This is a genomic window from Streptomyces sp. NPDC023541 (assembly GCF_055559995.1).
In genome coordinates, this window is sequence record NZ_JBVHJO010000014.1 from 113983 (window position 1) to 171275 (window position 57293).

Genomic DNA, 57293 nt, shown 5'->3' on the forward strand with positions numbered 1-57293 from the left:
CGCCGGCACTGTCGGCGGGGCGGCGTGGTGTTTCGGCGATCCGGTAAGATCGTTTGCTGGAATGACGACGAGTCAGTCGCGCTTCCGGCCTTCTTCACCCTCTTCTTCTCGGCATATAGCTACGGGGCGAAGGGTGGGTTTTGGAAGGGGTTCGGGGCCGACGGCATCAGGGGGAACTTGCACATGAACATAATTACCCGCCGCTTTGCGACCGTGGCGACCGCTGGCGCGCTGCTGCTGGGCGGTTCCGTCGCTACCGCGTCCGCTGCCAGCGCCGCCACCATCGGCAGCGGGGCCTGTACCCACCAGATCAAGATCAACACGGACGTGTACACGGCGGTGAACTTCCGCACCGGTCCGGGCACTGGCTACACGGCCACCGGCCTGCTCGCCAAGGGCACCGACGTGTACTGGCAGTGCAACAAGGGCAGCAATGGCAAGCCCGGCGCATGGGGCTACGTCACGGTGAAGTCCGGGGCCCACAAGGGCAAGAAGGGGTGGGTTGCGGCTCAGTACCTCAATGTGCCGATGCAGCTCAACTGACAACCACCAGCGACGGGTGCTGCCTATCTAGGCCCTCCGGACCACCGCTACCGTCGACGGTGGCGGTGGTCCAGCACCAGTTCTGGCTTGGGCTGCCCCTGGTGTCCGGTCGGTGGGGTGCAGCGACCTGGCGGGGCTTGGCCGCGACCCGGGTGCGGGTACAGCTCCCGCGTCGACATCGTCGACCTGGCCGTCAGCACCGTGCGGGCAGTGTTGAGTTACCCGCCGACACCCGCGAGGCCCTGTCGCCTGACGGCGAATGCGCCTTGGCGCGGCTGCTTTACAAGGGTTCCCACACGGGGGAGGTCGTCGTGACCGGCACCTTCCGGCAGGGCTACCACCGGCAGGGAAAGGCTGGGTGCCCCGCTTGGTCTCCCGGAGTGGTGGTACTCGAGGCCTTGGGCGGTGTAGACGCAGCCGACTTGCTGGTGGCCGCCGGTGTGGCTGGCCCAGCGCTGGGTGGTGCCAGTGGTTCTCCGTCCGCGGTGCCCAGGTTTTCGCTGTTTTGGTCTGCGGGTCGGTGGCTGCTGGGATCATCGGCGGGGTAAGCGCTCTTCTGGCAAATCCTGTGTTGTCTCGCCGGTGTCGGCACTTGGGAGTAGAACGATGGAACCTGCGACGCGCGCCCGCCCTCTGGCGGACTTGTTTCCGCTGAAGGTCCTCGTGTGCGGCTGGTGCCGGGCCGGTGCGGCCACCGGTGGAGTACGGACGCTGTGCGCTGAGGGAGAGTCCTTGACAGTAACGTGGCATGACCGTGCCTGCCCCCATCACGTGGCCGATCTGATCCTGGCTGACGACAGCTGACAGGGGAGGGCTGACAGCAGCCGTCCTGCCAAGCCGTTCCACTCCACTGGCCGAGTCCTGGAACGCAGCTTGGGGCGGGTCGCCCCCCTCCACCGCCCGAGAGCACCCGCGCCGCCGGTCACCCGTAGCGCGTTGTCCAGATGGACGTCGTTCGGGTCCCAGCCGGGCCGCCGCAGGAACTGCAGGGGAACCGCCCCTGCGCCCAGTCCACGCCCAGCTTCGCTAGGGCGGCGTGCTGGTTGGCGGTGAGCTTGTCGCGCCGGCTCTCGGTGTTGGACACCCACACGCCCAGCTTCACGGTCACCGGTTCCTCCTCGCCCTCGACCGCGATCTCCTCTCCGTGGGCCCTGGGGACCGGCCGGTGGGCACCTTCCCGCTCCACCCATTGCGCGAGCGCCGCCAGGCCCCGCTGAAATGCCTGCTCTGCCCTTCTGCTACGTCCCGCAAGCCGGCCCCGAAGCCCCCGAGCCTGTCGCCTCGGCGGCGGCGTAGGCGGCTGCGCTGGGTGAGCCAGTGGTGAAGTTGATCGCGTTGGCTGGGTGGTGTCGCGTTCGGGGGGCGTTTCCCCGTGGGGTTGGGTGGCGCGTGCCGGGGAGGACTGCTTGCCGCCGGTCCGGAGCTCCAGGCCCGGTGGTGGGGTGGCCGCAACCGTAAGGCGTTCGTGCCGTTGACTGGCAGGGATGCACACCCGGTCCCGGGGCGGTACCCCCGAGCGCCCCGGGACGCCCGGGCTCCCTCGCAATGCTCACGGTCGGGCGGCACCGTAGCGCGGGTTACGGCGGGCGGGGCCCGGTGGGGTGAGTCGTGGCAGTTTCCTGGCCGCCACGGCCCTGCCCAACGCCAGTGTCGGTCAGGACAGACCCCGTGCCGTTGCCGCGCGCCCCGCGTCGCCGGGGCGCTCAGGACCGCCACGGCGGCCCGTGCCTGCGGACGTACTCGGCATGGAGATCGCGGTCCGAGCGGCGGTGCCGGCCGGCGGTGAACATCGTGCCGCCGACGAGGAGGAGCAGAGCGCCGGTGATGCCCAGCCCGAGCGGGTCGAGGGCCCGGCTGCCGGTCTTCTCCAACCAGGGATCCAGGGCGCCGATCCGGTCCTTGAACATGACGACCTGCTCGCCGGACGCGACCTGGCCGCGGCAGTTCTGGACCGCTCCCAGATCGTGGCGCTCGCCCGCGGTGTCGACGACGCGGCAGGAGTACCGCACGTCGCCCTTGACGTTGGTCCGCTCGTCGAACTCCAGCACCACCGCGCTGACCCGCTCGCCGAACAGCTTCATGTAGGCCTCGTTCAGGTTGGAACCGGCGAACACGCCGAGCGCCAGGGTCCCGAAGCCCACGATCGCCGCGGCGCCCGCCCGGTTCCAGTTCGAGCCCGCGACGGCCGCTCCGAGCCCCGCCGCGGCCAGGACGACGAGCACGCCGACGTACAGCATCCACGGGAACTGCGAGACGAAGCCGCCCAGCGTGCCACCTCCCGCCACGAGCACGGCCCAGAACAGCGAGTTCCGGGTGCGCCGGAACCCCGACGGCGAAGCCTTTCCCAGGGGTCCCGTTGTCCGGGCCGTGTCCATACCGATCTCCTCCGAGCCCCGCCGCGTACCGTCCCGCCCACCCTACGCAGGGGCCCGCGCAGGCGCTGTTCCTTGGCCGGGTCGATCGTGACCATCGCAGGCACCTGACCGCGCAGCTCGGCCAGGTGCCGCCCGGTGGGCCGGACCAGGATCAGCCGACCGGTCGGGCGCAGTACGCGGTGGAACTCGGCCGGGTTGCGTGGGGCGAACACGTTCAGCACGACGTCGGCTGCCCCGTCGGCCAGCGGGAAGGGACGGAAGACGTCCCAGGCCACTGCGGCGGCCCGGTCGTGGGCACGGGCTGCCGAGCGCAGCGCGCGCACCGATGTGTCGAGCCCCAGACCACGGGCGTCGATCAGTTGATCGACTCTGTGCACGACAAATGCCCAGCCACATCCACGGCCGGTTGCGGGCTGCAGGGTCAGAGGGCGGGGTCGTAGGTGATTCGGGCGTTGGGGCAGGACGCTGTGTACTGCAGGAGGGCTTCCCGCTCGGCCCGGTCGACGGCGAGGCCCCAGCGGTGCTTGGTGCCGACCCATTCACCGAGGTAGCGGCAGTGGGCCGAAGCCATGGGCATCCAGGTGACCGGGTCCTGGTGGGACTTCTGCCGGTTCGAGCGGGCGGAGACGCCGACGAGGGTGACGTCGGAGCCGAGGTCGTTGGCGTAGCGGCGGCGTTCGGTGGTCCAGACGTAGCCGCCAGCTGGCGGGGAGCGTCATTCGAATCGCGCGGTATCCCTGTCTGGTCCCGGTGGTTGAGGGGTTCGGGCCGGCCTGCCTGTTGGTGCGGTTGTGGCCCTGCAGGAGCGCGAGTGCCCTGGTTTCGATGGGTGTCAGGAGCGAGTGCCGGCCTCGCTCCGCTTCATGTAGCCGTCAGGAGGACACCCCGCGTCCGGGTCCTCTGTAGGGCACATGCTGGGATCCTCTGTATCTCCGAAGTCCCCGTAAAGGTAGACCCAAACCGTGCACGTCGGATCCTCGGTGAAGGACAGCCGAAGATCATTGCCGTGTGTGGCGGTCTCGTCGGGGGTGTTGAGGCCGTCGCCTTTGCGGCTGACGTAGAAGGCCCATCGGCCGTTGGACAGCTTCTCGGGGTGGGCGCAGTCAGCCATCGCTTTGACCTTGTCGAATCCCGTTCCAGTGAAGGTGTGTTCCTTCGAGAAGGTCAGGGACGTCCCTGCTGGGCTGGTCCACGTCCCTACCAGCTGATCCTGCGGAATGTCCGCCGCGTGGATGGCTGCGCCGTACCCGCAAGACGCTGTGAGAAGTACCCCAGTTACCGCAAGAACCATCGCCCGCCATCCACGCATGTCCGCAAACCTCTCCCCAGAGATTGGATGTCCGGCCTGTGGCCGCACCTCAGCATATTTGAACATGCTCAAAAGATGCGGCTTCCCCCGGGGCGGCCGTGAGCGACACCTCCCAAACCGGCCGTATGGCACGGCTTCGACCGGTGGTCAGCGCGGCGGGGCGGTCAGACGGCCTTCGATCGTGGACCGGACGAAGGAGCAGATCAAGAACGCTCCCGAGTTCGACAAGGACAAGCACCTCGGCGACGCGGACTACCACCGTCAGGTCGGCGGCTACTACGACGGCCCGCACCGCCTGTAACCGACGCGGTCACAGATGTACGAGGCGGGGGCGGCAACCAATCGGTTGCCGCCCCCCGCCTCTGCCATGGGGCCGCTGCCAGCGTGTGCCTTCGCGCGCCGGCTGGTGTCTGTGTGGTGGCCTGCGGTGTGGGGGCCTGCCAGTCCAGGCACACGACGGTGGCATCAGATAGAGCCGCTGGCCGTGCCTACCGTCCGGCTCCCGAGCCGCGGCCGGGACGGCGACGGGTGACGGTGACGGTCGGAGCCGAGCGGGCGACGTGTGGCGTCCGCCAACGCCGCTTTACATCCGCCCTCTGTGTCGAGGCCCTCGTCTCCGCTCGAGGTGCTCGGAGGGAGGTCCGAGCGCGGTCGGCATGTTTCTCCCTGGGGGGAGGGGCTGCCGGACCGGAGGGGCCCAACCAAGACGGTCCGGTCCGGCAGCGGAAAATGAGGTGCGGGACGCGCCGCGGTGTGGACGTCGCCGGCGGTGTCAGCACCGTACGGCCCGAACGGACCGCTCTCCCCTGGGGGTGCGCGCCAAGGTACGCGGCGCCGCCCTTCATCCGGCGGGCGGGGACTGACGGTCACCGCGGCAGGTCATGCGGTGGCGTTGTCCTGGCTGCGGGTGTGTGCGACGAGGGCGTGGGCGGCGGTGGGGTGGGCGGGCAGCAGGGCACTCAGGCCGGTGAGGTCCAGCAGCCGCTCAAGGCGGTCGGGGACGGCGGCGAGGACCAGGGTGCCGTCAGCGGTCTTGGCGCAGCGGAAGATGCCGACGAGGGCGTTGAAGCCGGAGGAGTCGCAGAAGGTGACGGCCCCGAGGTCCAGGATCAGGTGGCGGTGGCCTTGTTCGATCAGGGCCAGTGCCTGGGTGCGCAGGCGGGGGGCGGTGTCGATGTCGAGTTCCCCGGCGACGTGGGCCAGGGCGAGGTCGCCGTCGGTGTGCTGTGCGGTGAGGCTGAAATCGGTCACGGTCGGCTCTCCGACGTCTGGCCGGCGGGGGCGATGGTGTGGGCGGTGGCGGTCGCGGTGAGGCCGTCTGTGTCTTGGGCGAGGGGGACGGACAGGGCCAGCAGGGCGACATCGTCACCGGCACCATGGGGCATGGCGTCGATGAGGTCGACGGTGTCCTCTATGACCTCCGCCGCACTGACGGGCCCGGTGCGCGCGGCGAGGAAACGGGTCAGGCCCTCTTCTCCGATCATGTCCCCGCCCAGGGTGCGGGCCTCGGTCAGCCCGTCGGTGTAGAGGAGCAGTCCTTCACCCGGGGCGAGGTGAAGGGTGAGGGAGGCGAAGTGCGCGCCAGCGAGCGCGCCGATGAGCATGCCTCCCTTGGGCTGGACCGCTTCTACCGCTCCGGAGTCGCGCAGGTGGTAGGCCGGGGGGTGCCCGCCGGTGGCCACCGTGATGGTGAACCCTTCCCTCTCGTGCGGTTCGAGGACGCCGAAGACGGCGGTGCAGAACCGGGTGCCGACCGCGGGGTCGAGGAGCAGCGCCGTGTTCAGCGAGGTGAGGACGACGTCGGGGTCGGGGTCGATCAGGGCTGCGGCGCGCAGGGTGTAGCGGGTCAGGGAGGTCAGGGCGGCGGCTTCGGGGCCCTTGCCGCACACGTCTCCGAGGAAGAACGCCCACCTCTTCCCGCCGAGGGGGAAGACGTCGTAGAAGTCGCCGCCCACGTTCTGCGGGGAGGCGGTGGCGTAGTGGCAGGCCAGCTCCAGGCCCGGTACCACCGGAAGCGCCGGCGGCAGCAGGGTGCGCTGGAGGGTGGAGGCGAACGCCTGGATGGCGTTCTTGTCCCGGTCCGCGCGCTGCCGGGCCTCCTCCTGCTCGATGCGCCGCTCCTGCTCGCTGCGCAGGGCTTTGAGCGCCGCCAGGCGCATCTCCAGCTCGTCGAGCACGATCGCGGCCAGGTCCGCGAGGGTGGCGGTGTCGTCCTCGGTGATCAGGCGGGGCTTGGTGTCGAGGATGTTGACGGTGCCCAGCCGGTGCCCGTCGCCGGTGATGATCGGCGCGGCGGCGTAGAAGCGGACGCCCATCGGTCCGGTGACCAGGCCGTTGTTGAAGGCGACGGGGTCGGTGAGTGTGTCCGGGATCACCAGTGTGTCGTCGGTGAGGATCGCCGAGCCGCACAGGCCCGGCTCCCGGCCGATCTCGCTGACGCCTTCCAGGCCGTGGGCGGCCTTGAACCAGATCCGGTCCTCGTCCACGATCGTCACGCTTGCCACCGGCACCTTGAACAGCCGGGCCGCCATCGCCGCGACGCGGTCGAACGCGCCGTCGGGCGGGGTGTCGAGGATGTCGTAGCGGCGCACGGCGTCCATCCGGGCCGCTTCTTCTACCGCACTGAGCGTTCGCCGGCCCGGCGTGTCCGCCGGGCCGCTCGCGTGTTCCGCTTGCGGCATCGTCTGTCTCTCCTTGCCGCGTCGGCGTCGGTGCCGACGACTGCGGCAGCCTAGACCAGCCTCCTGTCATCAAGGAAACAAACGCTTTCCGAGGATCAACCGACGATCACCGAAGAGGGCAGAACCTGCAACAAATCCATCAAAAGCCCCGATCCGGTAGAAATCCCGTACCACCCTTTGATCAGGCAACCCGGCCCCCTCCAGCCGAATCCGGATCGCACAAGGCGACTTCTGACCAAGACACCAAGAGAACCGTCCGTCTCGGGTCTGGGGGTCGAGCCTGTTGAGCACGTTCAAGGGGCGAGGTGAAGGCGCAGGGTGAGGCCGGTGCCGGTGGCTCGGATTTCGACGAGGTCGCACAGCTGGTGGATCATCCACAGGCCCCGGCCGCCGTTAGCGGAGGCGAGGGCAGGGCGCCGGCGTCCGGCGAGGGGGTTGGCGAGGTGGCCCTTGTCGCGGATCTCGGCCACGGCGGTGCCGTGCCCGGTGGTCCACAGTCGAAGGGTGCCGGTGCCGCCGCCGTGGGCAACGGAGTTGGTGGTGGCTTCGCTGATCGCGAGCACGAGGTCGCCTCTGCGGGCTCGGTCCAGGTTTGTGCCTTCCAGCCATTGCCGAGCGTGCTCGCGCGTCTGGGCGAGCTGGCCCGCGGCATAGGGAAAGGTCAGGGCGTGTACTGGTTCGGGCAGGGGTTCGTCGCAGTCGGCGCAGACGACGGCGGGGTCGGCGTAGGCCGCACCGGCCAGGTCACGGCCGTTCTCCAGGAGTCTGGGGTGGGTGCGCCGGGCGTTGGCGACCACTGCTTCGGGGAGGGCGGTGACGTCGTAGGGGCACAGGATCGTGGCGGGGCGGCCGGCGAAGGCGGTGTTGATGAGCGCCTCGTGCCGGGTGGCCTCCAAGGTCTCCGAGCGCGAGCGGCTGGGCCAGATCGGCTCTCCCACGATGTGAGCGGCCCGGCCGGGGTGTCGGTCGGCGAAGTCCTGCAGGGCCGACAGGATCCTTCCGGGGTTTCGGCCCAGCACGGCCATGTCCGCGAAGTCGACGCCCGCGGCGTCGTCCCCCAGCCACTCGCGCAGGGCGTTCAGATGTGCTTCGGGCACCGCCACGAACGTGGCCTCCTCTGCCCTGAGTGCGGCGCGCACAAAGCCGCCCACTCCGCTGACGTACTCCTCCTGGGTGCGGTAGAACAGTGCGGGATGCACGAAGGGCCCAGCATCCGGAACGGTGGTCACGGTGTTCGTCATGCCGCCATCTCCAGGACACTGCATTCGTCGGGGAACATCTGCGCTGCCCGCAGCAGCGAGGGTGGAGGCTGATGCAAGACCAGCCGCCGGCCCTCACTCCTCAAAACATCGGCTGCGCGTACCAGTTGGGCGAGGGCGTCGACGTCGAAGAAGTCGGCCTCGGTCAGATCAAGGTGCACGGCGGCGCCGGGAACTCGGACCAGCGCGCTCAGGGCCGCCGCCAGGTCTGGGCGGGAGTCCATATCCGCATGACCGACGAGTCGCGCCCCCAGCCCCTCGTGGAGCGGCGTGACATGCAGCGCCGGCCGCGCGATGTGGGAGCCTTCGCCGTGGTGGCCTGTGACCACGTGTGTGCGGTGGGCGGCAATGGGTAGGGCCGCGGCGCCGGTGATGTCCAGGCGTCGATCGAACAGGCACATCCCGGTCACGGGCAGATCGGCGAACACCTCTGCTTCCAGACGCAGTTCGTATTCGAGGAGGCGCTCCGCGCCCGGCACCTCTCGCGTGCACCAGTCCATCTCGCCCACGACCCGCAGCCCCGGATATCCCGCCGCCATCGCTTCCTCGCACGCCTGCCGCATCCCGGCGATCACCGTGTCCGGGTCGAAGGGAAGCAGCCGAAGATAGGACTGCGACGCGCCTTGGACCGCCAGCTGCCCCGTTGCCTGGGCCGCCTCGACGTCCAGTCCGGCCGCCTCGAGCGAATCGGTCACGGTGCGTGCCGCGGTGGTGTCGGTGAAGTACAGCACCCGCTCACCGTTCGCCAGTCCGGCGCCGACGAACGCCGTCACCGCCCGCGATTTTTCCCGGTCACCGCTGTATGCGCAGCACGAGTGGCCGCCCCGGGGCGGGTGGGGCAGACCGGCATGGTCCGGGGGCACCTGCGACTCCACGGTGGTGAGGGCCGTCGGCCGACTGTTCCGGCCGGGTCCTGAAAAGCCTACAAGAGTCTGGCGAGCAGGTGGCGCGTGGCGATGTGCGCCAGAAGCGAGGGTGAATGTCGTCGGCGCCTTCCTGGACGGCGTGTGTGGGGCAGCCGCGTGGAGAGCCGTGCCCTTTGACCATCCGACCGGCGCGGCTGTGGGAAGTTCGGTGGTGGGGAAGGTGATGGCAAGGAGCGCGCGGTCGTCGGGGGATTCGGCGCCGGATCGGTGGTTCAGGAACATGTCGCACAGGTCCGTGGCAGTGAGGCCGATACTGGTGTGGGCCAGGTCTCTCAGGCGGCCCAGGCCGATGTCGAGGTTCTCTCCGCGCCGTTCGATCAGTCCGTCGGTGTAGAGCAGAAGGCTGTCCCCGCGTTGAACGTTGACCTCCACCTCGCGATATTTCGCCTCCCGTACGGGGCCGAGCGGAGGTGCCAGGGCCTGGTCGAGGAAGCTGCTGGTGCCATCGACGCTGATCAACAGGGGCGGTAGGTGACCGGCTCTGGAATAGCGAAGGGTGCGGGTGCGGCGGTTGAAGACCAGGTAGCAGGCGGTGGCCATCAGATCGGGGTGGTACCGGCCGATGAAATCGTTGAGTTCGTGCAGGACCGCGGCGGGGTGGTGCCCGCAGCGCATGGCGATGCTCCGCAGGGCCGCGGTGATCTGGGCCATCGCGGCAGCCTCGGCGAGGCCGTGCCCGGCGACGTCCCCGATGGTGAGCCCGATGTGGTCGTCGTCGAGAAGGTGGACGTCGTACCAGTCGCCGCCGACCTTGACCTGGTCGGTGCCCGCCGCATAGCACCCGGCCATGTCGAACCCGGCAATGACCGGGAGGCGCGGGAGCAGGCTCAGCTGCAGACGCTCGGCGACGCGGTGCTCGTGCTCGTACAGGCCCGCACGGCGCACCGCCTGTGCGACCTGCTGGGCGACGGCCATCAGGTGTTCGGCCTCGGGTCTGTCCTGGGGGCTGTGATGCACGAGGAGGCTGCCCAGCTTCACGCTGTCCGCTTCGAGCAGGGCGCGAACCGCGGTCCCGTCAGGGGCCGCCGCCTCTTCGCCTCGAGCCGCTCGATCGGATGCGACCGGGATTCGTTTGTCGAGGTCAGTCCATGTATCCCCGGCCAAGGCGAGCAACGTGTCGGTCGGTTCCAGGGAGGGGATGAGCCGGCGCGAATACAGTTGCAGGTCGACGCCGGTGGCGTTCAGCGCGGCGGGCGCAGTCTCCTGGACCGCTTGGGCGACCTCGGCCAGAGTGGCGGCCGAGGCGAGAGCGGCGGTCAGCTGGTACAGACGCTGAAGTCGCGAGCGTGCCTTCTTCTCGGCGTCGAGGAGGAGTTCGCGTTCGGCGTCGGTCGCGCGGCGGACGGCTATCTCGCGGTTGAGCGCCGTCACCTGCTGACTCAGGACCACGAACTGGTCGGTGTGGTCCAGGCGGGTCATGTGCAGCTGCACGGCAGGCTGCGGCCCGTCCCACCAGGTGGCGCGGGCGCCGTGGCAGCGAAAGCGCACCAGCTGACCACCGGGGTTCCTGACGGTCAGAGAGCCGGGTAGCGGGTCACCGCTGCGCAGCCAGTGAGCCATGTGCAGGCGGAGGAGATCGGAATCCTCCGCGGCGAGGTGAAACAGGTCGGCGCCTGCGTGCAGGTGCGTGACGAAGCGGGTGGCGGCCGGGTTCGCGGCGAGAATCTGCCCCTCGGCCGTGCACAGCAGGACCGGGTTGGGCAGCAGGCGGGCGATGGCCTGGAACAGGCCCAGACTCATTCGACCACCGACCCTGCGGCGAAGGCCCCGAGTCCTGGGGGCGCATCACCGAAGTACTCCCGCCCCGAGTCCCTGCCCGCGTCCGCCCCGGGCACCAGGTGCACGACGACGCGGCAACCCGCCGCACCGCGCGCGATCGTCTCCACAAGTTCGACCTGCGCGTAGCCGAGGTTGCGTGCGGCGATGGTACCGAAGACGTTGGAGGTCATCATGCACATCGACTCACGGCCGATCACCTTCTCCGCGAATGGACAGCTACGGGTTCCGAGCACGATCTTCCGGTCGTCCTGTTCGATGATGTAAAAGTCGCCGCGGATGCGTTGCTTGAGATCCACCAGCACGTCTGCGACCTGCTGACGGGAGAGCCGGTCAACGGCGAGAGCGCTCGTATACATGTCACCTATGTGGGCACCCACGGTCTGCCCGACCACACTGATATAGCCGGACGCCTCCGCCAAGCCGACGATCGACTCGAGAGAGGTAGCCAGTTCCCGCACCAGTGTCCGCAGGAAAATATCCCGGTCCAGGGGGATATCGGCGTCCATCGCTTGCGTCATCTTCGGCTCCTGTCACGTCCGGCCATAGCGGCTTGCGCAACGTCACCGAGCGACGCAATGTCATTGACGGCGATCGCCGTCTGCGCTTGGCCCGCCTGCCCACGCACACGTGCTTCAAGCGCAGACGGCGAGAGGGGTGACGCAGGCCACGAATCCCCTCCCGCCGCTACCTCAATGGAGGTGTTTGACCTTGAGAACCTGTTCTCCTATCGAACGGGATTGTTGGGATTCCGCTGTTGGGAGTGGATTTCGCTCGGCCGAGGCAGGGATGAGGCGTCCTGGTTCTCGTTGATCGTGCGGGATGTGTGATGGCGTCGGTGCTGAGTCTGCTGGAAGCGAAGGAGACGGCTGCGCGGGAGCGGATTGAGCGGCTGCGGGAAGAAGCCGACCGGTACTGGTCGAGCTCGGAGAGGCGAAAAGCCGTCTCGACCGGCTGGTCATCGCCCGTGAGACGGTGAGCGAGGTCTTGAACGGTCCAGCCGTCCAGGGGGCAAGAGGCAGCGGAAGCTTGTGCGGATCCGGTTGGGGCGGGGGTCATGGTGGCGCCACGCCATCGTGAGGGGCTGTCCGTCCGTGTGCTCCGCACCTCACTGCGAAACAGGTAGAGGGAAGGGGGTCGGAACGCGGGGAGGGGCCCCGGCGCGTACGCACCTGAGACAGGCTGTGCGGGGATCGCGGTGCTCGACCGGAGACCACCTCACTATCGATGTCCTGCGGTACCCGGACTCACGACTTACACCCGGGGGCTGGTACTCCGCCGGACAGCCTCTTCGGTCCGCTCGTACGAGCCCTGGGTGATCCCGGGCTCGCGGCCGGTGGCGATGGCTTCGCCGCACGCGGCGAGGGCGCGGTACAGGGTGGAGCGGCCGACGCCGAGGTGCGGGGCGATGGCGGTGATCGACTCCTGCGCGTCGCGGCAGCGCAGGGTGACGGCGTGTCGCCGTCGACGACCAGCCACCGTGCGGGCCGTTCGCCGCAGCGGTGTCCAGTCCGACGATGGTCCGCTCGCGGATGAACTTCCGCTCGACCTCCGCCCTCGCGGCGAACGCAACGGAGAGGACTTTGCCGGCACCGTGCGGGAGGTAGGTGCCGACCTCGACCGGGTACGCGTGATGGCCTGGGCGCCCTCTGGCCCCTGTTCGCCCTCACTCTCGGCGAAAGGGCGGCGGCCCGGCACACCGCAGCACCCCAACCAGGACGCCGCGCGCCGCGCCGAAACCGCACCCGGTCAGAGCCCGTTCGCCGTGCTCTTCGGCTGCTCCGACTCTCGGCTCGCCGCTGAGATCATCTTTGACCAGGGCCTGGGCGACCTCTTCGTGGTCCGTACCGCCGGCCATGTGGCAGGGCCGGAGGTGCTGGGCAGCATCGAGTGCGGCGTGAGCGTCCTCGACTGCCCGCTGGTCGTGGTGCTGGGCCACGACTCGTGCGGTGCGATCGCCGCCGCTCGTGCCGCCCAGTCCGACGGCATCGGCACCACCGGGTACGTGCGCGACGTCAACCCCGCTGGACGACACCATGAACGCCATGCCGAGGTGGGCACCACCTTGTCGCGGTGACCGACAGCAGCGACGCGGCAATAGCCTTCGTCACCCTGGAAGACGTGTCCTGGAAGGACTCATCGGCGAAGCCGCCTGATCCCCCTTGCCCAGCCCCGGAGGCCGGCCCCACACCAGGAGCCGGCGCCTTACTTACGGCGCGCCATGGTGCCGGACGGCTGAGCCCGCAGAGCAGGACCGTCCACCGCCTCCGGCATTCCCGCCTGATTCGCTTCGCTCATGTCACCCATCAACCCTTCCGGCCTTCTCCAGCGCACCCGCAGCGGCCACCAGCTGAGGGCCTCGCAACGATCACCGAGTATGGGCCTTCCGCCGACCCGGACCCGCACCGGGCAGGCTCGCTCCAGTGACCGCCCCGCCCTTGTGCCCCGCGCACCGCCTGCCTCCCCCGGCTACCCTGGCTCCCCAGGCAAGTGCGGCCCGCGCCAAGCCACTCGGCGGATGATCCCACCTCTTCTGGGTCCTCGCCGCGCTCCCCGCCGTGGCCGCGTGTCTCGCCCTGGTGACACCAGGAGAGAGCCCCATCCGACCGCTGTCGAGGCCCGTTTCGAGCGGCAAATCAGCGTCACGTTTGTGCACGCAGCGCCCACAGCGCACATCACTTACGTCACGAAGTCGGCCCTGCATGGCTCTGACCTGCGATTAGCTTTCAACCTGTTTCCGTTGCATCTGTTTCTGACGACCCACCATGTCGAGTGCGCGGCCATCCTTGAACCCACGGCAAAGGGTGTCTGACCTGCGCTTTTGTCGAGTGCGCATGATGCGCGCTACGTGCGTTACGGGCGATATCTGACGCGCGTGACGCACGTCTGACGCACGCTGTCAGCGACGTCTGACAGGCCATCAGTCGTGGAAGGGTGCCTCTCGCAACAGGTCGTGGGCCTGCTGCGGGCGGCACCCTTTTGGGTTGTGGGCTACCCAACGAGCCCGCGTCTGACTCGCCCTCTGGCTTCCCCACCTAGCCGACCACTAAGCGGCGGGACCGGTGAGGGCCGGCTTACGAACAGCCCTTGGGCCCGTTCGGGTCTGAACCGACCGGGAATCAGGCGGCGACGAGCTCCCGCTCGCGGTCCGGCGTTTTGACCTTGGGCTTCTTGTTCGGCAGCGAGAGCCGGAAGACCTTGTGCCACGCGGAGAACACCTGCTTGGGCAGCGGGCCGGTGACGTACTCCAGCTCGTACTTCTCGAACAGCGCGCGCACCTTCACCGCGACCTCGGCGTACCGGTTGCTGGGCAGGTCCGGGAACAGGTGGTGTTCGATCTGGTGCGACAGGTTGCCGGTCATGAAGTGCATGGCTTTGCTGCCGCTGATGTTCGCCGAGCCCATCATCTGGCGCAGGTACCACTGGCCGCGCGTCTCGCCCTCGATCGACCGGCGCTCGAAGACCTGCACGCCCTCGGGGAAGTGCCCGCACATGATCACCGAGTGGGTCCAGAGGTTGCGGACCAGATTCGCGGTGAACGTGGCGGCGAGCGTGGTGAGGAACGAGGGGCCCGACAACAGCGGGTGGATCACGTAGTCCTTGAGGACCTGCTTGCGGATCTTGCGGCCCACGGCCCTGGCCCGCGCGCGGAACTCCGGGGTGTTGCGGCGGCGCTTGTGCAGGTTCTTGCCGAGTTCCAGGTCGTACGCCGCGATGCCGTACTCGAAGAAGCAGGCGTTGAGGAAGTTCCACAGCGGCTGGCCGAGGTGGAACGGGTGCCACTTCTGGTCCTCGTCGACGCGCATGATGCCGTAGCCGAGGTCGTTGTCCTTGCCGATCACGTTGGTGTACCTGTGGTGCAGCTCATTGTGCGAGTGCTTCCACTGCTCGGCCGGCGAGACGTGGTCCCAGTCCCAGGTGGCGGAGTGGATCTTCGGGTCCCGCATCCAGTCCCACTGGCCGTGCAGGATGTTGTGGCCGATCTCCATGTTGTCCATGATCTTCGCCACGGACAGACCGGCGGTGCCGATCAGCCATGCGGGCGGGAAGATCGAGAACAGCAGCACGCCCCTGCTGACCAGCTCGAGCTTGCGCTGCGCCGCGATGACCTTGCGGATGTAGGCGGCGTCCTTCTCGCCGCGGCCGGCGATCACCTCGTCGCGGATCGCGTCCAGCTCGCGGCCGAGCTCCTCGATCTGCTCCGCGGTCAGGTGGGCGGTGGGGTCGATGGCGGTCAAAGTGCTCCTACCGTTCGATGTCGCAGGGGCCCGCCGCGGCGGACACGCAGGTCTGGATGAGGACGCCCGGCTCGGCTTCGGTGATCTCACCGGTGCGCAGGTCGCGGACGGCGCCCGCCTTGAGCGGCGTGACGCAGCCGAAGCAGATGCCCATGCGGCACCCGGACGGCATCAGCACGCCGGCCTCCTCGCCGATGTCCAGCAAGGGCGTGGCGCCGTCCGCGTCGACGGTTTTGCCGGTGGTGCTGAACGTGACCTCGCCGCCGCCGCCGCCGCCGCCGTCGCCGTCGCCGGCGACGACGATGCCGGGGCGGAAGCGTTCGGTGTGCAGGCGCTCCTGGACTCCGTGCTCGGTCCAGTGATCTTCGGCGGCGTCGAGCAGGCCGGCGGGGCCGCAGGCCCAGGTCTCGCGCTCGGCCCAGTCGGGCACGAGTTCGGCGAGACGGGCGATGTCCAGCGTTCCGTCCGTGTCGGTGTGCAGCTCGGTCAGACGCAGCTTCTTGTCCGCGACCAGGTCGTGCAGATCGTTGCGGAAGATCACGTCTTGCGGTTGTGGCGCGGAGTGGACCATGACGACGTCGTCGAGTGCGATGTCGCGGAGCATGCCCATCACGGGCGTGATGCCGCTGCCGGCCGTCAGGTAGAGAACCTTGGCGGGCTTGGCCTGCGGCAGTACGAAGTCACCGGTCGCCTGGTCGAGCTGGATCAGTGTGCCCGGTTTCGCGCTGCGGACCAGGTGGTTGCTGACCTTGCCGTCCGGGATCGCCTTCACGGTGATCGTGATGCGGCCGTCCTGGCGGTTCGTCGGCGAGGTGATCGAGTAGGCACGCCACAGGCGCACCCCGTCGACGTCGACCCCGATCCGCACGTACTGCCCGGCCCTGTGGCCGCGCCAGCCCCGTCCCGGCCTGATCACGATGGTCGCGGCGTCACCCGTCTCCGGGTGCACGGCCTCGATGCGCCCGCGCAGGACAGCGCCCGCACGCAGGGGGCTGACCAGGTCGAGGTAGTCCGACGGCAGCAGCGGTGTCGTGACCATCTCCAGCAGTTTCCACGCCCTACTGCGGAGGGCTGCACTCGTCATGGCTCCAGCTTGCTGCGCCTCAGAGCGTAAAGTCCTGTCCGTAGGACGTGAAAATGATCGGTCGAATTGTTCGCAGGGAACAAAATATGAGCCATGCAGTCCGAAGGGCCACCGAACTGGCCTTGGACGAGGCGACGGTCACCGCGCTCCGGGCCGCGCTGAAGACCACCGCCGACGAGGTCGTCCAGGCGATCATCGACGAGGTCCCTCCCTATGCCAACGCCCTCTCGGGCCGCATGGGCGCCACCATCCGCCGAGCCGTCCGCACCGCCCTGGGGCACTACCTGAACCTCGCCAGCGGCAACGCCACGGGCGGCGACGCCGGTGACGCAGCCTACGAGCTGGGCCGCGGCGAGGTGCGCGACGGCCGTTCGATGGACGCCCTCCTCAGCGCCTACCGCGTCGGCGCCCGCGTGGCCTGGCGATGCCTGGCCGCGGGCGCCGTCCCCGCAGGGCTCCCCGCCGCCGACGTCGCCAAGTTCGCCGAGCTGACCTTCGCCTACATCGACGAGCTCTCCGCCGCGAGCGCCGCGGGCCACGCCGACGAACTCGCCGCGCGGGGCCGGGCCCACGAGCGCCACCTGGAACGACTGGCCCGCGACCTCATCTCCGGCGCGAGCCCGGACGTGCTCCTCGCCGCTGCCGGGCGGGCCGGGTGGCTGCCTCCGGTTTCGCTGACCGCAGTCCTGCTGCCCGCCGCCCAGGCCCGGCCCGCCTACCGCGCGCTCGACCCGAGCACCCTCGTCCTCGACGATCTGCCGGACGCGTCCGGCGTGCTGCTCGTCCCCGATGCCGACCGAGCACATCTCCTGAGGCGGCTGCCCGACGGCACCGCCGTGGTCGGCCCGGCCCGGCCGTGGACTCGTGCCTTCGCCTCGTACGCACGAGCCGTCCGCGCGCGCGCCCTCACCTCCGACATCCGCGACACCGAGGACCACCTGCCCGAGCTGGTACTGAGCGCCGACGTGGACGCGTTCGCGGACCTGCGTGCCCGAGCCCTCGCACCGCTGCAGACCTTGCCCGTCTCGACCGCGCGGCGGCTGGAGGAGACGTTGCGGGCGTGGCTGCTGCACCATGGCAGGCGGAACGAGATGGCGGCGGCGTTGTTCGTCCATCCCCAGACCGTCCGGTACCGGATGTCGCAGCTGCGGGAGCTGTTTCCGGATCTCGGGTCGCCGCACCGGGTCCTTGAACTGACTCTCGCGGTCGGCCTTCGGGCCAGCTGACGCGTTCTTCGAGCGTCCACGACCGCGTCCGCGAGCAGGGCGGTCGCAACGGGTCTCGGTCCGGTCCCCGCTGGTCGAGGCCGAATACCTCTCTGCTGAACGTGCGGAAATCTATCTTGGCCAGAGTAGACATTCAGCAGCGTGGTGGCTATGGTTTCTCTCGTAACGCAGAGAGACCGCAGGGCCTGGCAGAGACGAACTGCCGGCAGCAGGACCCGTAGTTGCAGTGCGCAGGACGGTGCGGTGGTGGAGTGTCGAAGCCAGGGCTGTTGCAGGACGGCGACGGGACTGACGACCGGACCGGGTGGCCCGCAGTGATCAGGGGCCGCCGTGAGCAGTACGCAGTTCCCGTTTGGTCAGTGATTGATCCAGAGGGAAGAACGGAGGAACCAGACGCCATCAGGATCGCCCGGACGCCACGCGAGTCCGGGTGCCGCAGGACATCGATAGTGAGGTGGTCTCCGGTCACGCATCCGCGATCCCCGCACCCCCGACAGCGTGTCAGTCGGGCTGGCGGAAACAGAAGGCCGACGCAGCATCAGGGTCGGCAGATGGTGTAGCAGTTCCTTCGGGGCCCGGGAGCCACATGCTCCCGGGCCCCTCCGCGCGTTCCGCAGACAGGTGTGATGACCGCAGACGATCTGCTCTCCCGTGGTGCAATGTGGGCGGTTTGGGCGCCGGGTGCGTGAGGGCGGCTGACTGGTAAGCGCACTGTCACTTCAGGTGGAGGGTCTGTGATCGCAGGAGGGCCAGGCGGGAATGGTGGGCCTGATTATGGTTTCCGCGTGAAGGGTGGTCGCGTGCGTGAGGGGATGACGCTCGCGGGGATGCTGGAGGCGGCGGAGGCCGCGCCGCCCGTGGAAGCCCTTGATGTGGTCGCGCGCATGCTCAAGGAGCGCATCGGGGCGGTGTCGGTGTCCTTCCTGATCACCGACTTCACGGGTGGCTCGGTCGTACGGCTGGGCGCCGCGGGAAGCGTCGAGACGGGTGAGCGCGCCCAGCGCATCACGCTGCCGGGCACGCTGTACGACGACGTGATCCGCAGCCAGCGCCCGAGCGTGCAGGACGAAGGCCCGGCGACGCTCGTACGGGTGGTCGCTCCGGTGACCAACCGCGGGGACGCCATCGGCCTCCTGGAACTGTTCCTGCCCGCGCCGCCGGACGCGGACGTGATGCGGGAAATCGGTGAGACGGCGCATGCGCTGGCCTACATCGTGATCGCGAACCGCTCCTTCACTGACGTCTACCAATGGGGCCGGCGTACGCGCCCGCTCAATCTGGCCGCGGAGATCCAGCACCGGCTGCTCCCCGCGTCGCTGGCGTGCGAGGCCGCGCAGTTCGCGGTGGCCGGGGCGCTGGAACCCGCCGACCACGTCGGGGGCGACACCTTCGACTATGTGGTCGACCGGGACACCGTCCAGCTGTCCGTCACCGACGCCATGGGCCATGACGTCGCCGCTTCACTGCTGGCCACTCTGGTGGTGGGCGCACTGCGCCGGGCCCGGCGGGCCGGCGAGGGCTTGCGGGAACAGGCCCGACAGGCCGACGAAGCCATGCGCGAGCACGGCCGTGAGGGCTACGTGACCGGTCAGCTGTTGCGGATCAGCCTGCTCGACGGATCCACCGAGTTCATCAACGCCGGACATCCCTGGCCGCTGCGCCTGCGCGATGGCGAAGTGACACAGATCGTTCCGGAGATCGATCTGCCGTTCGGCATCCTCAGCCCCCGTGACTATCGGGTGCAGTCACTGGACCTGCGCCCCGGCGACCGACTGGTGATGCTGACGGACGGCATGCTGGAACGCAACGCCGACACCGTGGACCTGTCCAAGCTCATCGTCGGCACCCGCGACCTGCATCCCCGGGAAGCCGCCCGCACCCTCATCGGGGCGATCGTCGACGCCGGCGACGGGCATCTGGAGGACGACGCGACCGTCATGTGCCTGGACTGGCACGGCACCGCCCCGACCCAACGGGACGCCGCCACCGGCGCCAACCTCACCGACGCCTCACTTCCGGCGACCTCAGGGACCCGTCCCGAACGGTGACCCGCTCAACCGCGCCTCTACGGGGTTAGCTCGGCCGGTTCGGTCTCGTGCGGGGATGACGGTCCCGTTCCCGATCCAGGGCGCGACCCTGCCCTACACCCTCGCCGGCCGCGGCCGCACCGGCTCCGGCAAGACCTCGCCTTGGGTCTGGATCCAGACGTTTGGAATCTGCAACACGGTGCATACGGACTTAACGCCAGCTTATTCATCGAGGTAGGAGAAGCGCATGGGCATCATCGCCTGGATCTTGATCGGACTGCTCGCGGGCTTCATCGCAAAGGCGCTGATGCCGGGCAAGGACCCGGGCGGCGTCATCATCACGATGCTGATCGGTGTCGCGGGCGGTCTGCTCGGCGGCTGGCTCGGCAAGGTCATCTTCGGTGTCGACTCCATCGACGGCTTCTTCGACCTCTCCACCTGGATCGCGGCCATCGTCGGCTCCGTCATCCTCCTCGCCGTCTACCGACTGGTCACCGGCAACAAGCGCCACCACCGCCACGCCTGAGCGACCCCGTCCCACCCAGACGGACAGCGGCTCCGCCTTCTCCTGAGGGCGGAGCCGTTCGTTGTCAGTCAGCAGGGCTGGCCCAGCGGAGGCGTGGCCGGAGTGATCCGCGCAAAGACCCGCGAAAATCTCCGTCCCGCTTGTCCGTGTATCACCCGGTTGCTGGGTAGGCGTGGGTCACCACACCTTCTATGGAGGTCATCATGGCGTCAACCCACCGCGCATCCATCGAAGAGCACCCCGACCTGATGGAACTGCGCGCCCGGCACGACCGCGCGGCAGCCACACCGCGCGCCCAGATGATCGAGGCTCTGGCCCTACTCACGGGTCTCTACCTCGCCGCTTCTCCCTGGATCGTCGGCTTCAACGGCTTCACCACCCTGGCGGTCACCAACCTCATCGCCGGTATCGCCTACATGCTCCTCCTCGGTGGCCTGGGCAACTCCTACGAGCGCACCCACTCCATGGCCTGGGCCGCGGCCGCCATCGGTATCTGGACCTGCGTCGCCCCTTGGGTCGTCGCCGGCGACGTCGCCCACACCCGCTCGATCACGAGCAACCTCATCACCGGTGTCATCGCCACCCTTCTCGCCCTCGCCGCTGCTTCCGCCGCCCGCGACAACGACACCAGCCGCCACGGCCCGGGGACACGCCGTCCCATGCCGGGTAGTCGCTGACGACGCGAACCCCGGGGGCGGGCGGCCCGCCGCCTGCTCCGGACAGCATGCGCCCTACGGCGGCGGCCGCCGACACCTTCGGCGAACGTTCTCTTAGAGACGACGCCCATCGCAGCCCGCTGTCCGATCAGGGCCAACAGCCCCTCCCACCTCATTGGTGGTTCGACTCGCCCACGAGCGGTTCACCCGCGTCCCCCCGGGCACTTTGTGCTGGCGCCAGTTCCTTCGGAAAGGCACCCCGGGTAAGTGCGCCGTTCACCCGGTTCAAGGAGGCGGCCGGGCCGTCCGAGGTCCCGGAGGAGGCCCGGACCGGTTCCGGGGTGGGTGGCGCAGTGGGCGCCCTCGCCACCTGTCCGTTCTGCGTCGCGGTCTGGGTGGTGACCACCCTGACCGGCGCTCAGATTCTGTGGCCGCGCCAGGTGAGGATCGTCACCGGCGCGCTCACGGCGTTCGCCGGGGCGGACGTCCTCCAGCTGGCCTACAGCGCCTTGCAGCAGAAGGCTCAGGAGTAGGACGTCGGCCTGTTCGCAGGGCGGAGCGGTCAGTCCCGGTCCTGCATTCCTATGCGCTCCGCGGCAGCTTGAAGCCCCGTTGCCGGTCTGGTTGGGCCGTCTGGGCGAACCACACACTCCCGGCCGCGAACCAGCAGGCGCATGCCATCCGCCCGACGGCAAACTCGCCGCGGCACCCTGTGTTCACCGAGTGTGTCGGGGTAACCGCACCGCAGGGCCTTCCTCTACCTCGGGAGTACCGGATGACGTTCAATCCGCTGGAGCAGCGGGGCATTCCGCTGGACCGTCAGCTTCGTAACTGGCGGGAGCTGAACGTCAAGCCTATCGACCCCGATCGCTGTGATCCGTACACCCGGTGCCGGATCATCACGATGAACGGGATCGAGGTGGAGGCGATCTTGTTCAGCCACCAGCTGGCCCGCAATACCGTGGATCCCGAGGTCAAGCGGCAGCTGGCGCAGACCCGCTACATCGAGGCGCAGCAGCAGAAGGTGGTGAACTGGCTGCTGCCAGGGTGTCGTCGGTGCTGGAGACGACGATCGCCTACGAGCAGGTGGCAGTCGACCTGACCTCGTGGGTGGCCCGGATGGAGCCGGATCCGTATCTGCGCCAGGCGTACGAGTTCGGTGTGCTGGAGGACTTCGACCACCTCTACCGGTACGCGAACCTCTACGAGATGATCGAGCACCGCAAGGCCGAGGCGATCGTCGACGGACTGACCGAGGTCATGCCGGGCCGGCCCACCAAGTTCCACCACCGTGACTCGGTCGACAACGTGCGCGACCCCTACGACAAAACCGCGACGGACCCGCTGTCGAAGTTGCACGCGCTGACCGTCCTGTCCGCGGAGCAGCAGACGATGAACTTCTACATGAACACCGGCCCGACCTACATGGAGCCGATCGCCCGGCAGCTCTACCAGGAGATCGGGCTGATCGAGGAGGAGCACGTCACGCACTACGAGTCCCTCGTCGACCCGGGTGAGACGTGGTGGGAGCAGCTGGTCACCCACGAGTACAACGAGTGCTACCTCTACCACTCCTTCATGGAGCAGGAGAGCGACCCCAAGGTGAAGGCGGTGTGGGAGCTCCACCTGAACATGGAGCTGGAGCACCTCTACACCGCCTGCGACTTGATGCGCCGTATCGACGGCCGCGACCCGGCGGAGATCCTGGCGCCGGAGCTGCCGAACGTGCTCACCTTCGAGCCGAACAAGGCCTATCTGCGCGAGCTGCTGGACACGCAGGTGGACCTGACCACGCTCGGAGCGGGCTACGTGCGCGAGGCGCACGAGCGGTTCGAGAAGATGCAGGAGCAGATCCACGGCGGTGAGGAACCGCCCAGCGAGCGCGTCATGGCCGAGCACGACGCGATGTTCGGCCGCGAGTACCGCGTCCAGACCGAGGGTGAACACCCGGACCCCGCCATGCGCGAGAAGAAGTGAGGCGGACGGACGTGGCAGACCTCAAGACCCCCCAGGCCGGGGACGACCGCGCTCCCGACACCGACGTCGTCGCACTCCTGATGCGCCAGCACGGAGACATCCGCAACCTCTTCGACGAGGTCGAGGCGGCGACCGGGGACGAGCGCCGCGACGCCTTCCACCGCCTCGTGCGCCTGCTCGCGGTCCACGAGACGGCGGAAGAAGAGGTCGTCCACCCCTTCGCCCGTCATGCCCTGCCCGGTGGCGCGGAGGTCGTCGAGGAACGCCTCGCCGAGGAGAAGGCCGCCAAGGAGAGCCTGCTGGCGCTCGAGGACCTGGACACCGGCGACCCGACGTTCATGCCGCGTTTCATGAAGCTGCGGACGGACGTCCAGGAGCACGCCCGCGCCGAGGAGCGCTACGAGTTCACCCACATCCGCCGAAGCACCGACGTCACCACCCTGGCCGCCATGGCCAAGGCGGTCAAGGCCGCCGAGGCCTTGGCTCCCACCCGGCCGCACCCAGGCATCGAGTCCGGAACGGCCAACATGGCGCTGGGGCCGGTCGTTGCCCTGATGGCCCGCACCAAGGACGCCGTACGCGAAGCCATGGGAGAGCCCTGACAAAGGGCCGACCCCCGCGCTCCGCTTCGCCGGCCCGGACAAGGGTGGCTTCCGTGCTGGCGGTCGGCCGACGCCTGCGTTCCGGACCGGTACGTTTGACGGTCATGAACGGGGTAGGGGCCGAGGAGGAACGCGGCCGAGAGTGTGGCCGTCTTGGCCCAGGCCGCGTGTAAGGAGATGAGAGCGATGCGTCATCGTCTGCTGATTTCGGCGGCCATCATGACCGCGGTGAGCGGGGTCTGCGCCCCATCGGCGTTCGCCGCCACGCCCGCCGGAGACCAGGACACCGCCTACGTCCAGGCCGCACACCAAAGCAATCTGGCCGAGATAGCGGCAGGCCAGGATGCGCAGAAGAACGCCGTGACCCCCTGCGTCAAGGACGTCGGCGCGAAGCTGGTCACCGATCACCAGAAGCTGGATGCGGACCTGAAGGCGCTCGCCGGCAAGAGCAACGTGACGCTGCCGACCGCGCCGACGGCCGAACAGCAGCAGAAGATGAAGGCGGTCCAGGAGAAGGCAGGGACGGCCGGGTACGACGCTGCCTGGCTCTCCGACCAGGAAGCCAGCCACACGAAGACCCTTGAGCTGATCGACCAGCAGGTCAGAGCGGGCAGCGATGCGGCCGTCACCAGTGCGGCCGAGAAGGCCCGCCCGGTCGTCGCCATGCACCTCGACATGGTCCGCGGCGGCACCTGCCACGTCATGTAGCGCCCTGTCTGGTCGACGGGTGGTACCTGTAGACCATCCGTCCGGCATCTGTCTCGTCCCCGGGGGCCGTCGGACGAGCGGTTCGTCTACCTGTCCGACGTGCTGCCCACCGCATGGCAGGCCGTGGACTACGCGGCCGTACCGCCGGGAGGCAGCGTCGCCGTACTCGGACTCGGTCCGATCGGTGACATGTCCACATGCATCGCCGCCCACCGGGCGCGCCGGCACGGTGATTGGCATCGACCTCGCACCGGAACGGCTGCAGCGCGCCAAGACCCGGGGGGCCACGCCTTCGCCCGGAGTGCCAGGTCGAAACCGGTACCTTCGACGCCCCCGGCGAGGCGGGGTACACGGTTCCTGAGCGCCTGTGGACCCGCCCCCTCCGCCGAGGTCGCCCGCCTGACGGCCGGCCGAACCGACGCACCCGCGCTCGGTCTCATCCCGGCGGAAGCCAGCGCCGACCTGCTGTTCCGGCTCGTACCCGAGCAGCGGGCCGACCAAGTCGCCGACCAGTTGCGCCTGGCCGGCCGGGCACTGTGGAGGTCTCCTCCACCATCTCGGACCCCTACCGGACGCCCCCCGGCCACCCCGCGCTCGCGGGCCTGACCCGGGCCGTCAGCCATGCCTACGGGGCTCCGGCCCGGCACATCGGCAACGGCGGCGCCGCTCCCGGCGCTCAACGCGCCCGCGTCTGCGACGTGCCAGTGCTCTTCTTCGGGACGGGACGCACGCCGAACGACGCCGGCGGGGCACGGCCATCAGCCACCCGGTGCCTGAGCAGCACCTGGCTGCGCAGCGGCCAGGTGCTGCTCCAATCGCTCCATGCGCTGCATCTTGGTCACCGTGGAGGAGTCCACTCGAGCGTGCCGGGGTCGTTACAGGATGCCGGGCAGAAGGCCCGTGGCGGTGGAAACGAGCCCGCTGGGGAGGCCGCTTGGTATGGCGGAGGCGTCAATCAGGCCGAGTCATGATCAATCCCAGCGCTACTCGTGTACCGCAACTACATATACCCGGGGTTTACGCGTCGGGGCCTGCACTGGTCCAACCGGTGCAGGCCCCTCCCGGACCAAAGCCCGGCACGGCTGTTGTCGATGACCGTTCACCGACTGATTCCAGGGGAAGAGGCGTCAGTATGAAATGACGACGTAGGAGTCGCCGCCCGGCTCTCCAGAGTTGCCGGGGGCCTCGATGCCAATTCCGCCGTTGCCGCCGTCGCCGCCTGCGGCACGGCCGTCCGGTGCGGGCTGAGCGGGCAGGCCGCCCTCACCGCCGGTGGCGCCGATGCCGGGGGAGCCGTCGCCGCCGTTCTGGATCGTGCCGGCTCCTGAGCACGTTCCGGTGCCGCCCTCGCCGCCGGCCCCGGGGACGATTCCCCCAGGACCACCACCTGCGCCACCGCCACCGCCGCCGGTGGCGATAGCCAGGGCGGTGGCATCGGGTGCGAGCAGGGCAGCAGCTTCTCCCGGCTCGCCGTTACCGCCGGGCGTGCCGACGGGAGCAACTGCACCGCCTTCGCCGCCGGCTCCGCCTTCGCCTGTGTCGACCGTGTAGACCGTGCCCGGCGTCACCGGCACGGTGCACGAGACGTAGCCGCCGGCCCCGCCGCCACCGCCTCCACCGCCGACCCCGGGGCCGGCTCCGCCGCCTCCGCCGCCTCCGCCGCCCGCACCCCAGACCCGGGCGGTCACGGACGTGACGCCCGCGGGCGCGACGAAGGTCCCATCGGAGGTGAATACCACTTCACCGCTGGGCGGGGGGGTGGGCGTAGGGGTGGGAGTGGGAATGGTTCCGACGACGGGACCCGCCTGGGCGGCGGCACCGTTCACGCCGACGCTGTCCCTGCCGCTGCAGATCTGCTGGACAGACGTTGCGGTTGCCGGGCCGCTACCCAGGAGCGGGCCATTGAGGAGGCCGTTTTGGAATGCCATCTGCGTGACCTCGGAGCGCTGATCGCACTCGACCACGTTCGCGCCCCCATCCGCATCCCCGCCGCCATGGGCGTGGACGAAGGCACCACCAGCCCCGAACATACTGGCGCTCCCGACCAGGGCAGCTACCAATGCCGCCCGGTGAAACTTGCGCACACCATCTCCCTGTCGTCCGATTCGTCGCCATCCAGATGGACACAACGTCAGATTGCGGACATTAGGCGAGGTTTGCAGCCCTTCGACCGCAACACGCCTGAGTTCGTGAAGATGTGGCGAGCGCCGACGGGTGACCGGCTCCGTTTGCCCGCCCTACCTCAGGGCGCCTGGCATAACCCCACCGCGCCCCCCACACCACCGGCCTTCGGGCAATCAGCCTCGACCTCCCCGAAACTCGGTACGTGGAGCCGCACCCTTCAACCAGGTATATCAAGTGACGTACCGCGAGCGGCGGACGGAACGCAGCGCCGCATGAGCTCGCTATCACGTGTCGATGTTGATGGCGGCGAATATCGCGGTGCCTTCGGCGTTGGTGACTATGGCAGGGCCGGCATTGCGGGACCCTGGGTAGGTCAGGGCTTTTCTGTGGCCGGGACTGTTGAACCAGGCTTCGATGATCCGCTCGGGTGGGGTGCCGATCCCTCCCGTGAAGAGGACCTCATGGCCGCAGTGTTCGAGGTTCGCCTGCTGCGCGTTCTTCTGCACGCAGGTACGGGCGGCCCGGGCCAGGCTGTCGCTCCGCTCGACGTCGGGCAGCCCGAGTCCACGGCGCCGTTCATTGAGCAGCGTCAGCAAACGGCCCTCAGCCGAAAGATCGGCCGCCGACCGGGAAGGCGCCGGGGCTGCCGACCGGGAGGGCGCGGGCGCCACCCTCGTGGGAGGTCGGGTGGGTGAAGGCTTCGGTGTCAAGGATGCTTGCGACGGTTCCGCTATCGGCTCCTGAGCCGCTGCCGTCGTCCGCGCCGGAGACAGCGCACCGGCAATCGGCGCCGTGGTGGGCGAGACGGCAGGACGCGGGGCGGCCTTGGAATTCGCGACCGTGGTGAGGCCGGAACCCGTGAAGGCGATGACGGAAGCGGCTGTGGCGGCACCCACGGCGGATGCTGCCGCGACACTCAGCAACCAGGGGTGCGCCGCCATCCACCCCGCGCCAGGGGCAGTGGAGCCGCCCGACGCCTTTGTCGCGGCGCTGCTAGAGCCACTGACCGTGGAGCCGGACAGGTCGGCACCGCCCCAACCGAACAACAGGGCAAAGGGAGCCAGTGCTCTGAGACGGGCGTTGAGGTGTTCGATGTCGGCGAACGCTGTCGAGCACCGGTCACAACCGTCCAGGTGGCGCATCAGACCGCGATGGCGCTTGCCCCGGTTTCGCGCTGCCGAACCCATCAGGCCCGCATAGTGCCGGCACTCCGCGTCGCCGCCCTCACGTATGTGCGCCTGGAGGTAAGCCGTGCGCAACCCCTCCTGGGCGCGGGCGAGCAGTGTGGAGACGCCGCTGGGTGTCATCCCTAGCAACGGGGCCACTTCCGCGGTCGCACGTCCATCGACCAGCCGGTGCCAGAGAACCGCCTGCCAGCGCTCCGGCAGCGAACGGAAGCTGCGTATCAGCAGGCGTGTCTCCTCGTTGCGGAGCAGAGTCCGCTCAGGTTCCGTGGTGTCGGGCAGGGACTCGCTCCAGGCCTCGAAGTCCGCGAGCGGTACGTGCGTACGCTGGGCCTTCGCGTCTTGAGCGGCGGTGTTGCGCACGACGACACACAGGTACGGACGCCAGGATCCGGTGGGGCCGGCACCTTGCCGCACCGCGTGCAGAGTGCGCGTGAACGCCTCTGACGCAAGATCGTCGGCTATGTACGCACTGGCGAAGCGCCGCGCATACGCGAGAACGGCCGCCCGGTGGCGCCGGTAGAGCTCGGCCAGCGCTCGCGCCGCGTCGTCCTGCACGCTCCGATCCGTTGGCCAGCCGTCACATGCTACGTCCTCGCGGTGGGAGGCGCGGAGTATGGCCGTGAGCTCTTCATCGGACAGGTCGGTGGGGTCGCTTGGGCGGGGGAACATGAAGTCTCCGGGTGTCGTGCGTCAGTGCTGCGAAACGACTCCCGTGCGTAGGGGCCGTTGGTCGTTCAGACAAACAGATGTACATAACAGATCCGTAACGGGGTGAGATGACCGTTCGCCGTGATGCTCCTGAAGGACGACAGGTCCTTCAGGAACCGCCTGCCGCTCACCACGGCAGTGGTCCTCTCACCAGTTGGAAGTCGCATGACACGCACGCCAGACCGCCGCCCCCGCAACCGCCGACGTAAACCCAAGACTGGCCGCTTCTCCACCGCCAAAGCAGCATGGCTGGTCTCGGCCGCCGTCGCCCTCTGCCTGGCCGGGGGTGCTGCCTTGGGCGATGACCGAGGACGGGGAGGCAGCGGCAACAAGGCGGAAGCCGCTCAGGGATCGGTTGCGCCGGTCGCCGTACGCCCTTCGCCTGTAATGGGTTCTCCGGCGCGGACGACGGCAGCGGCTCAGGAGCCGATAGCGGAACCGTCGCAAGCATCCTTGACACCGAAGCCTTCACCCACCCGACCTCCCACGAGGGTGGCGCCCGCGCCCTCCCGGTCGGCAGCCCCGGCGCCTTCCCGGTCGGCGGCCGATCTTTCGGCTGAGGGCCGTTTGCTGACGCTGCTCAATGAACGGCGCCGTGGACTCGGGCTGCCCGACGTCGAGCGGAGCGACAGCCTGGCCCGGGCCGCCCGTACCTGCGTGCAGAAGAACGCGCAGCAGGCGAACCTCGAACACTGCGGCCATGAGGTCCTCTTCACGGGAGGGATCGGCACCCCACCCGAGCGGATCATCGAAGCCTGGTTCAACAGTCCCGGCCACAGAAAAGCCCTGACCTACCCAGGGTCCCGCAATGCCGGCCCTGCCATAGTCACCAACGCCGAAGGCACCGCGATATTCGCCGCCATCAACATCGACACGTAGCGAGTTACTCGCAGAACGCTGCTGAGACTGCCATCCCATCCGGCACGTCCTGGTGGATCGCAACGGCCGGCACTCGTTAACCGCCCGCCGGTAGAGTCCTTCACCATAACGGCCGCTCCATGACGGCCACCCTGAGGACGCGCAGCACCGCTCGTACAGCGAATCAGTCGACGAGGAACTTCTGCTCTTGGGCTCACGCCTGAGGGCGCCAGGCAACTGGCACACGGAACAGGCGTGCTCGCCATCCTTCCGTGACCAGCCCCAAGTCGGGCCCACGCACTCACCGGTTCCGAAGAAACATCTGGGCACCGGCATGCCACCCTTTCGCCGACAGCGTGGTCGCCCCATCACGTACAAGGAAATCAGAGAGCAATGACCGCAGAGAGCAGCCCGCTGAATCCGTCCGCGATCAGCGATGCCGGTAACGATGGAGACACGGCCAGCGAAGTACGGCGCTCCTCTTCCGCTGCCGGCCCGGTGGCAGGAGCACCCCTGCCCAATGTCTTCCATCCCACCGCACCGGCTCCGCTCGACGAATCCTGGATAGCCGCCTTTGCGGATGAGCAGGACGCGTGGGTTCCAACAGCCAGAAGAGGCCACGATTACCGTGGCCGCGCGGACCGAACGGAGCAGGTGGCCGGACGAAGGGGATCCGCCCGCCTGAAATCGGCACTTGGCCGCCGAATCCGCACGGCACTTGTTGCCGGCGTGAGCGCTGCTGCCTTGACGGGCGCCGTGCTCGTCTTCGCCGACGACGAGCAGCGACCCGAAATTGGGATGCCTTCGAGTGCCGTGCGCTCGCCTGTGCAACCCCCCACCCCAGGGCACAACGGAAGCGTGGGGGCAAGTACAGCAGCGGACCTCCCCACCACAAGGGCCAGCGTGTCACCCTCCGCTTCCGCTCCAGCGCCCACAAAGACGGCTGTACGGCACAGCGCTGCGCCTGAGGTCTCCCGCAGCCCCCGGAAGGTCGCTTACATGGGTGCTGCGTCGGCGCTCTGCATAGATGCTTCCAGCACACGATTGCACCTTGCTGGCTGCGACGGTCGAGCCACACAGCTGTTCACCTATGGCAGTGCCCACGAGCTGCGGACCGCGAATGGCCTGTGCGCCGGGGTGTCCAGCGGCGAGTCGCGCGGTTCTCTCGTCGTCGCCGAGGAGTGCAACGGCGGCCAGAACCAGCGCTGGACCATCACCGGGGACGGCAGCATTCATCAAGGAGCTCTCTGCCTGGACGCCTTGAACGGAGGGACCCGATCCGGAACCCTGATACAGGTGTGGGACTGCGGTGGCGGCGATAACCAGGACTGGCGCCCTTCCGCTCCCAGCCACTGACAGGCTCGCCCAAAGGCTGGCACTCCGCTGCCCGAACAAATGACAGCTTGACCCGCTGGCGAACAATCTCGGGCCTGCCAGCGGTCACGCTGCACTGCCTGTTCTAGGGCACTTCGCGGAACTCGTCACCCCGTGAGATTGCATCTGTCATAACAAGCCCGACTCATGATCCTGTCACCAGCTCGTAGGCGTGTCGCCCTGAGAAGGGCGTGAATCTCACATAACGTCCACGTCTGTAATTTCCATCCAAAGGATGGTAGCGGCCCTGACAAGAGGAAATTCTGTGCGCAAGCTTCGTGAGGCTGCCCTGGTAGCTGCCATGGTCGGAAGTATTAGCGTGTTCGGCACCGGTGTGGCCTCCGCCCACGGCGACACGGAGACGGGCCAACCCGGCAACGCGACGGTCTGCAATCAGCAGTCCGAGGTCACGCAGGTGACGTACCAGAACGGCCTCATCAATGGCCCGCTTCTCGGTAGCGGCCCGGCGACCGCAACGTCTCCCCAGCAGATCTGCAGCGGGAGGGACAGCCGCGGACTGAATGGAGCCTCCGCCACGACCGGCGGCCTCGTGTCGACCCTCAGCAGCATTCTGCCCGGCGTCCTGTAACGCCCCGGCACGCCCGACCCGGGGGCATCGCCCGGTTGAACCGTGCTGCTCCAGAGCCGGGTCCCGGGGACGTCGAGGCTCACCGCCCCGGGCCCAGGGCGTGCAGGGCGCGGTGGCGTTATGGCCAGTGGCGCCCTGAGGCAGGGCGCGTGCACGAGACCGGTCACCCGCTACGCTCTGGCCACCTCTTCGCGAACTGAGGCGCGTTGCTGTCAGAAGGCTGCAAATCGCGCCTCATGTCCACAAGCTGACGTTCCATCCGCCAGGGATGGCAACAGATATGGAGATGTTGGGCGCAAGTTTCATCGGGCTGCTCTGATAGCTGCCGTGGTCGGGAGCGCCAGTGTGTTCGGGGCGGTGGTGCCTTCGTCCACGAGCCTTACGCCGAGGCGGCCCGCACGTGGCTGCACGGTGAGGCCGAGGTCGTCGACACCACGCACCTCACGCCCGCCCAGGCCGCCCTGCAGATCGCGGAGGTCGTCAAGAGTTGAGGTCCGCCCGTCGATCATCGCTAGTGGTGACACAAGAGCTGCTGAATGAGCATTTGTGACAAGCGGAGTGCCTCACTGGTGACAACCAGGCTGCTTCGGCCGGCCCCATTGGCCATGTCATCTGGCTCTGCCGTGACAACTACTGAGCTTTGGCTCACCATTCCCGAATCCGAAGAACGCCGCAGAGTACGAGGCGACCCGGCGTGCCACCGACGACTACGACCGCCAGGAGCAGGAGGCTGGCTACCCGCTGCCTGGAGAAGGCGAATGACCGCCGAAGTTCTCCTCGGCTGCCACGGCGGCGGCTACCGTGGCGGTGAGACCCGCCTGGAGGAGCCTGTGAGCGCCCAGCCCGAGCACACGCCCATCCCGTCGTACGCGCCCGCGCCCGGCGCTCCGGCCGAACTCCTTGCCCAGCTGCGCGCCGACCGGCGCGCAGCGCAGTGGGTGCCGGCCTTCGAGCGGGAGTGGGCGGCAGCGCTGGAGGAGCCCCGCAGGTCGTTCTCCCTTGGCGGGCTGTACGAGGTCGTCCAGGACTGGCAGGGCCGCCTGGCGCACGCGCCGGTGGTCGACGCGTTCGTCGCCTCCCTCTACGGCGACAGCGACACCGTCGACATGGCGGAGCTGCGGGGAAGCGCCGGTGACCGGACAGCCGTACGCGGTCCGCTTCTCCGCGTCAGCCGCCAAGGCCCTCGACACCCTGCCCGAACACGCCGAGGACCTGTATGGGACGTCCTGGACGGCCGCTGCGGCCGACCCGTGAGGCTTCGGCCAGTTCAACGCCGACGACCTCGAGGGCGAGGACGTGCGCTACGCATCCGTCGGCCAGCTCTCCCTCACCTTCCTTTGGTGGATGGAAGCGGACGGGCTCGGGAACCCGGCGGGGGACTCGGCGGCGGTCTGGCATGATCGCCCTGAGATGGGGAGGGGCGACATGGCCATTGACGACAGAGCCGATCCGGCGCAGATCATCGCCCGAGTGGGTAACTTCGCAGATCGCGAGCGCGCTCTCGAGGTCTGGATGTATCTGGCCACCAAGGCCGGGTGGACGGTAAGTGTTACTCCGGGCGCGGCGCTGGACGCCGATGCTGGTGACTGCGGCGTCGTCGAGGTAGAGGGTCTGCGTTATCGGATTCGTCTCACTCCTCGAGTGCGGACGACGCTGGTCGATGACGCGGGTGGTCGGATGTCGCAGCGTCCAGCGTTCGCGCACGCGGCGTGGGCCGACCCCGTGCTGGAGCCGGACAGCTTTGTGCCCTACCTCGGTGGCTGAGGCGCTGCGGTCTTGCTGAGGCGGCGGTGGCAGATAAGGGCTGCGGATATGCCGATGAAGGCGAGGAAGTGTTCTGCCTTGCGTTCGTAGCGGCGGTGCAGGCGTCGGCAGCCGGCCAGCCAGGACACGGTCCTTTCAACCACCCAGCGGTGACGTCCAAGTCGCTGCGAGGATTCAATGCCCTTGCGGGCGATGCGGGGCCGGATGCCTCGCGAGCGGAGCCATCGGCGCAGGTGGTCGTAGTCGTAGCCCTTGTCGGCGTGCAGTTTCGCCGGCAGTCGTCTGCGGGAGCCGCGGCGGGATCGGATGGGCGGGATACCGCGCACGAGTGGCTCAAGGCCGAGGCTGTCGTGCATGTTGGCGCCCGAGATGCCCAGCGAGAGAGGCAGTCCGTTGCGGTCGGTGACCAGGTGAATCTTCGATCCCAACTTGCCGCGGTCGGTCGGATTCGGTCCCGTCAGTGGCCCCCTTTTGCCGCCCGCAGGCTGACCGAGTCGATCGCACACCGCGACTAGTCCAGATCCCCGCGGGCACCGAGTTCGTCGAGGATGACACGGTGGAGCCGGGCCCAGACCCGGGCCCGGCTCCACTGGACAAAGCGCCGGTAGACCGTCTGCCAGCTCGGCCTGAACACCGGCGGAAGCTGCCTCCACGCGCAACCCGAGGTCGCCACGAAGACGATCGCGGCCAAAGCCTCGCGATTACCCGCCCGACGCCGACCCCCACCTGCGGACGTATCACCTCTGTCGGCGGCACCACCCGCCGGAACAACACCCCCAACTCGTCCGGCACCAGCCGCTCAGCCAGATTCGTCATGCACGGTTCAACGAACGATCACGCCATAAGAAACGATGTCTTAGAGGTCGTTTTCATCTCGATTGGCCATGTATCCAGTGATTTTCGGGCCGCTGGGTTGTGGTGCTTGCGTTGCTGGAGATGCGGGTTGCTTCTTGCTGGTCAGGTGGGGTGCCGGGTGAGGCGGGAGGTGGCTTGTGCCTGTCTCATCCCAGGACGCCCGGCTTTCGTGGCTGAGTGCTTCGGTAGCCGTCACTGTGCGCCTGGGCGCACTCGGTTTGCGGCGGTACGCCGGAAGCATGCCGAAGCGACGCCCGTATCCGAGTGATCTATCCGATGCCCGTTGGGAGTTGATCGAGCCGGTGCTCTCGGCCTGGCGGTTCGAGCGCCGCGGCCGGGCTCTGGATTTCGGGCGGCCGCCGGAGCGCGACCTGCGCGACATCATGGACGCGATCTTGTATGTGGACCGGACCGGGGTCCAGTGGCGATATCTTCCGCACGACCTCCCGCACTGGAACACGGTCTACGGCTACTTCGCCAAATGGGCCGATGAGGGCGTGTTCGCCCAGCTCAACGGCCTGCTCAGGCAGCTCTTACGTGAGAAGGAAGGGCGTGACGCGGAGCCGTCGGCCTGCGTGATCGACGCTCAGAGCGTCAAGACCTCGACCAGCGTCCCTGCTGCCGGCCAGGGCATCGACGCCGGAAAGAGGATCGTGGGCCGGAAGCGGAGCATCGTCACCGACGCGCTCGGACTCCTCCTCGCCGTCCTGGTCACGGCGGCGAGCGTGCAGGACTCCGTCGTCGGCACCGAACTCTTGGACCAGGTCGCCGTCGGCCACCCCGGGATCCGGAAGGTTTGGGTCGACGGAGGCTACCGCCAGCACCTCGTCGAGCACGCCGCGACCCTCGGCATCGATATGGAGATCACCGCCCGCAAGCCCGGTACCAGGGTCTTCACCCCGATCCCGAAGCGATGGGCGGTCGAGCGGACCTACGGCTGGCTCATGCTCCACCGCCGCCTCGCCCGCGACTACGAAACCCTGCCCAACCGATCCGAAGCCATGATTCACCTCGCCATGACCGGCCTCATGGCCCGCCGCCTCACCGGCGAAAGCACCATCTCCTGGCGCGACCCGACAGCACATACCAAACACCAGATTCCGGGATGAAACAACGGGAGAAAACGACCTCTTAGTCCGCCCCACCTCGCGGCCGCAAGAAGCCGAACTGTCCATGTCTCTCCCCGCCGCCTCCCCCGCACCGGCCGCGCACAGAGCTGGTGGGGGCTATGCCGTGGCGTAGCCCCCCACCAGCGGTGTCAGCTGCGGCTGCCGGCGACCTCCCTGAGTGAGAGGTCGAGGTTCGTGGAGCACAGCACGTCCGGGGGCTCGACGGGTGGAGGTTCCACGGTGCGTGAGGGGAAGGGGATCACCTGTGCCTCGTGTTCTTCCTCGAGGTCATTCGCGTCTTCTCCTCCGGTGTGGTCAGGAGCCGGCCACTGCACAGCCCGCCAGTGTGCCGCGGCGGCCCCTCCCGGTCGACGGTGCGCGGGCGCGTCCTGCCGGCCGGTTTCCAGGTCTGGTGGGCTGGCGGCGAGCAGGAGGGACAGGAGAAGTCCGGCGGAGCGGCTGGAGAGGATCTTCGCCGCTTGTTTGACGCCGGGGGTGCTCGGTCCGATGCGCGATCACGTGATCTAGAAGTCCACGTAGTCCGTGACCTGGCGCAGTGCCCCTCGCTGCGGGTCGACCACCAAGGCTGTCCCGGTTGCGGGATCCCATTCCTCCACGCGCACCATGCGACCGATCTCGGTCTCAGTGCCATTGAAGATGGCGGTCCATCCGGTCTGATTGAAGTATCGGAGTTGCATGGCGTCATGATCCCGGAGGTCCGGCGACCTGCTCGACCTCCGTGTCGTGGAAGCCGTGGTTATCAAGAAACCGGCAGGCTGGTGATACTGATGTCAAAGACCCGACGGACTGTGGAAGCTCACCCAGACATTCCTGTAGGGCTAACGGAGCTTGTGGCCGACCGGCGGGCAGCCGGGCCAGCGTTGCTGCCACAGATCCGTCAGAAGCACCCGCACATCTCCAGTCAGTGGAGCCGCGACTGGCTCCCCAAGCAGGGGAGGCCGCCGAGTAGGCGGGAGAGAGCGCGGTCAGTGGATTGCTGCTTTTCTATGCTGGTGCACACATTCACTCGTTGGGGGACTCCGTTGCCAGCGGGATACCGCACCGCCAGCAGTCGTTCGCGTGGTCGTCCTGGCAGACGTAGCCGATGGCACCATCCACGCACCATTCGGCGGCCTCCTCGGACAGCAGGTCGGGCCCGGCAAGGAACAGCCGACGAAATGCCGTGGTGTCCGCAATGTCGGCCGGCCGGTTGGTGAACCACTCGTCGAACCAAGGCTTGTCCCGGTGTATGCGCCAGTGCGCATTCTCTCGGTCGTCGACAGCCGTAAGGAACCGATCGACGATGCGCCCCCAACTCGGTGCCCCGAACCAGCCGTTGTCGGACGCACACAAGGATTCGATCAGGGTTCGCAGGCCGAACTCCTTCTCGCGAAGGCAGTACCTTCGCCCCCATGAGATCGCGACCTGTGCCATCTCCGCGAGTTCTTCTCGCGGATCAACCTCGTGCGCCGGGTCGTCAGGGTTGTGGCAGGCCAGCCCGAGCTCGAGTACGGACTGCCCTGTCGGTAGAACCCGGGACGGGTTGACGATCGCGAGACCGAGACCGATCCAGTCGACATGGTCGAACGACAGCATCGAGCGCACGAGTCGGGTGGTTGCCGTGTTGATCCGCATCATTGTGCCGTCGTGGAGCGGACTCTTCCCGGCATGCCAGTTCTCGACGGGTGTGTTGCGCCACACGGCGAGCGTGATGCGGGTGGCAGCGAGCCACAGCAGGGCGTCGTCGTCGAGGTGCCCGAACCGCTTGGCACACTCCTGGGCGCCGTAGGTGATCAACTCTTCCGGTTTCGGCCACCTGTGGCTGTCGGTCCCTTCAGGCCCTTCAGGCGGGTACTCATAGTCGTCGGCGTACTCGTCGAGGATCGCGCTCAACTCGGTTGCGCTGTAAGCCGCGCTGTACTCGGAGCTGTCCGGCTCCTCGACGGTGTACATGTCGTGGTCCCAGGAGACGTACACGTCGCCCCAGAGCACGACATCGTCGCACTCGCTGGCGTTGTCCGTCACAACCGGCCTGATGGTGATCGGGGCAGTACGCCCGTCGGTTCGCTCGCCGTCCTTCTCGGCGGCCCATGCGGTGATGATCTCGAGTGGCTTCGGAAGGAGAGGGCCGACCTTGGTGATGCTGACGGGTTCGTCGTCGTCACCGGTGTCGAACCGGCTGTTGACGAACGCGACCGCCTCGGAGGGCGTGCTGACGATGGACTGGGTACCGCTCTCGTTGTCAACCACTCGCCACAACGGGCTGTTCTTCACGGTGCTCTCCGATCGCGGTGAGTGCACCCGGGGTGGGTGCGATGCGCCGGGTCGCTCGGCACTGACACCAACTTATGGGCTGATCATCCCATCCGTAGTCCCGAAGGTGCTTGTCGGCGATGACGTTCGGTACGTTCGCGTGCAACCTGCTTTTCGCGACCGCGGCGACACAGCAGAGTCCAACAGTGGAGGAGGGAAGATGGCGCTGAACAAGAAGGGTTCCCGGCGCATAACCGTTGACGGGATCGAGTACCGCTGGCGGATCCGCAGGAAGCCCTCCTACATGCAGGGCCTCTGCTGGACGCCGATGACCTACGCCGTCGAAGCGGCCGGCGACAGCCAGCCGGGCACGACCTTGATCGTCACCAGCGGCCAGGCCCATCCCAGTAACTGGGTGGGCGTCGAGACGGAGCCCATTCGTCCAGCTCACGTTGCTGCCAGCATTCGAGAAGCACGGGATCAAGGCTGGGAGCCAACCCGGGTCGGCTCTCCGTTCCAGCTCGACCGATCCTCAGGATTCATCGCTCAACCATGAGACAAAGCGGAGTAGCACGATGCATCTGGCTCGGCATCATGGCCAGGTGACCACATGGATGCACTGCTACTGGGACGAGGAAGAACCTGGTTCTACTTCGAGGTCGACGGTGATCCGGCAGGTCGAACTCGAAGGGCCTGAGCTGATCCCGATCGCAGCTGCCTCCCTCGCCGAGTGGCAGCGGGCCCGCGACGCAGGCCGCCTCGACGAGTACGACAACAGGTTCGGAATCACCGCCGAGCTGCCCGTCTCGGAATGGGAAGGCCACGACCCCGAACAACTCACCTCCGAGGAGTTCGAGGAAGTCTGGGAGTCTGCCCGTCGCCAGATTGCATCCCGGCTCGGCTGACCGCTCGGCCCCGGTGGCTGCGTAGGTGAAAACGAGGTTCTGGCACAGATCTTGGGGAGTCGTCGCGGAGCGTTACCTCGATGTTCGATTGTGAGGAGACGGGTTCGTGTGAGACGGCGTACGCCTTGTCGTCCCACGGACAGAATTGACGCTCCCTCAGGGGTCTGCCGATCGCTGCTGCGGTCGGTTATGGACGGTGATGGTGCTGGTTATGCAGACCGATGCACCGTTCTGGGACTCTCTGGTGTTCGACGGGATCGACGATGTGGATGTCGAGGTGGTGACGGCCGCGTTCGGCACGGTCGAGGTGGTGGCGAGTGGCCGAGCGGCTGGCTCTGGATGTCCGGACTGTGGCCGCTTCTCGGACCGGGTCCACGACCGATATCAGCGGAGGCTGAAGGACCTACCGCTCGCTGATCAGGGCTTTGTGATCCGACTGACGGTCCGGCGCTTCATCTGCGGGTCGGCGGACTGCCCGCGCCGGACGTTCGCCGAGCCGTTCTCGCGGCTGGCTGCCCCGCACGCACGGTTCACCAAGAGGCTCAACCACGCCCTGGAGCGAGTGGGGCTCGCGCTAGCCGGGCGGGCCGGCGCCCGGCTGGCCGCCCAGCTCGGCTTCGGCGCGGGACGGATGACCTTGTTACGCAGGGTCATGGCATTGCCCGATCCACTGTTCAGCACGCCGCGTGTGCTGGGCGTGGACGACTTCGCGATCCGCCGTGGCCAGACCTACTCCACCGTCTTGACCAGCGTCGAAGACCACCGCGTGGTCGATGTGCTCCCGACCCGTGAAGCCGGGCCGCTGTCCGCCTGGCTGATCCGCAACCCCGGCGTGGAGATCATCTGCCGGGACCGGGCCGGCGCCTATGCCGAGGGCGCCCGGCGCGGTGCCCCCGACGCTCTGCAGGTCGCCGACCGATTCCATCTGTGGCAGGGCCTCGGCCGGGCCGTGGAGACCTGCGTCGCCGCCCACCGAGACTGCCTGCGCAACCCATCGCCCAGCAGCATGCTGCCTGAGGCCACCCCGGGTTCCGGTCGGCCGCAGGATGATGCGGAGCCCGTCGGCCGGCGGGCCGATCGGAAGAAGGCAGCACATGCCCTGGTCCACGAGCTTCTTGCCCAGGGTCACTCACGCCGGGCGATCGCCCGGCACCTGGGCTGGGGCCTCAATACCGTGCTCAGGTATGCGAACGCCGCACGCTGGCAGGACACCTTCCGCGAGAACCGGCCCCGGCCCAGCAGACTGGACCCCTACAAGCCCTACCTGGAGCGACGCTTCGCCGAGGGATGCACCAGCGTCACCCACCTCCACAGCGAACTCGTAGCCGACAACGCGCCCGTCACCTACCAGATGGTCCGCTCCCACATCGCCACCCTCCGCGGGGCTCCGGCCGGCACGCCGCCGCGACCGCCGACAGTGCGGCAGGTGACCGGCTGGCTCACCCGCCACCCCACCGCCCTGACCGAGCAAGACCGGGCCGGCCTGAAGCACGTCCTGGCCCGCTGCCCCGAACTGGACACGGCCGCCGGACACGTCCGGGATTTTGGCGAGATACTCAGCGGCCGTCTCGGTAGCACGCTCCCTGCCTGGATCGACGCAGTCGATGGCAGCCAGTTGCCCGGGCTCACCGGCTTCGCACTTCACCTGCTCCGGGACCTCGACGCCGTGACGGCCGGGCTCACCCTGGACTGGAGTTCCGGCAGCATCGAGGGCGCCGTGAACCGCATCAAGAAGATCAAGAGGCAGCTCTACGGTCGAGCCGGCTTCCACCTGCTCCGCAAGATGATCCTGCTCCAGTAACACTCCGAGACACCCCAAGATCTGCGCGAGAACCGAGCCGTGGCAGGATGGCCTCATGTTGATCCGAAAGGTCGATGCCGCGTAGGCGTCCGAAGGCCGTCCGCGCAGAGCGGTGGCGGCCACGATGGCAGTATCCGGTCCTGAGGGTCCACGGCGTCTCCGCGCGAACTCGTGCAGCAATCCGCCGGGTCGAAGACCAGGAGATGTGGCCCAACGCGGTCGCCAATGCGCTCTCTCGCTTCGAGTGGGCCTTTAAGCAGCCTGGACGCTACCTGAATGCCTCCCAGGCCTACTCGCCCGGGATCGAGGTGGAAGATGCCCGTGACGACCTGGAGTGGGCGATGCGGCACCTTCCTCCCGGAGCCAAAAGGGACTTGGGCCGACTGATCGCGCGCATCGATGAGGAATTCGAGCGCCGTACCCTGCCGGAGCCCAACTACATCGAGTTGGCGATCTTCGGCTGGTGGTGGACCAGAATGCGAGAACGCTGACGGGCCCGGGCTCGTGACGTTCCCTGCCATCGAACACGCCGCCACTCTCCGCGACGACTCCCCAGACTCTGTGCCAGAACCTAATTCTCGTAAACATTCGCGGGCGTCAAGATCCGCAACTGCTGCCCAAACCGGCGGACAAACGCTGCCCCTAGAAGGGTTCTGGCTCGCTTTCCGTGATGCGCGCACGCTGAGTGACGGCTGACCCTCCGATCAGGCTCCGGGAAGTTGCCTGAAAATGACCAGGGCCGAACTTGATGTGGTCGACAGTGCGGCGTCGTGGAAGAGACGTCGCCCCTCCTGGAGGGCCTGCTATTACCGTCCATCGCAGACGTGTCGGTGCTGTCGATGGACGTGAGTCACGAGGCGATACGCATCGACGTCTGCAGTACGGCAGCTAGGGCGGCATGCCCGGACTGTGGGAGCGAGTCGACCCGGGTGCACAGCTCTTACCTGCGGTTTCCTGCGGACGTGCCGAGTGGGGGACGTCTGGTGGTCCTGCAACTGCGAGTTCGGCGGTTCTTCTGTACGGAGTCTTCGTGTGCTCGGCGGACGTTCGCTGAGCAGATGTCTGGACTGACCCGGCGGCACAGCAGGTGGACGGAGCGGTTGCGATCGACCCTCGCCGCGGTGGGTCTCGCCCTGGCCGGCCGGGCCGGCGCCCGGATGGCACGGGCCTTCGGGGTGCCCATCAGCCGCAGCGCGGTGTTGCGGCTGCTCGATGCATTGCCCGAACCCGAAGTCCCAGCCCCACGGGTGGTCGGTGTCGATGAGTACGCCACACGCAAAGGACGGGTCTACGGCACGGTGCTCGTCGACGTCGAGACCCGTCGGCCGGTGGATCTGCTGCCTGACCGGGAGGCGTCCAGCCTGGCCGCCTGGCTGGCGAAGCGCCCCGGCATCGAGATCGTCTGCCGGGACCGCGCGCCGTTCTTCGCAGAGGGCGCCACAGCCGGTGCACCCCATGCGACGCAGGTCGCCGACCGCTGGCATTTGTGGCACAACCTCGGGGAGGCCGCTGAACGGGCTGTCGCCCGCCACCGCCAGTGCCTTCGCGTCCTGATCCCCGATCGCGAGGGGAAGGCCGAACCACCGACGCCGCCCGAGGACAAGGCGGACTCGCCATGGCGGAGCGAGCGATTCGCCAACCGCGTCCGAGCCCGGCACGCCACGGTCCACGCGCTGCTGGAAGCCGGCCACAGCCGTCGCTCCATCGGGCGTCAGCTGAACATGACCCACCGCACGGTCAAGAGCCTCGCCGACGCTGCGAAGCCGGAAGACCTCTTTCGCGGCCAATGGCAGTACAACAGGACCTCCGTCCTCGACGAGTACAAGCCCTACCTGGACGAACGCTGGGACGAGGGCTGCACCAACGCCTGGAAGCTCTGGGAAGAGATCCTTCCATTGGGCTATCGCGGCAGCTACGGCCGGGTCAGCGCCTACCTGCGAGAGAAGCGCACCTCGCCACGGCCGGTCACCGCGCAACCGCCGGCACCCCGCGTGGTGACGAGATGGATCCTCAGCCGACCCGAAACGCTGACCGAGACCGAACAGCTCCGACTCAAGACCATCCTGGCCAACTGCCCCGAACTCGATGCCCTGACCGGTCACGTCCGGTCCTTCGCCCACATGCTCACCGAGCGCCAGGGCGAACGACTCCCGCAGTGGCTCGACGCCGTCCGCCAGGACGACCTGCCCAGCCTCCACACTCTCGCGGCCGGCATCGACCGAGACCGCGACGCGGTCATCGCCGGACTCACCCTGCCCTGGAGCTCCGGCGTCGTCGAAGGACACGTCAACCGGATCAAGATGCTCAAGCGCCAGATGTTCGGTCGGGCCGGCTTCGCACTGCTCCGCAAGCGAGTCCTGTTGGCTCACTGATCGATGTCAGATGCCCGCGATAGTTTCCCCACATGGGTGTGTATCTGATGAGCGTTGGCGCGGAGGAATGGTTCGGTGACGAGGAAGACGGATGGGGTGGAGTTGCTTCAGCACTCGATGCTGAACTCAGGCGGCGGGGTCTGCCGCCCTACGAGGACGTCCCCCCAGAAACGGACTTCGCACCTGGCTCAGGGCAAGCTTTCGAGGAAAAGCTGACCCCCGACATGACCGGGTTCCTCACCTTGTGCCAGACGCACCTGTCACGAGAGGAATCGGAGATCCTCTGCGGCTGGACCGTGCTCGTGCCCTTCTCACTCGATAAGGAGATCTGGCTGCCCATCGAATCCGACGACCACGAGTCCATGGTCGCCGGCGCTCCTCAGGTACTACCGCTCGCCGAGAAACTCGCGGCAGCCATCAACCTGCCACCCGAAACCCCGGCAACATGCGACAACCTCGACCTGAGCACGTGGTTCAGGCACCAAGCAAAGGAACTGGCCACCACTCGAACAGGACCGTGGACCACAGACCTGGACACAGCCTTCTACGTCGCACTGTTCCTGCGTGCTGCCCAGCACTCGATCCGACGCGGCTGCCCCATCGTCTGCACCTGAGGCTGCCCATCTTCAGTCCACGATTCTCCAGCGGAGATCACTCAGCGTGCGCGCTTCACGGAAAGCGAGCCAGAACCCCTAGAAGTGAACAAAGCCACGGACGGAGTGCGATGGGTGAAGAATCTTATCACGCATGAGGTGATGCGCATCCCCGACTTGCCTGTGAAGGCAAAGCTCCTTCCGCAGTGGGTGGCGGAGTCTTCCAGGTGGCCAGGAATGAGCGGCCAAGTACTCGTTGTCGGAGGTCACACGATCTGCGAGCTGCCGTCGGGGACATCGGATTCAGGGCCGGTCCCCTTGGGAACCCAGCGGCGTCGAGGTCAGCGTGGTCATAGCCAGGGAGAGGGAACAGGAGGCTTGTCAACTCTCTCCTCCACATCGTGGGCATGTGTGCGACGTGCAGAACAAGGGCGTGTCCGCGACTAGCATCGGCGTGTTCGCCGACACCTTGGAGTTTGCCGCTATGTCGTTGCCGCGTCTCGGAGTCGTCATCGTGACGATGGGCACTCGCCCGCGTGAGTTGGAGGCTCTCCTGGCCTCCGTGGAGAAGCAGGATGTTCCGGCAGCGGGGGTGGTGCTGGTGGGGAACGCGACGCCTCTCACGGACATCGCGGCGGATGTAACCAAGGTCCCGCTTGAGGAGAACCTGGGCTGCCCCGGCGGCCGCAACGTCGGGCTGAAGCTGCTGCGCGAGTCGGGCGACGTTGATGTCGTCGTCGAGCTGGACGACGACGGGCTCCTCATTGCCGATGACGTGTTCCGCAAGATCCAGCAGCTGTTCGCCACGGACCCCAAGCTCGGGATCGTCGGCTTCCGGGTCGCGGACGAGCACGGACACACAGAGCGGCGCTGGGTGCCGCGCCTTCGTGCAGATGATCCGATGCGCCGGGGCCTGGTCACTGCCTTCCTCGGAGGCGGCCATGCCTTCTCTGTCCCGATGCTTGAGCGGATCGGCGATTGGGCCGGCGAGTTCTTCTTTGGGCATGAAGAGACCGACCTCGCATGGCGTGCGCTGGACGACGGCTGGAAGATCCTTTATGAGCCCGACCTTGTTCTTCAGCACCCCAAGACCTCCCCGGCGCGGCATGCCGTCTACTACCGCTTCACCGCGCGAAATCGAGTCTGGCTGGCCCGGCGGCGACTGCCTCTTCCCTTGATCCCGCTCTATCTGGGCGTGTGGATCGTGCTCACCCTGGCGCGCATCCGGTCCGTCAGCGGGCTGAAAGCGTGGTGCGGCGGCTTCGTGGAGGGGCTGCGCAATCCTTGCGGTCCCCGCAAGGCCATGAAGTGGCGCACGGTGTGGCGGATGACGCGCTTGGGGCGCCCTCCGCTGATCTGAGCGTCAGGACAGTGGCCGCAGATGACGGTCAGCGCCAGGGGCGCCGGTCGGCAAGCTGGGTGACATTCGTCTGGGCCTTCAGGTCCTCCTCGAGCTTGGCCGAGCGGAGTGCCAGGAACTGGATTTGGGCAACGGCAAGGGCAAGTTGAGAATTCAACTCGCGGTTGCGGCGGCGGAGCCGTCACGCCGGTCGACGTCGGCTTCGACCGCCGCCGCCCCCGCTTCTCCTCATGGTTCGCATTCCGGCGGGGCCGCTGCGGGATCGGAATCTCCGGCACCCACAGCTTCTTCGTCGCGTAGACGTAGAACTGCTGCAGGTGGGAAATCTCCTGGCTCCACGTATCGCCGTCGACGCGAGGCCCCCGCGGATCTTGGCGTCGCCAGAAGTGGTAAGCCGTGTGATCGGCCTCCGTCGCGTACCTCCAGTTCTTCCCGCCCCTGCTCAGGTGCAGGAAGTTCAGGTGCCGGCAGACGGCCGACGCCCGGTTGTTCTGGCTGTTCAGCGGACCCGCCATCAGATTCACCTGATGGAAGTACGAATTCAGATCCACGTCGTAGACGAAGACCGGCGATAGCAGGGACGGCGTGCCGTCGGGACTGCCCAGGTCATCGAGCCATAACTCCCACTCGTCCGGCGAAACCCGCAGGTGCCAGGGCTGAGGCTCAAGCTGCGGTAAGTCGCGCGAGCTGTAGTGGACCGACCAGGCTCCATGTCTCAACACCCGGTGGGCGAACAGGCCCAGGATGCTTGCATCGGACATGAGGGAAGCGGCCTCTCACGATCGTGTCGCTGGGAAGGGGAGTCCCGCATCGGCCCCCGGGTGAGCGTGGGAACGAAGACCGGGCACGACTTCGGTGGGCGGGCGGTTGCGGGGTCAGGCTGTTCTCCACGGCACGGGGCAGCCGGAGAGTAGTTCCGCGCGGGCCCTGATGGCCTCGGCGATGTCCTCGTGGTGGCCTTTGGAGATGACCTGCAGAAGCTGGGCGAGAGCGACAAGTTCCCCGCTCTTTCCCGCGGGTGTGTCGAGGATGTTGGCGAAGGTCGCACGGACACGTTGAGCGGTCGCGGGGCACCGCAGGCTGTAGGCGTAGAGGAGGCCGGCGTCGTATCCGACGGGCAGCCGCCTTATCTAGACCTCGTGTTGATACGCGCAGGTCAGAGGGATGCGGCTGGCTGAGGGACGTGAGGTCAGTATCGTCCACGCAGGCGGTCATCGGTGACCGGCCTGCCTTCAGGTGGGGGTATCGCCGATGCAATTGGGGTCAGCGTGCGCGTTTGTCGATGAGGACGGCCAAGCCGTCCAGGATGCGCTGTAGGCCGAACTCCCATGCCTGGTCCTGGCCGTGGGATTGGGCTGCTGAAGTGAGGGCCGCGGTGAGGGCGGGAAATCGCTCGCCGTGTGCCTGCATCAGGTCGCCGAGGATGGTGCCCAGTTGGGCCTCGGGGTTGCCCGCCGGGCCTGTCGCACGGGCCTGCTGGGTGATACCGCGTACGTGACCGACCAGTAGGACAGCCGCGTCCATCCGTTCGGCGCCGCTCAGCCCTGTGCCGTCCAGGGCTGAGACGGCACGCTCCAGCCAGGACAGTTCCGCGGGTCCCATGATCCGCGGCCCGACGGTGGCGTCCAACGCCCAGGGGTGCTGTCGAAAGACGTGAATCAGCTCGCGGGCCCATTCCTCCAACTGCTCACGCCAGTCACTGTGCCGTGCCCTCACCTGCGGATACGGGCCGATCGCGGTGTCCACCATCAGAGCGACCAGCTCAGCCTTGCCCGGCACGTACCGGTAGAGCGCCATCTTGGTCACGCCCAGTTGCGCGGCGACCCGCTGCATGGACACATCGGTCAACCCCTCCGCGTCGGCGATCTCGATCCCGGCCCGCGCGATGCGGTCCAGGTCGAGTGTCGGCCTTGGCCCGCGTGCGGGCTTGGGGTGCGGACCCCACAGCAGCCGCACCGCCTCGGCGTGCTCGTCGCCCATGTCTGCCGCCCCTCCTGACCGACCTTGCCGAATTAACTGTGTCTACGGTACACAGTAATTAACAGTGTCCGCAGGACACAGTTTCTAGAGTGGAGGAATCCGTGAACGGGAACGTCCTCATCTCCGGCGCGAGCATCGCCGGGCCCGCGCTGGCTTACTGGCTGGGACGGCACGGCTTCAAGCCCACCGTCGTCGAGCTGGCTCCAGCCCTGCGCGGCGGCGGTCAGGCCGTCGACTTCCGCGGCGAAACACACTTGACCGTGCTGGAACGCATGGGCCTGACTTCCGAACTGCGCCGCATCGAGACAGGTGGCAGCCCGATGCGCTTCGTCGACGAACGCGGCCGAACACTGCTGCACCTGCCGGCCGAGTTCGCCGGCGGCGAGATAGAGGTGCTCCGCGGGGACCTGGCCCGGGTGCTGTACGAGCACAGCCGCCCACACACCGAGTACATCTTCGGCGACTCGATCACCCGCCTCACCGAGACCCCCTCCGGCGTGCGGGTCGACTTCCAACAGGGAGTCTCACGCGACTTCGACCTGGTCATCGGCGCGGACGGATTGCACTCCAACGTCCGCCGCCTCGCCTTCGGACCAGAGGCGGACTATGTGAGCCACCTCGGCTACTACGCCGCCACCTGGCAGTTGCCCAACGACCTGGGCTTGGGAAAGGGCTCGGTCGGATACAACGCGCCGGGGCGTCTCGCCTCGGCCGGCGCCGACCATCGGGACCCGGCACAGGCAGGGGCGTTCGTCGTCTTCGCCGCGCCTGAACTGTCGTACGACCGCCATGATCCCGAACAGCAGAAGCATCTGATCGACAACGCGTTCGCCGGTCTCGGCTGGGAGGTGCCCCGCCTGCTCGCCTCACTGCAGCAGGCCCCCGACCTGTACTTTGACTCGATCAGCCGCGCAGACGTGGATACCTGGTCCACAGGGCGAGTGTGCCTGGTCGGTGACGCCGCCTGCGGGGCCACCATTGGCGGCATGGGGACAGGAACCGCGGTGGTCGCCGCCTACGTGCTGGCCGGCGAACTCGCGCGAGCCCAGGGCGACTACCGGGCGGCCTTCACCCGGTACGAGGGCAGGCTTCGGAAGTACGCCCAGGGCTGCCAGGCAGGCGGCGACCGCACCGGCAGGTTCCTCGCCCCCGGCACCGCCACCGGCATACGTCTCCGCAACACCCTGCTGTCCCGCCCCTTGTTCCTGAACGGAATGCTCAAACTGGGGGAGAAAATCAGCAGCACCGTGGACCTGCCCGACTATCCGTTTGACACCAGCCGCGTCATGCGATGACTTGATCACGGCAGACGCCTGAAAGCCGTCGATTCTCCGAGCGCCAGCCGAGCATCGAGGCTTTCGTTTGGTGGCCAGCCGAACAGGCACCTCGCCGTGCGTGACCCCTTCTGGGAAGGTCAACTCGGGCGATCGATCTGAAGGGACGGACAGTGCCGATGTGAGAGCCCTCCGAGGCTGATCTCCAGCTCCTCCAGGAGGTGTTCGTGCGGGCTGCGGAGGATTTCGGCTGCCAGGTCGTCGATGGGGCTCGGGCTGAGGGCTGGAGAGGACGGACCCTGGGCGGCATGGTGACGGTGAACGGACTCGCCATGTGGCTTCGGGTCGTCGTCGCGCCGGCGGACAGGGTCAGTGAGAAGCTCTGGACGGGTAACGAGTCCGCGCAGCTCATCGCGGGGGCATCCCGACCGGAAATTCTGGAGGTCCGGGACTGGGCTGAGGAGGGTCTCCGTTTCCGGGGCGAGCTTTCGACGTTCGTCGAGGACGGCCCGGTCTCCGTGACGCCCGAGCTGCGGGAGCCCGTGCGGTTGTCGGAGAGCTGGTGGAAGGGGCTTGAGGCGTCCCTCGACGCGGTGGCGGCGACCGCGACGGACCGGGTGTCGGTCCGTCAGGACCTGGTGAAGCGGCGCCTGGAGTGGATCAGCGGCGGCCGAGTCGATCCAGAGGTGGCCGTGTGGAAGGCCAGTCATGGTGATCTGCACTGGGCGAATCTGACGGCTCCGGCATGCGTTCTTCTCGATTGGGAGGGATGGGGGCTGGCGCCGGCGGGGTGGGATGTTGCCGTTCTCCGCGCGTACTCACTCTTGCAGCAGCCGTGGCGGCGGAGATCGCGGACCGCTTCTCCGGGCTCCTGACCGGTGCTGGAGGACGTCAGGTTCAGTTGTTCGCGGTGGCCGAGCTGCTGATGGCGGGCAGCAGGGGCGATCACCCCGAGCTGACGCGCCCGCTGCTGGGCCTGGCCTCCGAGCTGCTGGGCGAGTCGGCCGAGGTCATTGCCCGTCGGGTGGGCCTGCCTGCTGCCTGATCATCTTCCGAAGACTGGTGCGGGCCGCCGCAAGGTCGGCCTGCAGTTCCGCGACGCGTGAGCCGAGCTGCTCGGCCTCGGTCCTGGCCTGGGCTTCGGACCGTTCCAACTGCCGGATCCGTTCGGTGAGTTCGGTGACGCGGTCGGTCAGCTGGCGATTGCTGACCTGGCCGAGTTTCTGGCCGAGTTGCTGCCGCACTGCTTCACGGAGCCGGTCGCGTTCGTCCCGCAGAGCGGTGATCTCTTCCCGGGCCAGGGCGAGGTCGGTCGTCAGACTCGCCGGGCTGGTCTGCCTGCCCTGGCTTCGGGCCTTCGCGGGTTCATGTGACTGCTGGTCGATCGCGGCCTGGACGTGCTCGCGTACTCCTTCGGCGTAGACGAGCCAGGTGGATACTCCGGCCGCTCGGGCGACCGTGGCGAAGGTGATGCGCTCGCCGGCCGCCGTCAGGTCCTGGAGTGCTGCCAGGACGTTGTGCCGTTTGCGCTGGCTGTCCGCTCTGCGGGCCTCGGCCAGGACCTGAGCGGGTGTCCGGGCCGCCGTCATGGAGCCGTCTTGCGGACGATGGACAGCGGCAGCAGCGGTCGTGTGCTCCCGGATCTGACCTGCCGCAGGATGGACGCGGCTTCCTCGATTTCCGCTCGTTCGTCGTCCGGCAGGGCCGTCAGGCCGTCGCGCATCGTGGCCGCGACTTGCTGGTAGGCGGCAATCTGTGCGGTGAGGTTGCCGATCACGAAGTCGGCGGCGTCCATCGCCTGGGCAGTCTCGCGGTCCGAGCGCAGGCTGTTGATCTGGTCCTCGATCGCGGGCAGGTAGGAGGGGTCAGGGCGGTAGAAGCCGCAGCCCGCGCATTGGAATCGCAGGGGGCATGCCTGCCCTCCGGCCTTGACGTTGGACGGTTCGGTGCAGCCGCCGAACGGGACGGCGACCGACCGGTGCTCGTAGGCTTGCGGGGAGCACGGTCTCGCGGCTCCGTGCCGGTCGGTGACCAGCAGACTGAGCTTCTTCACCGCTTTCCGCTTCCGCTCCAGGGTGACGCGGTAGTAGCCCATCGTCGTCTTTGGATCATCGTGGTCCATGAGGGATTGCAGCACGTCAAGGGGTGTGTCGGCGTCCGCAAACCGTGGCGCGAACGAGTGCCGGAACGCGTAGGGGAAGATCAGGGAACGGTCGAACGGCACCAGATGCCCGTCGGGGCCGATGACGTCGCTGAGCAGTTCCGGGAGCGTGTCGACCCAGTTGCGGATGGCCGCGCTGAGGGACACGGAGTTCATGTGGGCGACGCCGCTGTAGTCCGAGATCGCGGGAAAGAGGTAGGCGTCGCTGTGCCGTGGTGCCGGGATCTCGTCGCGGTGTCGGCGCTCCGCCGGACGGCTCTTCGGGTCGGCCGCGCCCACCCCCTACATCGCGGCCTGGCACCAGGCGCCGGCTCGTCGGGGGCGGGGAACTCGCCCTGCACCTGGAACTGTTCACGGGCATACCCTCCCCACCGTGCCGGGCCTGCGGGCCGCCGCCCGCTGGCGGGACGGACATCATCCTCTACCGCGCCGACGCCGGGGGCCTCATGCACGAGCTCGGCCACAACCTCGGGCTCGACCACGCGGGCACGGACGCGAGGCCCAACTGCAAGCCAAACTACGTGAGCGTGATGAACTACTCCATGTCTGAGGGGATCCCGCGCGTGGGCGGTGGGCACGTCGTCGACTTCTCCCCGGCCCGGATCACCCTGTTCGGCCGGTCGCCCGGCGACAACCTGCCAGGCCGGTCCCGGGAGGTGCTGCCCGACCTCAAGGAGGACGACCTCCACGAGAGCATCGTGCTCGACCCGCAGGACGGGGTGAACCAGTTCGTCTTCCTGGACGGTGCGGGTGCCGTGCGCACCGTTCCCCTGAACCGCAACCCGGACTGGAACGGCGACAACTGGCCGGGCTTCGGCGACGACGGCGACGCGAAGCAGATCGTCAACATCGATGCAATTACAGGCCAGCCGGACTGCACCAACATGACCACTGACGAGTTGCTCAAGGGCCACAACGACTGGGCCCGGGTCAAGGACTTCATGCCGAACCGCCTCACCGGCGGAGCGGCGGCGGCGACCGAAAACCCGCCCCTGCCGACCGCTGAGGAGGCGGCTCGGATCCGCGGACTCCGCAACACCACCGACCTCACCCTGGCACTCACCGACGCACCGGACCCGGTCGCCGCCGGCGAGCGCCTGACCTGGACGGTCGGCGTCACCAACAACGGCCCGAACTCCTCCACGTCCACCCAGATCACGACCGAGCTGCCGGCCGACGTCACCGACCCCACCACCACGGGCCCCTGCCTAATCTCCGGCCGGACGGTCACCTGCAACCTCAGCGAGGTGCCGCAGGGAACCCACCGGGAATACACGATCAGCGCCCAGGTCCCGGCCGACCTGGTCTACCGCAACGGCGGCCCGAAGACGATCACGGCCACCTCCACCGTAGCCAACCTCGCCGGCCCGGACGCGCAGCCGGCCGACAACACCACTACCTCCGACACCAGGGTGATCGCGAAGGCGGACGTACGGATCACCGATGCCCGGGCCACCAGCCCGCTGGAGGTGCTCATCGGCGAGCCCGCCACCGCCTCGCTGGAAGTCACCGTCGCCAACGCCGGCCCGTCCAGCCCGATCGACACCCTGCTGACCACCACGGCCGCCGCGGACGCCGACGTCACCGTCACACCCGCGACGCAGACTGCACAGCAGACGGCGCTGCGCGTGGGCACTCCGCAGAAGGCCACGTACGCGGTGCAGCTCGCGTGTACCTCGCCGGGCCTGAAGCAGGTACGCCTGGACTCCCGCCTGGCGCTGAAGAACGCGGAGGACGTCGACCCGGACCCGAGCAACAACACCGCCTCCACCTCGTTCCGGATCGACTGCGTGGTGCCGATCGCGATCAACGTCCGGCCGGGCGGCTTCCCGAACTCCGTCAACCTCAACACCGACGCCACCCTGGCCGCGCTGACCACCCGGGTCGGCGAGTACGGCCTACCGCTGGCCTTCAACGCGACGGCGATCGACGTGTCCCAGACGTACTGGGGCCTGCGGGAGCGGCTGTCAACACCGCCACCCCCGCTGGCGCCCGGGAGGTCCACGGCAGGGGCCACCCCGGTGACTCCTACGAGCTGGACGAGCGCACCCGCGACGGCGACACCGACAACGTCATGCACTTCAAGCCCAGTGAATCGGGACTGACCCTCGCCTCCACCCGGGCCTGCCTGAAGGGCAAATACCGGGCCGCGGGCGACCAGGTGTACACGTTCCAGGGCTGCGACTCTGTGAGGGTGGTGAACTGACGCCCGACGCGGAGACCTGAACGTGCCGCAGGGCCCCACCTCCGCGTGGGGCCCTGCGGCCGGTCGGCGACGGGCACGGCCCGTCGGCGGCCGGCTGGCGCTCTGGTATCCGCCGCCGGAGACCATCACCCCGGCCCGGGTCGCCGGCCAGGCCTTGGACGCGTTCTGCTTGATCCGCGCCGACAGCAGCCGGTCGACCGCGCGGCTCACGGGTGTGCCCGGCGTCGGCAGGTTCGTGTGCGTGGAGGGCCGGGTCAGGTCATGGGCCGCCTTCGCCGCCGGGGATAGAGAACGGCTACTACGAACAGCGGGACGGCAGGTAGGCGAGGATCTTCACCCAGCTCCAGGCCGAGGCGGACGCCAAGGGCCTGATCACCTGGGAGGTCAACGTCGACTCGGGGCGACTCTCCGCAGTTCAAGCCGGTCCTGGAAGCGATTCGAGTGCCCAGGCTCGGGCTCGGCAGGCCGCGTAAACGCCCGGACCGTGTGCGAGCCGACAAGGCCTACGACTCCCGCAGTAACCGCTCCTACCTGCGCAGACGCCAATCAAGGCCGCGATCCGCCCCGCTCAAGGACCGGCACATCAACTTCCTGGGCCGCTACCTGTTCAACATCAAAGCCGGCGGCCAGGGCCCAAGGCCTGCGCCCCTTCGGGGACCCGGTGGCCGCGGAGGACGACGAGGATTGACGGCCGGCACACCCGAGTGACCTGGCCACTCGTTGCGCCCCGCGGGGGCGTGGCATCCGCCTTGTTGTGACGCCTTCGCGGCAGGCGTCACAACACGTCGGGTGCACACTCCTGGGCGGAATCCTTGGATGCCGGGTGATCTGCACCGCCGGCCGGGGCGGCGGCACGCAGCGCCCCTTCGACTCGGCGGTTGCTGGTCATGGATGCCGTGACGGCTGTCATCGCCAGGAGGAGGGCAGCGGCGGCGTAGAGCGGAGTGCGGATGTCGTGGGTGGTGGCCAGCCAGCCGCCGAGGAAGGCCCCGAATGGGGCGGCGCACATGGCCAGCATGCGGGAGGTGGAGGCGACCCGGCCCATGAGGTGGGCCGGGACGATCGCCTGCCGGAGGGAGGGGCCGAGCACCATCGTGGCGCCCATGCCGGCCCCGCAGACGGCGAGCGCGAGCCCGGCCACGTACGGGTTCGGGGCGGCGGCAAGGCCCAGGATGGCAAGCCCTTCGACTGCGGCCGTGCAGGTCAGTGCGGTGCCGGTGCCGAGTCGTCGGCCGAGGTAGGAGGCGATGCCCGCGCCGAGCAGGCCCCCGGTGGCCTCCGCCGTGAGGAGCAGGCCGTAGCCGAAGGTGTCGATGCCGAGGCGGTCGTGCGCGAAGAGGGCGAGGACGGTTTCCACAGCGAGGAAGGCGACGTTCCCGACCGCTGGGCGGAGCGCGAGCCCGAGCAGCAACCGGTCCCGGAAGAGGTACGAGGCCCCGGCCCGCGCCTGCCGAAGCAGCGACTCGCGGACCTCCGGCACGGGCCTGGGCATGGCGGGCAGCGAACGTACGAGCAGTGCGGAGAGCGCGAACGACACCGCGTCGGCGAGCAGCGGAACCGCCCGTCCGAGCAGGAGCAGCGCACTGCCCGCAGGCGGCCCCGCGAAGCCGGACGCGGCGGTCTGGGCGCCGCGCAGGCGGGAGTTGGCGCGCTCCAGGAGTGCGGGGTCGCGGCCGAGCAGATCCGGCAGATAGGCCGTGGCGGCCGTATCGAAGAAGAGTCCGCCGAGGCCGAGCACGAAGGCGACGGCCGCGAGCAGCGGAATGCTCAGCACGTCGAGCGCGGCCGCTGCCGCCGGTATTGCGAGCAGCACCGCACGCGCCGCGTCCGTGACCCACATCGTGCGCCGGCGGTCCCAGCGGTCCACCAGCGCACCGCCGAGCACCCCGAAGAGCAGCCACGGCAGCGTCCCGGCAGCGGTGACGACTGCGAGCGCCATCGGATCCCGCGTTAACGTCAACGCGAGCAGCGGCAGCGCGGCGTGCGACACCCCGTCACCGATCGAGGACACCGTCTGCGCAGTCCACAGCCGTCCGAACCCGGTCGGCAACTTCCGCACTTGTGAAGTCACTTGGCGTCCCCTTCGGCCTGCTCGCGCGGTGCCGGGTGGAACAGTGCGAAGACGAGTGACGCGTCCGGCAGCGACGGATCGGACAGCTCCCGGTACTCGTCCGCCAGAGCCTGCAACCGCGCCCCCAGCTGCGCGAACTGCTCCTCAGTGAGCCGCAGATGCGCCATCCGTACGTGCCGCTCGCCATCCACCGGCGACGCCTCCAGGTCCGCCACCGCATGGCGCATCAGCACATCCGGCCCTCCCTCGCCCGGATCCGGCAGCACGATCGCCCGTGCGGCCATCGCGTAGTACCGCTCGGTGACACCCCGCACCTTCCGTGTCCGTACCACCTTCACCAGGCCGGCCCGCTCCAGCAGACGTACGTGATAGCTGGAACTCCCCTTCGCGAGGCCCACGCGCTCGGCGATCTGCGTAATCGTCGCGGGCTCGAAGCGGAGCGCGGCCATGATCCGGTGGCGCGTGAGATTGGAGACGGCGCGCAGCTGCTCGTCAGTAGTGACGTGAAACGTCTCGGGAAGATCATCGGTGGACATGCGAGCAATGGTCAACGACTCTTGACCATTGCGCAAGGGGGATTTCGCGTGGACTTCCTGAATCTGCTGTCCGGCGCGCGAGACCTTCCGTCAATGCACCCCACCCCGCTGCCGATCCAGGGAGCTGTCAACCACCCTTCGTCTAGCCGAGCATGGAGCGGGAGTGGCGGGCCGAGCCGCCTGGTCGGCGATGGCGATGCCGTCGCGGCCCTTGCGGCGGGCACCCGAAGCCAGGCCGATGCGCAGGGAGTGCCTGGTCCAGGCGATCGGCACCCCGGCCCGGGCGGAGATCCGTTTGATCGGCCGGGTGACGGAGTCCGGGCCCATGCCTCCAGTGATGTGGCGTCACTGGTCGATACCGACGAAGGCGGGATGAAGGGGCCGGCCCACTCCTGTCCATGCTCGCCGACCAGGCGGGTGCGGTAGGCGGTCCACGCGCGGACTGGGCAGATCTCGGGGTCCTCTGCGTAACCGATCTTGGCGTTGCGGACCGCTGTGCTTGGTCTTGCGCGAACGCTGGAACCTTGGCCAGTGGATACGGGACACGGTCCGCGCATGGTCTGGGGTGCCCTGGGAGCATCTCCATCCGGACGAGGACCCGCGCCTATTGTGTGGGCTCACGGAATTGAGCTTCGGCACTCCCGACGGGCTGTGGCCGATCGCGAGTACGGACCGAGGCGAAACTCTCTTCCTCGTCGAGGCGGACAGCGCACGCCCGTGGCTCCTGGTCGACGACGGCGAGGGCGGCTGGGCACGGTACGACATGATCTTCGCCGAATGGCTCAACCGCTACCTCATGGGCGAAGACATGGCTGGCCCCAACAGCTCCGCCTTCTACCCCGGTCCGGTAAAGCTGCACAGGCTTCCTATGACTGTCAACGAACGTCCGGAGCCATGGTTCGGGCCAGACCGCGGCCTGTAACTCTGCCCGCACACGCTGCCGCACTCCTGCCCATATGGAATCGTTCATGGGGTGAGCGTAGGCGCGTGATGTCGGCGTAGCGCAGTGGGTTGCGGGGAACGGCAGGGCTACTGACGGCATCGCGTATCAAACTGTCGTGAGTAGGCTCGCTGGCGGTGGTCCCGTATAGCTGTCAGATGCTCGTGAGGTCCACCCATACCCACGGTTTGTGGTCCCACGAGCGCACTTCGCCGACGACCAGTTCGATGGTTGTTCCCACCGGCGGGAGGTCCTGAGCCAGTCGCCTAACGCCTGGCTCGCTGCCGCGGCGGATGGTATCGAGAGATGCGCCGACCGGCTCGTATTGGTTGAGCTTTGCTGTGATGCCCCATGGCTGGTGGCTAGTGATGGTCGCTTGGACGGGTTCGCCCGGGTGAAGTTCGCTGAGGGGGCGCTTCGGGTTGTCTGGCATGGCAGCATCATCTCTCCCTTTCCCCCGCAGGGCGTCGGCGGGGAACGTAGCTCGCCCAGGTCATGCCGGAGACCTTGGCGAGCACCGCCAAAGCGGAGGGCTCAGGGAAGCCGGAAACGGCTGCACATCACGGCAGCACGAGTCTGCATCTGATGCGATTCGCGGGCCTTAGCCTTCAAAAACAACCACTACTTTGATCTTTTCGTTAGTTCTGTGGGGTGGGTGGATGGTGAGTCCGGTGTGGGTGAGGAAGGACCAGGGGAGCTGTCGGTTTTGGTGCGGTGGATGCCTTGTTCGGTGGCGTCGGCGACTTCTGCGAGGTGGTCGCCGGCGAGGTTGGCGAGCTCGCGCTTTTTGAGCGAGGACCACAGCAGCTCCACCGGGTTGAGCTCAGGCGCGTAGGCGGGTAATCGTTCGAGGGTGAGCCAGTCCTGATCGGCGACCCAGGCCCGCATGGTCCGGCTCCAGTGGGCGGACAGTCCGTCCCAGACCAGCACCACTCGCTCCCCGCGGTAGAACACCTTGAGCTGTTCAAGAACCTCGATCAGAGCGGTGGTGTCGTAGCTGCCCGGCTTGAGGTGGAAGCGAGGCGCGGGCCGCGTTCTTGATCGGCGGCGTGGTATCCGAGAGCCGCGGCCATCGAGGCTCGCTTCCAGTTCAGCCGATGCCGCAGGAGCGGGGTGCGGACGCGGGGTGCGTAGGTGCGCCGGACCTGGGGCAGTAGCGATACGCCCGATTCGTCGAGGAAGACGACCCAGGCACGTGTGTTCACCGCCCCCTTTTGATGCGCGGCCACTCATGCGCGATCCAGCGGGCGGTCTCGGATTCGTCCCGCTCCACCGCCCGACGCTCAGGACGCTGCAAGCTCCACCCGAGCCGGCCGGTCAGCAGCCGCCACACCGACGCCCGCGACAACGACACCCCTGCCACCCGCTCGACCACCAGACCGACCCGCTCCAGCGTCCACAGATCAGCCTCGAACCCGTGCGCCTGGGCGCCTCGCTCCAGAGCGGTCCGCACCTGCTCGACCTGGCCGTCGTCCAGCTTGGGCGGACGACCGGTGGCCGGACGCCGCCGCAAAGCATCAGTGCCACCCTCCTCCCACACCCGTTTCCACCGCCGCACGCTCTCATCGCTGACTTCCAGCATCCGTGCGATCTCGACACTCGAGCGTCCTTGCCCGAACAACTCGGCCGCCCGCACACGCCGAGCCTCGGCCAACTGCGGCCGTGTCAAAGGAGGAATGACAGAATCGGAAGCGACAGACGAAGGCTTGAAAGACACGAGCCCAGGGTCCCACCAACAAGCCCACCACACCCACAGAACTAACGAAAAGATCAGTAAGGGTTGTCCCGTAACCCGAGGAGTTGCGCCGCGGCCTTTTGGCCACGAGGGCCTCCGGCTTGGTCGCGGCTCCCTGAGGCATTGCGATCCCGCTGCTGGGTGCTGGACAACTCCCGCCACTGGTCCACCACGTCGTCCACTTCATCCAGGGCCGGATCGCGACTTCCGCTGGGCGCGTGGGCCGGTGACCGGTCAGCGCGTAGTGGCAGATGTGCGCATTACCAGGCCTGCCGGGCACCGGCTATCTCTGCGGTCGTGCCCGTGCGGAGACAGCCGAGCAACGCTGTCATGACCCTGCGGCGCCCAAATGCGTAGAGCGCCGGCTCGACGAACCAGCGGCAGAAGCTTGGGTCCGGGTCGTAGACAGCAGCAGCCATCAGCGGATCGAAGAACTCCTCAGACAGGGTGGCGCGTTCCAGCAGCGGCCTTCGTGCAGCTCCGGCCAGGTGCCGCGCACGTCGCCTCTTCAGTCACGTCGGCCGCAGCCTCAAGGTCCAGCAGGCGAGCCACTTCGGCTGCGCATGCAAGGAATGTACGTGTGGATGCCTCGTGGCGGTCACCTCTGCTCATGGCAGGATTCTCG

Annotated in this window: 51 protein-coding genes and 8 pseudogenes (1 of these 59 running past the window's edge); 33 read left to right on the forward strand and 26 right to left on the reverse strand. The window is 68.0% G+C overall.

Annotated elements, in window-relative coordinates; all coding sequences use genetic code 11:
• A protein-coding gene (locus ACZ3X1_RS28970) for an SH3 domain-containing protein (protein WP_467281525.1) crosses the window boundary here: on the forward strand, positions 1–543 show its 3' portion. 234 nt of this gene lie to the left of the window's left edge; only the last 543 of its 777 coding nucleotides appear in the window; the start codon falls outside the window, past its left edge; its stop codon occupies positions 541–543.
• Between the two features lie 922 nt (positions 544–1465).
• Here ACZ3X1_RS28970 and ACZ3X1_RS28975 read toward each other — a convergent pair.
• The 5 genes and pseudogenes from ACZ3X1_RS28975 to ACZ3X1_RS28995 form a co-directional block, all read right to left on the reverse strand.
• Positions 1466–2035 (reverse strand): helicase associated domain-containing protein, encoded by a 570-nt coding sequence (locus ACZ3X1_RS28975; protein WP_467281526.1) that lies wholly within the window; start codon positions 2033–2035, stop codon positions 1466–1468.
• Between the two features lie 211 nt (positions 2036–2246).
• Complete coding sequence (locus ACZ3X1_RS28980) at positions 2247–2918, reverse strand: hypothetical protein (RefSeq protein ID WP_467281563.1); 672 nt, start codon at positions 2916–2918, stop codon at positions 2247–2249.
• A 47-nt stretch (positions 2919–2965) separates the two neighbouring features.
• A pseudogene (locus tag ACZ3X1_RS28985) lies at positions 2966–3286 on the reverse strand (methyltransferase type 11); the annotation flags it as partial.
• Between the two features lie 53 nt (positions 3287–3339).
• A complete protein-coding gene (locus ACZ3X1_RS28990; protein ID WP_390079654.1) occupies positions 3340–3495 on the reverse strand; it encodes a hypothetical protein in 156 nt (51 codons plus the stop codon).
• A 255-nt stretch (positions 3496–3750) separates the two neighbouring features.
• A complete protein-coding gene (locus ACZ3X1_RS28995; RefSeq protein ID WP_390079656.1) occupies positions 3751–4293 on the reverse strand; it encodes a hypothetical protein in 543 nt (180 codons plus the stop codon).
• Positions 4294–4408: 115 nt separating this feature from the next.
• Here ACZ3X1_RS28995 and ACZ3X1_RS29000 point away from each other — a divergent pair.
• A pseudogene (locus ACZ3X1_RS29000) lies at positions 4409–4528 on the forward strand (PRC-barrel domain containing protein); the annotation flags it as partial.
• Between the two features lie 578 nt (positions 4529–5106).
• Here ACZ3X1_RS29000 and ACZ3X1_RS29005 read toward each other — a convergent pair.
• The 6 genes from ACZ3X1_RS29005 to ACZ3X1_RS29030 all read right to left on the reverse strand — a co-directional run bounded on the left by ACZ3X1_RS29005 (position 5107) and on the right by ACZ3X1_RS29030 (position 12348).
• On the reverse strand, positions 5107–5478 hold the full coding sequence (locus ACZ3X1_RS29005; protein ID WP_390079658.1) for an STAS domain-containing protein: 372 nt from the start codon (positions 5476–5478) through the stop codon (positions 5107–5109).
• Complete coding sequence (locus ACZ3X1_RS29010) at positions 5475–6827, reverse strand: PP2C family protein-serine/threonine phosphatase (protein WP_390079660.1); 1353 nt, start codon at positions 6825–6827, stop codon at positions 5475–5477. Before ACZ3X1_RS29010 ends, ACZ3X1_RS29005 begins: the two co-directional genes overlap by 4 nt.
• Positions 6828–7201: 374 nt before the next feature.
• Positions 7202–8149, reverse strand: a complete 948-nt coding sequence (locus ACZ3X1_RS29015; RefSeq protein ID WP_467281527.1) for an anti-sigma factor RsbA family regulatory protein — start codon at positions 8147–8149, stop codon at positions 7202–7204.
• Positions 8146–10833, reverse strand: a complete 2688-nt coding sequence (locus ACZ3X1_RS29020; protein WP_390079664.1) for a SpoIIE family protein phosphatase — start codon at positions 10831–10833, stop codon at positions 8146–8148. Before ACZ3X1_RS29020 ends, ACZ3X1_RS29015 begins: the two co-directional genes overlap by 4 nt.
• Entirely contained in the window at positions 10830–11390 is a 561-nt protein-coding gene (locus ACZ3X1_RS29025) for a methanogen output domain 1-containing protein (protein WP_467281528.1), read from the reverse strand. Before ACZ3X1_RS29025 ends, ACZ3X1_RS29020 begins: the two co-directional genes overlap by 4 nt.
• A 733-nt stretch (positions 11391–12123) precedes the next feature.
• The gene (locus tag ACZ3X1_RS29030) at positions 12124–12348 is read right to left on the reverse strand and encodes a helix-turn-helix domain-containing protein (RefSeq protein WP_390079668.1); all 225 of its coding nucleotides are present in this window, start codon (positions 12346–12348) and stop codon (positions 12124–12126) included.
• A 154-nt stretch (positions 12349–12502) separates the two neighbouring features.
• Between ACZ3X1_RS29030 and ACZ3X1_RS29035 the strand changes: the two genes are divergently transcribed.
• Positions 12503–12946: a carbonic anhydrase gene (locus ACZ3X1_RS29035; protein WP_390079707.1), complete on the forward strand. Its 444-nt coding sequence runs from the start codon at positions 12503–12505 to the stop codon at positions 12944–12946.
• Positions 12947–13988: 1042 nt separating this feature from the next.
• On the opposite strand, the gene ACZ3X1_RS29040 is transcribed toward ACZ3X1_RS29035, so the two are convergent.
• Together ACZ3X1_RS29040 and ACZ3X1_RS29045 are read right to left on the reverse strand one after the other, a co-directional pair.
• Entirely contained in the window at positions 13989–15107 is a 1119-nt protein-coding gene (locus ACZ3X1_RS29040) for a fatty acid desaturase family protein (RefSeq protein ID WP_467281529.1), read from the reverse strand.
• A gap of 7 nt (positions 15108–15114) precedes the next feature.
• On the reverse strand, positions 15115–16191 hold the full coding sequence (locus tag ACZ3X1_RS29045; RefSeq protein ID WP_390079672.1) for a ferredoxin reductase: 1077 nt from the start codon (positions 16189–16191) through the stop codon (positions 15115–15117).
• Positions 16192–16277: 86 nt separating this feature from the next.
• Between ACZ3X1_RS29045 and ACZ3X1_RS29050 the strand changes: the two genes are divergently transcribed.
• From ACZ3X1_RS29050 to ACZ3X1_RS29090, 9 genes and pseudogenes are all read left to right on the forward strand, one after another.
• Entirely contained in the window at positions 16278–17417 is a 1140-nt protein-coding gene (locus tag ACZ3X1_RS29050) for a PucR family transcriptional regulator (protein WP_467281530.1), read from the forward strand.
• Between the two features lie 812 nt (positions 17418–18229).
• Complete coding sequence (locus ACZ3X1_RS29055) at positions 18230–19465, forward strand: PP2C family protein-serine/threonine phosphatase (protein WP_390079709.1); 1236 nt, start codon at positions 18230–18232, stop codon at positions 19463–19465.
• A 226-nt stretch (positions 19466–19691) separates the two neighbouring features.
• Complete coding sequence (locus ACZ3X1_RS29060; RefSeq protein WP_390079676.1) at positions 19692–19970, forward strand: GlsB/YeaQ/YmgE family stress response membrane protein; 279 nt, start codon at positions 19692–19694, stop codon at positions 19968–19970.
• A gap of 203 nt (positions 19971–20173) precedes the next feature.
• Positions 20174–20647, forward strand: a complete 474-nt coding sequence (locus ACZ3X1_RS29065; RefSeq protein ID WP_390079678.1) for an SPW repeat protein — start codon at positions 20174–20176, stop codon at positions 20645–20647.
• Between the two features lie 47 nt (positions 20648–20694).
• On the forward strand, positions 20695–21159 hold the full coding sequence (locus ACZ3X1_RS29070; RefSeq protein WP_467281531.1) for a DUF1360 domain-containing protein: 465 nt from the start codon (positions 20695–20697) through the stop codon (positions 21157–21159).
• Between the two features lie 242 nt (positions 21160–21401).
• Positions 21402–22603, forward strand: a pseudogene (locus tag ACZ3X1_RS29075) (hypothetical protein).
• An 11-nt stretch (positions 22604–22614) separates the two neighbouring features.
• Entirely contained in the window at positions 22615–23205 is a 591-nt protein-coding gene (locus ACZ3X1_RS29080) for a hemerythrin domain-containing protein (RefSeq protein WP_467281532.1), read from the forward strand.
• Positions 23206–23391: 186 nt separating this feature from the next.
• Complete coding sequence (locus ACZ3X1_RS29085; protein ID WP_467281533.1) at positions 23392–23913, forward strand: DUF4142 domain-containing protein; 522 nt, start codon at positions 23392–23394, stop codon at positions 23911–23913.
• Between the two features lie 57 nt (positions 23914–23970).
• Positions 23971–24196, forward strand: a pseudogene (locus tag ACZ3X1_RS29090) (glutathione-dependent formaldehyde dehydrogenase); the annotation flags it as partial.
• A gap of 844 nt (positions 24197–25040) precedes the next feature.
• On the opposite strand, the gene ACZ3X1_RS29095 reads toward ACZ3X1_RS29090, so the two are convergent.
• Both ACZ3X1_RS29095 and ACZ3X1_RS29100 read right to left on the reverse strand, forming a co-directional pair.
• Entirely contained in the window at positions 25041–25997 is a 957-nt protein-coding gene (locus tag ACZ3X1_RS29095) for a hypothetical protein (RefSeq protein WP_467281534.1), read from the reverse strand.
• 324 nt (positions 25998–26321) lie between these two features.
• On the reverse strand, positions 26322–27779 hold the full coding sequence (locus ACZ3X1_RS29100) for a sigma-70 family RNA polymerase sigma factor (RefSeq protein ID WP_467281535.1): 1458 nt from the start codon (positions 27777–27779) through the stop codon (positions 26322–26324).
• 720 nt (positions 27780–28499) lie between these two features.
• On the opposite strand from ACZ3X1_RS29100, the gene ACZ3X1_RS29105 reads away from it, so the two are divergent.
• The 7 genes and pseudogenes from ACZ3X1_RS29105 to ACZ3X1_RS29135 all read left to right on the forward strand — a co-directional run bounded on the left by ACZ3X1_RS29105 (position 28500) and on the right by ACZ3X1_RS29135 (position 32517).
• On the forward strand, positions 28500–28811 hold the full coding sequence (locus tag ACZ3X1_RS29105; RefSeq protein WP_390079688.1) for a CAP domain-containing protein: 312 nt from the start codon (positions 28500–28502) through the stop codon (positions 28809–28811).
• Between the two features lie 978 nt (positions 28812–29789).
• Entirely contained in the window at positions 29790–30146 is a 357-nt protein-coding gene (locus tag ACZ3X1_RS29110; RefSeq protein ID WP_390079690.1) for a ricin-type beta-trefoil lectin domain protein, read from the forward strand.
• 283 nt (positions 30147–30429) lie between these two features.
• A complete protein-coding gene (locus tag ACZ3X1_RS29115; RefSeq protein ID WP_467281536.1) occupies positions 30430–30753 on the forward strand; it encodes a hypothetical protein in 324 nt (107 codons plus the stop codon).
• 374 nt (positions 30754–31127) lie between these two features.
• Positions 31128–31244: pseudogene (locus tag ACZ3X1_RS29120) on the forward strand (ATP-binding protein); the annotation flags it as partial.
• 339 nt (positions 31245–31583) lie between these two features.
• Positions 31584–31877 (forward strand): annotated as a pseudogene (locus ACZ3X1_RS29125) (DUF6247 family protein); the annotation flags it as partial.
• Between the two features lie 7 nt (positions 31878–31884).
• Positions 31885–32007 (forward strand): hypothetical protein, encoded by a 123-nt coding sequence (locus ACZ3X1_RS29130; RefSeq protein ID WP_390079715.1) that lies wholly within the window; start codon positions 31885–31887, stop codon positions 32005–32007.
• A 171-nt stretch (positions 32008–32178) separates the two neighbouring features.
• The gene (locus tag ACZ3X1_RS29135) at positions 32179–32517 is read left to right on the forward strand and encodes a hypothetical protein (RefSeq protein WP_467281537.1); all 339 of its coding nucleotides are present in this window, start codon (positions 32179–32181) and stop codon (positions 32515–32517) included.
• Here ACZ3X1_RS29135 and ACZ3X1_RS29140 read toward each other — a convergent pair.
• Positions 32502–33333: pseudogene (locus tag ACZ3X1_RS29140) on the reverse strand (IS5 family transposase). The gene ACZ3X1_RS29135 and the pseudogene ACZ3X1_RS29140 sit on opposite strands and share 16 nt — an antisense overlap.
• 278 nt (positions 33334–33611) lie before the next feature.
• Here ACZ3X1_RS29140 and ACZ3X1_RS29145 point away from each other — a divergent pair.
• On the forward strand, positions 33612–34481 hold the full coding sequence (locus ACZ3X1_RS29145) for an IS5 family transposase (RefSeq protein ID WP_467281538.1): 870 nt from the start codon (positions 33612–33614) through the stop codon (positions 34479–34481).
• A gap of 524 nt (positions 34482–35005) precedes the next feature.
• On the opposite strand, the gene ACZ3X1_RS29150 is transcribed toward ACZ3X1_RS29145, so the two are convergent.
• Together ACZ3X1_RS29150 and ACZ3X1_RS29155 are read right to left on the reverse strand one after the other, a co-directional pair.
• Positions 35006–35179, reverse strand: coding sequence for a hypothetical protein (locus ACZ3X1_RS29150; RefSeq protein ID WP_390079445.1), 174 nt, complete (start codon positions 35177–35179; stop codon positions 35006–35008).
• 325 nt (positions 35180–35504) lie between these two features.
• Positions 35505–36755: a hypothetical protein gene (locus ACZ3X1_RS29155; RefSeq protein WP_467281539.1), complete on the reverse strand. Its 1251-nt coding sequence runs from the start codon at positions 36753–36755 to the stop codon at positions 35505–35507.
• 199 nt (positions 36756–36954) lie between these two features.
• Here ACZ3X1_RS29155 and ACZ3X1_RS29160 point away from each other — a divergent pair, with 199 nt between their 5' ends.
• From ACZ3X1_RS29160 to ACZ3X1_RS29190, 7 genes are all read left to right on the forward strand, one after another.
• Entirely contained in the window at positions 36955–37290 is a 336-nt protein-coding gene (locus ACZ3X1_RS29160) for a hypothetical protein (RefSeq protein WP_467281540.1), read from the forward strand.
• Positions 37291–37336: 46 nt separating this feature from the next.
• Positions 37337–37639, forward strand: coding sequence for a hypothetical protein (locus ACZ3X1_RS29165; RefSeq protein WP_467281541.1), 303 nt, complete (start codon positions 37337–37339; stop codon positions 37637–37639).
• Between the two features lie 145 nt (positions 37640–37784).
• The gene (locus ACZ3X1_RS29170) at positions 37785–39440 is read left to right on the forward strand and encodes an ISL3 family transposase (RefSeq protein WP_467281542.1); all 1656 of its coding nucleotides are present in this window, start codon (positions 37785–37787) and stop codon (positions 39438–39440) included.
• Between the two features lie 203 nt (positions 39441–39643).
• A complete protein-coding gene (locus ACZ3X1_RS29175) occupies positions 39644–39931 on the forward strand; it encodes a hypothetical protein (protein WP_467281543.1) in 288 nt (95 codons plus the stop codon).
• Positions 39932–40279: 348 nt separating this feature from the next.
• A complete protein-coding gene (locus ACZ3X1_RS29180; protein ID WP_467281559.1) occupies positions 40280–41812 on the forward strand; it encodes an ISL3 family transposase in 1533 nt (510 codons plus the stop codon).
• Positions 41813–41844: 32 nt separating this feature from the next.
• Entirely contained in the window at positions 41845–42426 is a 582-nt protein-coding gene (locus tag ACZ3X1_RS29185) for a hypothetical protein (protein ID WP_467281544.1), read from the forward strand.
• Positions 42427–42889: 463 nt separating this feature from the next.
• Complete coding sequence (locus ACZ3X1_RS29190; RefSeq protein ID WP_467281560.1) at positions 42890–43765, forward strand: glycosyltransferase family 2 protein; 876 nt, start codon at positions 42890–42892, stop codon at positions 43763–43765.
• A 1263-nt stretch (positions 43766–45028) separates the two neighbouring features.
• On the opposite strand, the gene ACZ3X1_RS29195 is transcribed toward ACZ3X1_RS29190, so the two are convergent.
• Positions 45029–45745, reverse strand: a complete 717-nt coding sequence (locus ACZ3X1_RS29195) for a TetR/AcrR family transcriptional regulator (protein WP_467281545.1) — start codon at positions 45743–45745, stop codon at positions 45029–45031.
• A gap of 101 nt (positions 45746–45846) precedes the next feature.
• Here ACZ3X1_RS29195 and ACZ3X1_RS29200 point away from each other — a divergent pair, with 101 nt between their 5' ends.
• The 3 genes from ACZ3X1_RS29200 (at position 45847) to ACZ3X1_RS29210 (ending at position 48064) form a co-directional block, all read left to right on the forward strand.
• Positions 45847–47040, forward strand: coding sequence for an FAD-dependent monooxygenase (locus ACZ3X1_RS29200; protein WP_467281546.1), 1194 nt, complete (start codon positions 45847–45849; stop codon positions 47038–47040).
• A 287-nt stretch (positions 47041–47327) separates the two neighbouring features.
• Positions 47328–47894, forward strand: a complete 567-nt coding sequence (locus ACZ3X1_RS29205) for a hypothetical protein (RefSeq protein WP_467281547.1) — start codon at positions 47328–47330, stop codon at positions 47892–47894.
• A 35-nt stretch (positions 47895–47929) separates the two neighbouring features.
• Positions 47930–48064, forward strand: coding sequence for a hypothetical protein (locus ACZ3X1_RS29210; protein ID WP_467281548.1), 135 nt, complete (start codon positions 47930–47932; stop codon positions 48062–48064).
• On the opposite strand, the gene ACZ3X1_RS29215 is transcribed toward ACZ3X1_RS29210, so the two are convergent.
• The gene (locus tag ACZ3X1_RS29215) at positions 48030–48608 is read right to left on the reverse strand and encodes a DUF6262 family protein (RefSeq protein WP_467281549.1); all 579 of its coding nucleotides are present in this window, start codon (positions 48606–48608) and stop codon (positions 48030–48032) included. The two genes, ACZ3X1_RS29210 and ACZ3X1_RS29215, sit on opposite strands and share 35 nt — an antisense overlap.
• Positions 48605–49459, reverse strand: coding sequence for a hypothetical protein (locus ACZ3X1_RS29220; protein WP_467281550.1), 855 nt, complete (start codon positions 49457–49459; stop codon positions 48605–48607). The genes ACZ3X1_RS29215 and ACZ3X1_RS29220 overlap by 4 nt, the downstream gene beginning before the upstream one ends.
• A gap of 167 nt (positions 49460–49626) precedes the next feature.
• Between ACZ3X1_RS29220 and ACZ3X1_RS29225 the strand changes: the two genes are divergently transcribed.
• Together ACZ3X1_RS29225 and ACZ3X1_RS29230 are read left to right on the forward strand one after the other, a co-directional pair.
• Entirely contained in the window at positions 49627–51285 is a 1659-nt protein-coding gene (locus ACZ3X1_RS29225; protein WP_467281551.1) for a CARDB domain-containing protein, read from the forward strand.
• Positions 51286–51785: 500 nt separating this feature from the next.
• A pseudogene (locus tag ACZ3X1_RS29230) lies at positions 51786–51933 on the forward strand (IS5 family transposase); the annotation flags it as partial.
• Positions 51934–52161: 228 nt separating this feature from the next.
• Here the strand turns inward: ACZ3X1_RS29230 and ACZ3X1_RS29235 are convergent.
• The gene (locus ACZ3X1_RS29235) at positions 52162–53436 is read right to left on the reverse strand and encodes an MFS transporter (RefSeq protein WP_467281561.1); all 1275 of its coding nucleotides are present in this window, start codon (positions 53434–53436) and stop codon (positions 52162–52164) included.
• 17 nt (positions 53437–53453) lie between these two features.
• Entirely contained in the window at positions 53454–53993 is a 540-nt protein-coding gene (locus tag ACZ3X1_RS29240; RefSeq protein WP_362633817.1) for an ArsR/SmtB family transcription factor, read from the reverse strand.
• 625 nt (positions 53994–54618) lie between these two features.
• On the opposite strand from ACZ3X1_RS29240, the gene ACZ3X1_RS29245 reads away from it, so the two are divergent.
• Positions 54619–54915: a hypothetical protein gene (locus ACZ3X1_RS29245; protein ID WP_467281552.1), complete on the forward strand. Its 297-nt coding sequence runs from the start codon at positions 54619–54621 to the stop codon at positions 54913–54915.
• Between the two features lie 172 nt (positions 54916–55087).
• Here ACZ3X1_RS29245 and ACZ3X1_RS29250 read toward each other — a convergent pair whose 3' ends face one another.
• From ACZ3X1_RS29250 to ACZ3X1_RS29260, 3 genes are all read right to left on the reverse strand, one after another.
• Positions 55088–55366 carry a hypothetical protein gene (locus ACZ3X1_RS29250; RefSeq protein WP_467281553.1) on the reverse strand — a complete coding sequence of 93 codons (279 nt, stop codon included), beginning with the start codon at positions 55364–55366 and terminating at the stop codon, positions 55088–55090.
• Positions 55367–55554: 188 nt separating this feature from the next.
• A complete protein-coding gene (locus ACZ3X1_RS29255) occupies positions 55555–56166 on the reverse strand; it encodes a transposase (RefSeq protein WP_467281554.1) in 612 nt (203 codons plus the stop codon).
• Positions 56135–56569, reverse strand: a complete 435-nt coding sequence (locus ACZ3X1_RS29260) for a winged helix-turn-helix domain-containing protein (RefSeq protein ID WP_467281555.1) — start codon at positions 56567–56569, stop codon at positions 56135–56137. The genes ACZ3X1_RS29255 and ACZ3X1_RS29260 overlap by 32 nt, the downstream gene beginning before the upstream one ends.
• Positions 56570–57293: the final 724 nt, after the last annotated feature.

Bases quoted from the DNA above. Each gene is read 5' to 3' on its own strand.
- ACZ3X1_RS29185 (WP_467281544.1), top strand. From the start codon at position 41,845: ATGGGTGTGTATCTGATGAGCGTTGGCGCGGAGGAATGGTTCGGTGAC.
- ACZ3X1_RS29045 (WP_390079672.1), bottom strand. From the start codon at position 16,191: ATGACGAGTGCAGCCCTCCGCAGTAGGGCGTGGAAACTGCTGGAGATG.
- ACZ3X1_RS29195 (WP_467281545.1), bottom strand. From the start codon at position 45,745: ATGGGCGACGAGCACGCCGAGGCGGTGCGGCTGCTGTGGGGTCCGCAC.
- ACZ3X1_RS29225 (WP_467281551.1), top strand. From the start codon at position 49,627: ATGCACGAGCTCGGCCACAACCTCGGGCTCGACCACGCGGGCACGGAC.
- ACZ3X1_RS29160 (WP_467281540.1), top strand. From the start codon at position 36,955: ATGGCGCTGAACAAGAAGGGTTCCCGGCGCATAACCGTTGACGGGATC.
- ACZ3X1_RS29190 (WP_467281560.1), top strand. From the start codon at position 42,890: ATGTCGTTGCCGCGTCTCGGAGTCGTCATCGTGACGATGGGCACTCGC.
- ACZ3X1_RS29180 (WP_467281559.1), top strand. From the start codon at position 40,280: ATGGACGTGAGTCACGAGGCGATACGCATCGACGTCTGCAGTACGGCA.
- ACZ3X1_RS29145 (WP_467281538.1), top strand. From the start codon at position 33,612: ATGCCGAAGCGACGCCCGTATCCGAGTGATCTATCCGATGCCCGTTGG.
- ACZ3X1_RS29175 (WP_467281543.1), top strand. From the start codon at position 39,644: ATGTGGCCCAACGCGGTCGCCAATGCGCTCTCTCGCTTCGAGTGGGCC.
- ACZ3X1_RS29050 (WP_467281530.1), top strand. From the start codon at position 16,278: ATGAGCCATGCAGTCCGAAGGGCCACCGAACTGGCCTTGGACGAGGCG.
- ACZ3X1_RS29110 (WP_390079690.1), top strand. From the start codon at position 29,790: ATGGGTGCTGCGTCGGCGCTCTGCATAGATGCTTCCAGCACACGATTG.
- ACZ3X1_RS29025 (WP_467281528.1), bottom strand. From the start codon at position 11,390: ATGACGCAAGCGATGGACGCCGATATCCCCCTGGACCGGGATATTTTC.
- ACZ3X1_RS29240 (WP_362633817.1), bottom strand. From the start codon at position 53,993: ATGTCCACCGATGATCTTCCCGAGACGTTTCACGTCACTACTGACGAG.
- ACZ3X1_RS28995 (WP_390079656.1), bottom strand. From the start codon at position 4,293: ATGTTCAAATATGCTGAGGTGCGGCCACAGGCCGGACATCCAATCTCT.
- ACZ3X1_RS29205 (WP_467281547.1), top strand. From the start codon at position 47,328: ATGGTGACGGTGAACGGACTCGCCATGTGGCTTCGGGTCGTCGTCGCG.
- ACZ3X1_RS29060 (WP_390079676.1), top strand. From the start codon at position 19,692: ATGGGCATCATCGCCTGGATCTTGATCGGACTGCTCGCGGGCTTCATC.
- ACZ3X1_RS29065 (WP_390079678.1), top strand. From the start codon at position 20,174: ATGGCGTCAACCCACCGCGCATCCATCGAAGAGCACCCCGACCTGATG.
- ACZ3X1_RS29085 (WP_467281533.1), top strand. From the start codon at position 23,392: ATGCGTCATCGTCTGCTGATTTCGGCGGCCATCATGACCGCGGTGAGC.
- ACZ3X1_RS29010 (WP_390079660.1), bottom strand. From the start codon at position 6,827: ATGGACGCCGTGCGCCGCTACGACATCCTCGACACCCCGCCCGACGGC.
- ACZ3X1_RS29135 (WP_467281537.1), top strand. From the start codon at position 32,179: ATGGCCATTGACGACAGAGCCGATCCGGCGCAGATCATCGCCCGAGTG.
- ACZ3X1_RS29070 (WP_467281531.1), top strand. From the start codon at position 20,695: ATGCGCCCTACGGCGGCGGCCGCCGACACCTTCGGCGAACGTTCTCTT.
- ACZ3X1_RS28990 (WP_390079654.1), bottom strand. From the start codon at position 3,495: ATGCCCATGGCTTCGGCCCACTGCCGCTACCTCGGTGAATGGGTCGGC.
- ACZ3X1_RS29055 (WP_390079709.1), top strand. From the start codon at position 18,230: ATGACGCTCGCGGGGATGCTGGAGGCGGCGGAGGCCGCGCCGCCCGTG.
- ACZ3X1_RS29035 (WP_390079707.1), top strand. From the start codon at position 12,503: ATGGCCTGGGCGCCCTCTGGCCCCTGTTCGCCCTCACTCTCGGCGAAA.
- ACZ3X1_RS29250 (WP_467281553.1), bottom strand. From the start codon at position 55,366: ATGCCAGACAACCCGAAGCGCCCCCTCAGCGAACTTCACCCGGGCGAA.
- ACZ3X1_RS29020 (WP_390079664.1), bottom strand. From the start codon at position 10,833: ATGAGTCTGGGCCTGTTCCAGGCCATCGCCCGCCTGCTGCCCAACCCG.
- ACZ3X1_RS29255 (WP_467281554.1), bottom strand. From the start codon at position 56,166: ATGAGTGGCCGCGCATCAAAAGGGGGCGGTGAACACACGTGCCTGGGT.
- ACZ3X1_RS28980 (WP_467281563.1), bottom strand. From the start codon at position 2,918: ATGGACACGGCCCGGACAACGGGACCCCTGGGAAAGGCTTCGCCGTCG.
- ACZ3X1_RS29150 (WP_390079445.1), bottom strand. From the start codon at position 35,179: ATGCAACTCCGATACTTCAATCAGACCGGATGGACCGCCATCTTCAAT.
- ACZ3X1_RS29015 (WP_467281527.1), bottom strand. From the start codon at position 8,149: ATGACGAACACCGTGACCACCGTTCCGGATGCTGGGCCCTTCGTGCAT.
- ACZ3X1_RS29215 (WP_467281549.1), bottom strand. From the start codon at position 48,608: ATGACGGCGGCCCGGACACCCGCTCAGGTCCTGGCCGAGGCCCGCAGA.